This is a genomic window from Nonomuraea endophytica, assembly GCF_014203235.1.
GTDB lineage: Bacteria > Actinomycetota > Actinomycetes > Streptosporangiales > Streptosporangiaceae > Nonomuraea > Nonomuraea endophytica.
Genome location: NZ_JACHIN010000014.1, coordinates 1 through 55,401 on the forward strand (window position 1 = coordinate 1; position 55,401 = coordinate 55,401).

At 67.2% G+C, this 55,401-nt stretch carries 52 protein-coding genes, 5 tRNA genes and 2 pseudogenes (1 of these 59 only partly in view); 33 read left to right on the forward strand and 26 right to left on the reverse strand.

What is annotated here, in order from left to right; all coding sequences use genetic code 11:
* The 3 genes from HNR40_RS39985 to HNR40_RS39995 form a co-directional block, all read left to right on the forward strand.
* Positions 1-498: transposase (locus HNR40_RS39985; protein WP_221341423.1), on the forward strand; the 498-nt coding region annotated here is incomplete at its 5' end.
* 95 nt (positions 499-593) lie between these two features.
* A complete protein-coding gene (locus HNR40_RS39990; RefSeq protein WP_184971002.1) occupies positions 594-1,319 on the forward strand; it encodes a nucleotidyltransferase domain-containing protein in 726 nt (241 codons plus the stop codon).
* Between the two features lie 239 nt (positions 1,320-1,558).
* Positions 1,559-2,005, forward strand: a complete 447-nt coding sequence (locus tag HNR40_RS39995) for a recombinase family protein (RefSeq protein ID WP_312896686.1) — start codon at positions 1,559-1,561, stop codon at positions 2,003-2,005.
* A gap of 295 nt (positions 2,006-2,300) precedes the next feature.
* Here HNR40_RS39995 and HNR40_RS40000 read toward each other — a convergent pair whose 3' ends face one another.
* The 3 genes from HNR40_RS40000 to HNR40_RS40010 all read right to left on the reverse strand — a co-directional run bounded on the left by HNR40_RS40000 (position 2,301) and on the right by HNR40_RS40010 (position 6,316).
* Positions 2,301-2,645 carry an SCO4225 family membrane protein gene (locus tag HNR40_RS40000; protein WP_184971004.1) on the reverse strand — a complete coding sequence of 115 codons (345 nt, stop codon included), beginning with the start codon at positions 2,643-2,645 and terminating at the stop codon, positions 2,301-2,303.
* 97 nt (positions 2,646-2,742) lie between these two features.
* Entirely contained in the window at positions 2,743-5,448 is a 2,706-nt protein-coding gene (locus HNR40_RS40005) for a phospholipase A2 (protein WP_184971006.1), read from the reverse strand.
* Between the two features lie 253 nt (positions 5,449-5,701).
* On the reverse strand, positions 5,702-6,316 hold the full coding sequence (locus tag HNR40_RS40010; protein WP_184971008.1) for a tetratricopeptide repeat protein: 615 nt from the start codon (positions 6,314-6,316) through the stop codon (positions 5,702-5,704).
* Here HNR40_RS40010 and HNR40_RS40015 point away from each other — a divergent pair.
* Positions 6,315-7,379: an integrase core domain-containing protein gene (locus HNR40_RS40015; RefSeq protein ID WP_184971010.1), complete on the forward strand. Its 1,065-nt coding sequence runs from the start codon at positions 6,315-6,317 to the stop codon at positions 7,377-7,379. The genes HNR40_RS40010 and HNR40_RS40015 overlap by 2 nt on opposite strands.
* A gap of 322 nt (positions 7,380-7,701) precedes the next feature.
* Here HNR40_RS40015 and HNR40_RS40020 read toward each other — a convergent pair.
* Positions 7,702-7,798, reverse strand: a tRNA-Lys gene (locus tag HNR40_RS40020).
* 378 nt (positions 7,799-8,176) lie between these two features.
* Between HNR40_RS40020 and HNR40_RS40030 the strand changes: the two are divergent.
* The 4 genes and pseudogenes from HNR40_RS40030 to HNR40_RS58000 form a co-directional block, all read left to right on the forward strand.
* Positions 8,177-8,687 (forward strand): annotated as a pseudogene (locus HNR40_RS40030) (transposase family protein); the annotation flags it as partial.
* A 176-nt stretch (positions 8,688-8,863) separates the two neighbouring features.
* Positions 8,864-10,288: a hypothetical protein gene (locus HNR40_RS40035; RefSeq protein ID WP_184971015.1), complete on the forward strand. Its 1,425-nt coding sequence runs from the start codon at positions 8,864-8,866 to the stop codon at positions 10,286-10,288.
* Between the two features lie 14 nt (positions 10,289-10,302).
* Positions 10,303-12,183 (forward strand): DEAD/DEAH box helicase, encoded by a 1,881-nt coding sequence (locus tag HNR40_RS40040; RefSeq protein ID WP_184971017.1) that lies wholly within the window; start codon positions 10,303-10,305, stop codon positions 12,181-12,183.
* Positions 12,184-12,425: 242 nt separating this feature from the next.
* Positions 12,426-13,010, forward strand: a complete 585-nt coding sequence (locus HNR40_RS58000; protein ID WP_376773577.1) for a protein NO VEIN domain-containing protein — start codon at positions 12,426-12,428, stop codon at positions 13,008-13,010.
* On the opposite strand, the gene HNR40_RS40050 is transcribed toward HNR40_RS58000, so the two are convergent.
* Positions 13,007-14,791 (reverse strand): Eco57I restriction-modification methylase domain-containing protein, encoded by a 1,785-nt coding sequence (locus HNR40_RS40050; protein WP_184971021.1) that lies wholly within the window; start codon positions 14,789-14,791, stop codon positions 13,007-13,009. The genes HNR40_RS58000 and HNR40_RS40050 overlap by 4 nt on opposite strands.
* A 944-nt stretch (positions 14,792-15,735) precedes the next feature.
* On the reverse strand, positions 15,736-16,191 hold the full coding sequence (locus tag HNR40_RS40055) for a transposase (protein WP_246510107.1): 456 nt from the start codon (positions 16,189-16,191) through the stop codon (positions 15,736-15,738).
* A gap of 579 nt (positions 16,192-16,770) precedes the next feature.
* Between HNR40_RS40055 and HNR40_RS40060 the strand changes: the two genes are divergently transcribed.
* From HNR40_RS40060 to HNR40_RS40080, 4 genes and pseudogenes are all read left to right on the forward strand, one after another.
* Positions 16,771-17,745, forward strand: coding sequence for a hypothetical protein (locus tag HNR40_RS40060; RefSeq protein WP_184971025.1), 975 nt, complete (start codon positions 16,771-16,773; stop codon positions 17,743-17,745).
* A gap of 1,058 nt (positions 17,746-18,803) precedes the next feature.
* Entirely contained in the window at positions 18,804-19,505 is a 702-nt protein-coding gene (locus tag HNR40_RS57575; RefSeq protein WP_221341426.1) for an integrase core domain-containing protein, read from the forward strand.
* A pseudogene (locus HNR40_RS58005) lies at positions 19,459-20,261 on the forward strand (type ISP restriction/modification enzyme). The gene HNR40_RS57575 and the pseudogene HNR40_RS58005 overlap by 47 nt, the downstream one beginning before the upstream one ends.
* Before the next feature lie 570 nt (positions 20,262-20,831).
* Positions 20,832-22,124, forward strand: a complete 1,293-nt coding sequence (locus HNR40_RS40080; protein WP_184971030.1) for a tyrosine-type recombinase/integrase — start codon at positions 20,832-20,834, stop codon at positions 22,122-22,124.
* A gap of 18 nt (positions 22,125-22,142) precedes the next feature.
* On the opposite strand, the gene HNR40_RS40085 is transcribed toward HNR40_RS40080, so the two are convergent.
* From HNR40_RS40085 to HNR40_RS40095, 3 genes are all read right to left on the reverse strand, one after another.
* Positions 22,143-22,930 (reverse strand): IS5 family transposase gene (locus HNR40_RS40085; RefSeq protein WP_376773578.1). Its coding sequence is split into 2 segments (ribosomal slippage): positions 22,143-22,597 and positions 22,597-22,930, totalling 789 coding nucleotides; the frame shifts between segments, so codons are not numbered across the junction.
* A gap of 197 nt (positions 22,931-23,127) precedes the next feature.
* Positions 23,128-23,203: transfer RNA gene (locus tag HNR40_RS40090), tRNA-Lys, on the reverse strand.
* Positions 23,204-23,318: 115 nt separating this feature from the next.
* Entirely contained in the window at positions 23,319-24,473 is a 1,155-nt protein-coding gene (locus tag HNR40_RS40095; protein ID WP_184971034.1) for an acyl-CoA dehydrogenase family protein, read from the reverse strand.
* A 90-nt stretch (positions 24,474-24,563) separates the two neighbouring features.
* On the opposite strand from HNR40_RS40095, the gene HNR40_RS40100 reads away from it, so the two are divergent.
* Positions 24,564-24,833 carry a PspC domain-containing protein gene (locus HNR40_RS40100; RefSeq protein WP_184971036.1) on the forward strand — a complete coding sequence of 90 codons (270 nt, stop codon included), beginning with the start codon at positions 24,564-24,566 and terminating at the stop codon, positions 24,831-24,833.
* Here the strand turns inward: HNR40_RS40100 and HNR40_RS40105 are convergent, their stop codons facing one another.
* Entirely contained in the window at positions 24,834-26,111 is a 1,278-nt protein-coding gene (locus HNR40_RS40105; RefSeq protein WP_184971038.1) for an MFS transporter, read from the reverse strand.
* 117 nt (positions 26,112-26,228) lie between these two features.
* Positions 26,229-26,579, reverse strand: a complete 351-nt coding sequence (locus tag HNR40_RS40110) for a metallopeptidase family protein (protein WP_221341428.1) — start codon at positions 26,577-26,579, stop codon at positions 26,229-26,231.
* A 33-nt stretch (positions 26,580-26,612) separates the two neighbouring features.
* Here HNR40_RS40110 and HNR40_RS40115 point away from each other — a divergent pair, with 33 nt between their 5' ends.
* The 8 genes from HNR40_RS40115 (at position 26,613) to HNR40_RS40150 (ending at position 32,677) form a co-directional block, all read left to right on the forward strand.
* Positions 26,613-28,187, forward strand: coding sequence for a metallophosphoesterase family protein (locus tag HNR40_RS40115; RefSeq protein WP_184971042.1), 1,575 nt, complete (start codon positions 26,613-26,615; stop codon positions 28,185-28,187).
* Positions 28,165-28,237 (forward strand) — tRNA-Glu (locus HNR40_RS40120). The genes HNR40_RS40115 and HNR40_RS40120 overlap by 23 nt, the downstream gene beginning before the upstream one ends.
* An 80-nt stretch (positions 28,238-28,317) precedes the next feature.
* Positions 28,318-28,392, forward strand: a tRNA-Asp gene (locus HNR40_RS40125).
* A 5-nt stretch (positions 28,393-28,397) separates the two neighbouring features.
* Positions 28,398-28,471: transfer RNA gene (locus HNR40_RS40130), tRNA-Phe, on the forward strand.
* Positions 28,472-28,617: 146 nt separating this feature from the next.
* Complete coding sequence (pafA, locus tag HNR40_RS40135; RefSeq protein ID WP_184971044.1) at positions 28,618-29,976, forward strand: Pup--protein ligase; 1,359 nt, start codon at positions 28,618-28,620, stop codon at positions 29,974-29,976.
* Positions 29,977-30,100: 124 nt separating this feature from the next.
* Positions 30,101-31,171 (forward strand): serine hydrolase domain-containing protein, encoded by a 1,071-nt coding sequence (locus tag HNR40_RS40140; protein ID WP_184971046.1) that lies wholly within the window; start codon positions 30,101-30,103, stop codon positions 31,169-31,171.
* Positions 31,172-31,320: 149 nt separating this feature from the next.
* The gene (locus HNR40_RS40145) at positions 31,321-32,046 is read left to right on the forward strand and encodes a helix-turn-helix transcriptional regulator (protein WP_312896687.1); all 726 of its coding nucleotides are present in this window, start codon (positions 31,321-31,323) and stop codon (positions 32,044-32,046) included.
* Between the two features lie 79 nt (positions 32,047-32,125).
* A complete protein-coding gene (locus HNR40_RS40150) occupies positions 32,126-32,677 on the forward strand; it encodes a hypothetical protein (RefSeq protein ID WP_221341429.1) in 552 nt (183 codons plus the stop codon).
* Here the strand turns inward: HNR40_RS40150 and HNR40_RS57580 are convergent.
* Both HNR40_RS57580 and HNR40_RS40160 read right to left on the reverse strand, forming a co-directional pair.
* Positions 32,619-33,830 (reverse strand): cytochrome P450 family protein, encoded by a 1,212-nt coding sequence (locus HNR40_RS57580; protein WP_184971050.1) that lies wholly within the window; start codon positions 33,828-33,830, stop codon positions 32,619-32,621. The genes HNR40_RS40150 and HNR40_RS57580 overlap by 59 nt on opposite strands.
* 28 nt (positions 33,831-33,858) lie before the next feature.
* Entirely contained in the window at positions 33,859-34,764 is a 906-nt protein-coding gene (locus HNR40_RS40160; protein ID WP_184971052.1) for an AraC family transcriptional regulator, read from the reverse strand.
* 82 nt (positions 34,765-34,846) lie between these two features.
* Here HNR40_RS40160 and HNR40_RS40165 point away from each other — a divergent pair, with 82 nt between their 5' ends.
* Both HNR40_RS40165 and HNR40_RS40170 read left to right on the forward strand, forming a co-directional pair.
* On the forward strand, positions 34,847-35,668 hold the full coding sequence (locus tag HNR40_RS40165) for an NmrA family NAD(P)-binding protein (RefSeq protein WP_184971054.1): 822 nt from the start codon (positions 34,847-34,849) through the stop codon (positions 35,666-35,668).
* A gap of 82 nt (positions 35,669-35,750) precedes the next feature.
* Positions 35,751-36,152: a hypothetical protein gene (locus HNR40_RS40170; protein ID WP_184971056.1), complete on the forward strand. Its 402-nt coding sequence runs from the start codon at positions 35,751-35,753 to the stop codon at positions 36,150-36,152.
* On the opposite strand, the gene HNR40_RS40175 is transcribed toward HNR40_RS40170, so the two are convergent.
* Positions 36,083-38,806: an ATP-binding protein gene (locus tag HNR40_RS40175; RefSeq protein ID WP_246510069.1), complete on the reverse strand. Its 2,724-nt coding sequence runs from the start codon at positions 38,804-38,806 to the stop codon at positions 36,083-36,085. The genes HNR40_RS40170 and HNR40_RS40175 overlap by 70 nt on opposite strands.
* 193 nt (positions 38,807-38,999) lie before the next feature.
* Here HNR40_RS40175 and HNR40_RS40180 point away from each other — a divergent pair, with 193 nt between their 5' ends.
* From HNR40_RS40180 to HNR40_RS40190, 3 genes are all read left to right on the forward strand, one after another.
* On the forward strand, positions 39,000-40,553 hold the full coding sequence (locus HNR40_RS40180) for a glycosyl hydrolase family 18 protein (RefSeq protein WP_184971058.1): 1,554 nt from the start codon (positions 39,000-39,002) through the stop codon (positions 40,551-40,553).
* Positions 40,554-40,595: 42 nt separating this feature from the next.
* Positions 40,596-41,168 carry a TetR/AcrR family transcriptional regulator gene (locus HNR40_RS40185; protein ID WP_184971060.1) on the forward strand — a complete coding sequence of 191 codons (573 nt, stop codon included), beginning with the start codon at positions 40,596-40,598 and terminating at the stop codon, positions 41,166-41,168.
* A gap of 90 nt (positions 41,169-41,258) precedes the next feature.
* Positions 41,259-41,450, forward strand: a complete 192-nt coding sequence (locus tag HNR40_RS40190; RefSeq protein ID WP_184971062.1) for a DUF5708 family protein — start codon at positions 41,259-41,261, stop codon at positions 41,448-41,450.
* Here the strand turns inward: HNR40_RS40190 and HNR40_RS40195 are convergent.
* Both HNR40_RS40195 and HNR40_RS40200 read right to left on the reverse strand, forming a co-directional pair.
* Complete coding sequence (locus HNR40_RS40195; RefSeq protein ID WP_184971064.1) at positions 41,447-41,977, reverse strand: dihydrofolate reductase family protein; 531 nt, start codon at positions 41,975-41,977, stop codon at positions 41,447-41,449. The two genes, HNR40_RS40190 and HNR40_RS40195, sit on opposite strands and share 4 nt — an antisense overlap.
* A gap of 35 nt (positions 41,978-42,012) precedes the next feature.
* Complete coding sequence (locus HNR40_RS40200; protein WP_221341430.1) at positions 42,013-42,438, reverse strand: winged helix-turn-helix domain-containing protein; 426 nt, start codon at positions 42,436-42,438, stop codon at positions 42,013-42,015.
* A gap of 99 nt (positions 42,439-42,537) precedes the next feature.
* Here HNR40_RS40200 and HNR40_RS40205 point away from each other — a divergent pair, with 99 nt between their 5' ends.
* A complete protein-coding gene (locus HNR40_RS40205) occupies positions 42,538-42,921 on the forward strand; it encodes an ACT domain-containing protein (protein WP_184971068.1) in 384 nt (127 codons plus the stop codon).
* On the opposite strand, the gene HNR40_RS40210 is transcribed toward HNR40_RS40205, so the two are convergent.
* The 3 genes from HNR40_RS40210 to HNR40_RS40220 are packed head-to-tail and all read right to left on the reverse strand — an operon-like array spanning position 42,918 to position 45,177.
* Entirely contained in the window at positions 42,918-43,727 is an 810-nt protein-coding gene (locus HNR40_RS40210; protein ID WP_184971070.1) for a YybH family protein, read from the reverse strand. The genes HNR40_RS40205 and HNR40_RS40210 overlap by 4 nt on opposite strands.
* Positions 43,728-43,757: 30 nt before the next feature.
* Entirely contained in the window at positions 43,758-44,780 is a 1,023-nt protein-coding gene (locus HNR40_RS40215) for a sigma-70 family RNA polymerase sigma factor (RefSeq protein ID WP_184971072.1), read from the reverse strand.
* A 10-nt stretch (positions 44,781-44,790) separates the two neighbouring features.
* Positions 44,791-45,177: a MerR family transcriptional regulator gene (locus HNR40_RS40220; protein WP_184971075.1), complete on the reverse strand. Its 387-nt coding sequence runs from the start codon at positions 45,175-45,177 to the stop codon at positions 44,791-44,793.
* Between the two features lie 76 nt (positions 45,178-45,253).
* Here HNR40_RS40220 and HNR40_RS40225 point away from each other — a divergent pair, with 76 nt between their 5' ends.
* Complete coding sequence (locus HNR40_RS40225) at positions 45,254-46,027, forward strand: MBL fold metallo-hydrolase (protein ID WP_246510070.1); 774 nt, start codon at positions 45,254-45,256, stop codon at positions 46,025-46,027.
* Positions 46,028-46,101: 74 nt separating this feature from the next.
* On the opposite strand, the gene HNR40_RS40230 is transcribed toward HNR40_RS40225, so the two are convergent.
* Both HNR40_RS40230 and HNR40_RS40235 read right to left on the reverse strand, forming a co-directional pair.
* Positions 46,102-47,220 carry a S1 family peptidase gene (locus tag HNR40_RS40230; RefSeq protein WP_184971079.1) on the reverse strand — a complete coding sequence of 373 codons (1,119 nt, stop codon included), beginning with the start codon at positions 47,218-47,220 and terminating at the stop codon, positions 46,102-46,104.
* 74 nt (positions 47,221-47,294) lie between these two features.
* On the reverse strand, positions 47,295-48,482 hold the full coding sequence (locus tag HNR40_RS40235) for a glycosyltransferase (protein ID WP_184971081.1): 1,188 nt from the start codon (positions 48,480-48,482) through the stop codon (positions 47,295-47,297).
* A 37-nt stretch (positions 48,483-48,519) separates the two neighbouring features.
* Here HNR40_RS40235 and HNR40_RS40240 point away from each other — a divergent pair, with 37 nt between their 5' ends.
* The gene (locus tag HNR40_RS40240; RefSeq protein WP_184971083.1) at positions 48,520-49,080 is read left to right on the forward strand and encodes a TetR/AcrR family transcriptional regulator; all 561 of its coding nucleotides are present in this window, start codon (positions 48,520-48,522) and stop codon (positions 49,078-49,080) included.
* On the opposite strand, the gene HNR40_RS40245 is transcribed toward HNR40_RS40240, so the two are convergent.
* Both HNR40_RS40245 and HNR40_RS40250 read right to left on the reverse strand, forming a co-directional pair.
* A complete protein-coding gene (locus tag HNR40_RS40245) occupies positions 49,077-49,475 on the reverse strand; it encodes a RidA family protein (protein WP_184971084.1) in 399 nt (132 codons plus the stop codon). The genes HNR40_RS40240 and HNR40_RS40245 overlap by 4 nt on opposite strands.
* Before the next feature lie 11 nt (positions 49,476-49,486).
* Entirely contained in the window at positions 49,487-50,056 is a 570-nt protein-coding gene (locus HNR40_RS40250; protein ID WP_184971085.1) for a TIGR03086 family metal-binding protein, read from the reverse strand.
* Between the two features lie 51 nt (positions 50,057-50,107).
* On the opposite strand from HNR40_RS40250, the gene HNR40_RS40255 reads away from it, so the two are divergent.
* Complete coding sequence (locus HNR40_RS40255; protein WP_312896688.1) at positions 50,108-50,530, forward strand: MarR family winged helix-turn-helix transcriptional regulator; 423 nt, start codon at positions 50,108-50,110, stop codon at positions 50,528-50,530.
* Entirely contained in the window at positions 50,527-51,027 is a 501-nt protein-coding gene (locus tag HNR40_RS40260) for a MarR family winged helix-turn-helix transcriptional regulator (RefSeq protein WP_221341432.1), read from the forward strand. The genes HNR40_RS40255 and HNR40_RS40260 overlap by 4 nt, the downstream gene beginning before the upstream one ends.
* Here the strand turns inward: HNR40_RS40260 and HNR40_RS40265 are convergent.
* Complete coding sequence (locus HNR40_RS40265) at positions 51,011-51,916, reverse strand: LysR family transcriptional regulator (RefSeq protein WP_184971086.1); 906 nt, start codon at positions 51,914-51,916, stop codon at positions 51,011-51,013. The two genes, HNR40_RS40260 and HNR40_RS40265, sit on opposite strands and share 17 nt — an antisense overlap.
* Before the next feature lie 93 nt (positions 51,917-52,009).
* Between HNR40_RS40265 and HNR40_RS40270 the strand changes: the two genes are divergently transcribed.
* The gene (locus HNR40_RS40270; RefSeq protein ID WP_184971087.1) at positions 52,010-53,359 is read left to right on the forward strand and encodes an MFS transporter; all 1,350 of its coding nucleotides are present in this window, start codon (positions 52,010-52,012) and stop codon (positions 53,357-53,359) included.
* Here HNR40_RS40270 and HNR40_RS40275 read toward each other — a convergent pair.
* Positions 53,347-54,525 carry a right-handed parallel beta-helix repeat-containing protein gene (locus tag HNR40_RS40275; RefSeq protein ID WP_184971088.1) on the reverse strand — a complete coding sequence of 393 codons (1,179 nt, stop codon included), beginning with the start codon at positions 54,523-54,525 and terminating at the stop codon, positions 53,347-53,349. The genes HNR40_RS40270 and HNR40_RS40275 overlap by 13 nt on opposite strands.
* Entirely contained in the window at positions 54,522-55,298 is a 777-nt protein-coding gene (locus tag HNR40_RS40280) for a TetR/AcrR family transcriptional regulator (RefSeq protein ID WP_184971089.1), read from the reverse strand. The genes HNR40_RS40275 and HNR40_RS40280 overlap by 4 nt, the downstream gene beginning before the upstream one ends.
* A gap of 72 nt (positions 55,299-55,370) precedes the next feature.
* Between HNR40_RS40280 and HNR40_RS40285 the strand changes: the two genes are divergently transcribed.
* Positions 55,371-55,401, forward strand: partial view of a CPBP family intramembrane glutamic endopeptidase gene (locus tag HNR40_RS40285; protein ID WP_184971090.1) — the 5' portion only. 674 nt of this gene lie beyond the right edge of the window; only the first 31 of its 705 coding nucleotides appear in the window; the start codon lies at positions 55,371-55,373; its stop codon lies off the right edge, out of view.

The following is a 55,401-nucleotide window of genomic DNA, read 5'->3' on the forward strand; positions in this document are numbered from 1 at the left end:
GTCCAAGCCGTTCGCCGCTACCTGAACCAGTTCCGTCCCGCCGACGGCCGCGCCCGAGCGGCCAACACCTCGCAAGTCCGCCCAGCGGCTCCCACAGCCCCAGCCCCGCCCAAACCTCGCCGCGTGGTCCGCTGGCTCATGACCCGCCCCGACCACCTGAGCAGCACCGATGCCACCCACTTGCAGCGCATCCTGGAGCGCAGCCCCGGCCTTGCGGCCACCGCCCGCCACGTCCGCGCGTTCGCCCACATGATGACCGAGCTCCAGGGCCACCACCTCGAGACGTGGATCGCCGCCGTCCGCGCCGACCCGCTACCCGCCTTCCACGTCTTCGCCAACGGACTCCAACGCGACCATGACGCCGTCCGCAACGGACTCACCCTGCCCTACAGCAGCGGCGCGGTCGAGGGCAGAGTTTGCAAACTCAAGTTCCTGAAGAGGCTCATGTTCGGTCGCGCGAACTACGACCTCCTCCGCGCCATGGCTCTGCACAACTGAGATCACCGAACGTGATCGCTCCCCATTGATCGCGCCAGAGCCCAAATCCCTGATCGTCGACACTGCCGCTTCGCCAGAGCGGCTGAGGTGTCCTGATGAGCACGGCAAGCAGCAAGATCCCGTCGGCTCCCCGCCTCGCCGGCATCCGGTCCCGCTGGCTCAGTGCCGCGAGCACCAACCTCCACGACGACCCCGGAGTGGCCGGCGCGGCTCTGGTCGGGTCGCTGGGCGCGGGCCGAGCCGACGACTGGAGCGACATTGATCTGCTCGTGGTCGTGAACGACGCGCATCCCGACGATTACGCGGTACTCGGCCGTCTCCCTTCCGGTTCGGGGACCTTGACGGCGGCCTTCGATGCCCGCCACAACGGCCCTCGCGGCATCAGGGCGATCAGCGGACAGCATCTCGTGGACGGACTTCCGCTCTGGGTCGACTGGCACATCCACCCGGTCTCGCAGGCGGCCTGGCCTGCCGACAGCGTGGTCATCTTCGACCGGCGAGGCTTCGACCGGATCCCTGCCACCTTCTCCGAACTGCTCAGCACCGGCGAATTCGAGCTGCCGACCCTCAGGCAACCCATCGATCACCAGATTGCGCGGCTGGTGATGGTCCCGATCGCGGGCAAGCGGATCGCCCGTCGCTCGCCGGAGACGGCCCGGATGATCGAGTTTCTCGGAGGCCCCTACACGCTCGTCGCCTCCTGGCAGCACCACCTTGCCACGCTGCGCCAGCTGTTGGATGGATTCGCGACGCTCGGACTGCCCGACAGCGTCGCTGCCGGGCACGCCTACCTCGACCTCGTGACGGAAACTCTCGACTGACGCCGACCGATTCGCCGCCTGCCCGGCGGCGGAGCACGGTGTGCAGCATGTCGTCGGTGATGACGGGCGGCCGACCGCCGTGCTGCCCTTGCGGGCCGCCGCGTCGAATCCTTCGAGGGTCCACTCCCGGACGTTCTCGGGGGTTGAGGAACATCGGAATGCGACGCGGTAGCCGCACCCCGATAGGCGCGTCTCGGGGGTCACAGCCAGTGAGGCCGTCGGCCAACGAACGTCACGGCGTGGGGCTCCAGGACCTCATCGCGATCGTCGCCGACCTCCGCAAGCGCGGCATCGGCTTCCGGTCGCTGAAGGAAGCGCTCGACACCACGACCGCCGGCGGACGCCTGGTCTTCCACGTGTTCGCCGCCCTGGCGGAGTTCATCCGTGAACTCATCATCGAGGGCACGAACGAGGGCCTGGCGGCCGCTCGCGCTCGCGGTCAGCGTCTCGGCCGGCCGCCCGCGATGACGCCCGAACAGGTACGCCACGCCAAGGCCCTGCTCGCCCAGCCCGACGCGACCATCGCCTCGATCGCCCGGCTGCTCGGGGTCAGCCGGTCCACGATCTACAAGTACGTGCCCGAGCTGATGACGAGCGTTGACGGCCAGACCATCGACGTCCCCTCCCAACGCCTCGAACTCACCGCAGAGACCGATCAAGCGAGTGGCGGCTCGCCGAAGCTATAGAAGTCCCGGGCCATCTCGAGGCGATGCTGACTCGGCAACAGAACCCGCAGGTTCCGCAGCGGGGTGAGCGGGAGCGCGAGGACCGAATGCCACCCTCGCTGGCCCGGGCCAGGGCGCGGGCAAGGCGGGAGCGTGCCGTGCCGCGCGGTGCTCGGGCAGTCGCGTGAACACCGTGCCGACAGGGCATGGCTGGGTTGAGGCCCGTCTTCTTCTGGCGTGGCCACGCCAGACCGCCGTTGAGGCGATGGACGATCATGAGAAGCGCCGCGTACCCGGCGACGCTTCTCAGTGCACGCTACTGACGGGCGCGCCCTTTGCGCTCTCCTCGGCTTCTGCGCGAGACGAACCACCACACGATGACGGCTTGCACGATGCCGGCGATCTGAAGCGGGGCCCACACCAGGACCGGGATCAGGCCGTTGAGCGAGTCGGGCAGAGCTTGGAAGCTGATGGCGTCGCTGCTGAAAACGAGTATCGGGATGATGCTCGTGGGGAAGCTGAGCAGCATCAGCGGCCACATGGCCACGCTGTCTTTGCCGGACAGCATGGCTATCAACGCCGCGGCACCGGCGACGACGATGAGGACGGCATAGGCGGCGGCGGCCCGCTGCGCGATGCTCAGTCCCTTAACCCAGTTCACAAGGCGTATCCGTTCTCCGGAGGCGCAGGGTGTGCACGAGATGGCACCGCGCACACCCTGACCGTGTTGCAGGTGACAGGCTAGGCGGGTTGCGGTCCTACATGGACCAGCCGCCGCCGTAGGTGACGCCCCACCAGTAGCCGTAGGCGATGGACCAGCAGTCGGCTCGCCTGACCCCGTAGGCGGGGCAGGTATTGTCCTTGAGCACCGAGTACAAGATGGAGTCCGCGGCGGCCTTCTTCGACTTGTTCCACTTGTCGGTCTTGCTCTTGTAGATGATGCCGTAGCCGTAGTCGTGCATGTCGCACGCGCTCTCGAAGTTGTAGCCGCGTGGCCGGTCGGGAGCGTTGGAGCAGTGATCGTTCTTGACGCCCATCACCCACTTCTTGGTCGGGGTGACCTTGCGGGCGGGGGTCAGGAACCTGCCACCGTATTCCATCGGGACGGGGCCGAAGTTGCAGCCGTCGCGCCCGTACAGGTATTGGGACATGTACTGGCACTTGGCCGAGGCGCGCAGCCCGACGGTCGCGGGCTGGGTGGCCGTCTTCAGCTTGCCGATCGCCTCGTAGGTCAGGTTCCAGGAGCCTAGCGCGGGGGTGTTGAGCGCGGTGATGTTGCCCTTGGTGTCGTAGGTGTAGGTGCTGACCTGGACCGGCTCGTCGTCAATCTTGCGGTTGTCGGTGACCTGACGGAGCCGCTTGGCGTTGTCGTAGCCGTAAGTGACGGCCTCGCCGCTCGCGCCGCCCCCGGCGGGGGTGAAGCCGATGGCCTTGAGCTGGCCGGTCACATCGCCCAGGGCGCTGCTGGTCGCCGTGGTGGCGGTGGCGTAGGTGAAGGTCACCGTCGCGCAGGCAGCGGTGATGCAGTCGTCTTGCGGTGTGGCCGGGGCAGCCAGGCGGCTGTAGCGGCCCTGGGCGTCGTAGCTGATGACGGCCACGCCGTCGGCGTTGCCGATCTTGGTGATCAGGTGGTCGTCGCCGACCTTCGTCCAGGTGTAGGTCAGCGTCGGGGCGCCTTCCCCGGCCGCGACCATGGTCTGGGTGAAGCCGCCGTCGGCGTTCTTCACCACGGTGTCACCGTTCGCGGCGGCGAAGGTGCCGGGCTTTGCGGCGTCGGCGGTGAATCGGGCGGACTCCTTGCCCAGGTTGATCTGGATGTAGCCGTTGCTGCTGTAGTCCTTCAGGCGGTTGCCGAGGATGCCGCCCAGCGGCTCCAGCCGCCAGTTCGGGCCCAGGACGGCCTCGTTCGGCAGCGTGAGGTCGATGCGCTGGCCGGCGCTGTGGCTACGGGTGACGATCAGCCCGGTGTCGGTGAAGTCCGTGGCATCGGTGATCCACACGCCGGTGTCGGTGTCCGCCCGGCCGGGATACAGGTCCTCCGGAGCGGGCCCGGGATCGGCCGGGTCGTCGCCTTCGCCGGGGGTGAAGGGCTCATCCGAGGTGACTTCCAGCATGGGTGCGTCGAGGCCGTCGGTGTTCTCGGTGGCGGCGAAGACGCGGTAGTTCTTGACCTTGGTCTCGGTGGGCGCCTGCAGCACCAGGCCGTGGTTGGCGGTCCCGGCAGCCCACTTGGTCACGATCGGGGTGACGTCCCAGGTCATCGTGCCGGTGCCGCAGGAGCCGAGCTGGGAGCCCTCGGTGGAGGTGACGGCGTCCTCGGTGGTGTTGGACGGCTGCGGGGTCCAGGTCTGCTTGGTGGCGTCCCAGAAGTCGGTGACGCGGCGCACCTGGATGCCGGCGCCGACCTTGGGGCCGCATGCGGGCGCGTCCAGATTGGTGAGCTTGAGGACGGCCTTGCTGGGCGTCTTCAGCCCGGCGGTGTTGAAGCGCAGGTAGGCGCGGGCTTTCTCGCCGTCGGCTTCGGTGCCGGCCTTGAGGTAGCCGCCGGAGACGTTGTTGCCGTCGAAGGCGCTGTTGACGTCGGTGTCTCCGTTGAGGGGCAGCACGACGGACGGGTCGACGGTGACCGGGTAGGCCGTGGCGGGGTCGGCGAGGAAGCTGTCGGCGGGCTTGAGCACCAGCGTCTTGCCGTCGGCGGTGTTCTGCACGTCGGTGGTGATCTCGCCGACGCGGTCCTGACCCTGGCCGCCTTGCGGGGCGCTGCGCGCGAGCTTGCCGCCGCGGGCGCGGTAGGCGTGCGGCGAGGTGGCGTCGTACATGACCGGCTTGGAGGAGGAGGCGATGACCTTGCCGCCGTCCTTGAACGCGAGCTGGCCGCTGCCGTTGTCGGCGAGGGTGAGCCCCTCGGCCGCGACCGGGATCTTGATCTCGACCGGGCCGGCGGGCCGCCGGTTGAGGACGATGTCGAAGCGCAGGCCGGTGGGCAGCGCGGTGGCGACCAGGTCGCCGGCGCCGTCGGCGGCGACGCCGCGGTAGACGGCCTTGCTGCCGTCCAGGACGGGCTTGGGCAGGTCGCCGTCCCAGCCGAGCTCCACCCCGTCTCCGCCCTCGCGCATCAGCTGGGCGAAGGCGTCCTTGCCGCCGCCGGAGAAGCGCACGTCGCCCTTGGCCGCCTTGGGGTGGATGGCGGCGCCGTCCTCGATGAGGTCGGTGTCGATGTCGGCCCAGCCGCCGTCGTCCTGCTTGATGCGGATGGGGCCAGCGTGCAGTTCGGTGACGGTGCGGCCGTCGGCACCCCGGTAGGTGGTGGAGGTCTCGGTGCGTTCCACGACGGCACGCTTGCCGTCATCCGTGGACGGGAGCGTGGGGGTGGGCGTGGGCGCCGCGTAGGCGACCGTGACCGTGCCGAGCACGGTGAACGCGGTGAGCGCGCATGCGGTCGCCAGCCTGCGGGAGGATCTCATCAATCACCCTTATGGGTATAAAACGGACAAAGCGACCGCAAAGCTAGCACCTGGACTCACAGGAAACTTTCAGGAAAGGAGGCCGTGACCGCGCCGAGACCGACGCCACGCGATCAATCCCGAGGCTCGAACTCCTGATGCTGCGGAGGTACCGCTGCACGCGAAGGACCGCCGGGACAGATGGGGCCAGCGGGAATGTGGGGCAGATCACCGCCCAGACGCGTCAGCTTGTCGTTTTAGTTCTGACCTTCGCTTATGCCGTGTCAGAGTTGTTGTAATGTTGCGCCATCATCCGGAGGATGTCGCGGGCGGTCGTCGTTAAGGGGTGGTCGCTGCCTAGCGCCCGTCCACAGTCGGTGAGGACAACCTCGAACAAGAGACGAGCACGGTCCAAGTCCCCAGCTGCCGCGTAAGCGGCGGCCAGATTGTGGCGAGTGATCAGGGTATGAGGATGATCGGAGCCCAGGATCCGCTCGCAGTCGGCGAGCGTGGCCTTGAACAAGGGAATGGCCCGGTCTGGATCCCCCATCATCCGGTAGGCGTTGGCTAGGTTGCTGCGGGATTGCAGCGTGTCGGGGTGGTCGGTGCCGAGCACCCGCTCCCGATCGGCCAGCGTGGCCCAATACAGGGGGATGGCACGCCCCAGATCGCCCGCCGACTCGTAGGCGCAAGCCAGGTTATTGCGGGATTGCAGGGTGTTGGGGTGGTCCGTGCCCAGTACACGCTCGGAGTCGGCGAGCGTGGATTCCAGCAGGGGGATCGCCTGCCCCAGATCGCCCTGTACCGCGCCTGTAGGTGCCCGGAACTCGGCCGTTGGGGCTGGCCTGGGGTTGGCGTTCCCGTTCTGGAGGGCATGATCGCTGTTCATGGCGCTGCGGTTGCTTTATCTGATCTTCGCCCGGCTCGCGGGTTGGTTGGTGTTGCTGGCTCGCTCACAGCAGTCGAAGGACGTGGAGATTCTGGTCTTGCGTCATCAGCTCGCGGTGTTGCGTCGGCAGGTGGCGAGGCCGCGGCCGTCGTGGTCGGATCGGGCGGTGATCAGCGCGCTGGCGCGGCTGCTGTCTCCCTCCGGTCGTCGGCGGTTGTTCGTGACACCGGGTACGCTGCTGCGCTGGCACGCCGATCTGGTACGGCGGCGCTGGACGTTCAAACGCCGCAGCCAGGGGCGGCCCGTTACCCGCGCCTCCATCCGGGCCTTGGTACTTCGTCTGGCCCGGGAGAATCCGCTGTGGGGTTACCGACGGATCGCCGGTGAACTCGCCGCGCTGGGCTACCGGGTGGGAGCCTCCACGGTGTGGCTCATCTTGAGGAAGGCCGACATCGACCCAGCGCCACGACGCGCGGGCCCGACCTGGAGTGAGTTCCTGCGCGCTCAAGCCACCGGGGTCTTGGCCTGCGACTTCTTCCACTGCGACACCGTACTGTTCAAGCGCCTGTATTGCCTGGTCATTATGGAGCTCTGCACCCGCAGGGTGCACATCCTTGGTGTCACCAAGCACCCGACCGGGCCATGGGTGGCACAGCAGGCCAGGAACCTGATGATCGAGCTGGGGGACAAGGCGGAGGGGTTCAGGTTCCTCATCCGCGATCGGGATACGAAGTTCACCACGATGTTCGACGACGTCTTCACGGCCGCAGGCATCCGCATCATCAAGACACCACCTCGCGCACCGCGGGCCAACGCTTTCGCCGAACGCTGGATCGGGGGCCTGCGCCGCGAACTCCTTGATCGGATCCTCATCGTCAACGCCCGCCACTTACGACGCGTGCTGGCCACCTACGAAACCCAGTTCAATGAGCATCGCCCCCATCGCTCTCTGGGCCAGGCCGCTCCACTGCGAGCCCTTCCCGACCCGGTCGAAGACGATATCAAGGTCATCCGACATGACCGCCTCGGCGGGCTAATCCACGAATACGCGCAGGTCGCATAGGGTGGCCGAGTTCTTGGCACCCACAGGACGTGATGCTCAGGGTCTACGCCAAATGCATCGACGGACAACGAGACGTCGCGAACCAACGCATCCTCGACGCCCTCGAAGCAGCATGATCGCGAAGGCAAGCAGAAGGACCCCGAGAATCGCTCTCGGGGTCCTTCTATGTGTAGCGCGACCTGGGTAAACGCGCCAGGAGCCATTCCGCGCATAGTCCGGGATGGGTGGCATACGGCTGCGTTCGGCGGCATCTGCCTACCTACGCGGTGCAAGCTGTATCAGGGAGAAACTCCAGCTCAGAAGCCAGATTCAAGGTCAAGGATGGTAGGGCGCCCGGGGCTCGAACCCGGAACCTACGGATTAAAAGTCCACGGCATTAATGTCGGGCCCTGCCAATCCATATTCTAATGTACCACCCTCGGCGTCAATGTCGCCCATTGAAATGTCCATGAATGACGCCCCGTGCCACGCCGAATCGAATGCCGAAGAGCAACCACCGAGCAGCCGTATGGCGCATGCGCAAATTTGACAGTCCGGTTTCGATGGTAGGTAGGTCGCATCAGCTTGCCGGAACCAAAGGGCTGCGGAGCCGCTTCTCGCAGCAGACCTTGGGGCGATCATGCCCGAAAGGTGGATCTATCGTGAGTCAAGCCGCCTCGCCGCGCTCTGATGGATTGTGGAGTGGTGGTCCCAGTGGATCGACCTGCGAGACAGCTGAAGCGCCTGACGATCCTCGTATTCACACTCGCTGATCGCCTCGCCGAAGAAGCCTCCGTCGACACGGGCCACCTTCCCACGCCGCGGCCGCTCGCACGCCCCGCCTGGCCTATGCGATTTGTCGACGGCACCCCCATCGGGATCGACCGCGTGGTCGACCAGGAACCATACTACTCGGGCAAGCACAAATGCCACGGGGAGAACGTCCCGATCGTCGCCGATTCCGTCGGCCGGCTGATCTGAGCGTCGCCGGCTGCGCCCGGGGCAGTGCACGATCTGACCGCCGCCCGCGATACCAGGCTGATCGACGCCCCGGCCACCGGTGAGATGATGACCGGCGCCGACAAGGGCTATCAAGGGGGCGGCCCCATCCGGACCCCGTTCACGCATCACCGGCACCGGCCGTCGTGCGCCCCAAAGGATGCTAACTGGGCCCACGCGCGTATCCCCGGTGTGGGAGAACGCGCCGTCGCGACCTTGAAGACGTGGAAGATCCTGGTGAAGCTGCGCTACTGCCCGCGCCGCGCTACTGCGATCGTGCAGGCCATCCTCATCCTGCACGCCATCGAAACCAACCGCTACCCAGGATGAAAAGCGCTCACTGCTGGGGTTTGCATCCGAAGATTCTTGAAAGAATCCGTTCCGTCGCAGCCTGAGGTCCTATGCTCCAGCTAAGGCCCACGCTTGAGTAGGCGAGCTTGAAGCATGCTTCTGCCAGACCCCGCTGCTAGGTTCACCGAGAAGCCAAGCAACTCACGGTAGGAACGATGACGACCGATAGCCACCGCAGGACCTTCATCGCTCGCGCATTGCAGGCCTATGAGGAGGCACCAGCCCCCAAGGAAACCCTTACGCTGCAGCTCCGTGGCGGAACCGTCCTGCCGGTGGTCGAGATTCCATTGGAGATTCCTGTTCTAAATCAGGACAGCTTCCGGATCGCCCCCCAGCTTGACGATCACCCGGCGTGCGCCCAGGTGAGGGCTGATCCGTACTCGCCCGAATCTCAGGTGATCATCGCACAGCTCGTCGAGGAAGTTCATCGGTACTCCGACGAGCTCAAGGAGAACCTCGTACAAGACGGCCAGCAACAGGCGGGTTTGATCACGCGTGACGGCAAGTTGATCAACGGCAACACTCGATGCGTCCTGCTCCGTCAGCTGGACAGAGAAGGACGTGGCAGCGCAACCACTCTCAAGGTCGCGGTACTTAATGACACCCTGTCTAACAGGGAATTGCTTGAAGTCGAAATGCTGCTTCAGCAGCAAGTAGAGCTAAAGGACTCATATCGCCTCACTAATCATCTGATGATGATCAAGAGGCTGCATGAAGCGGACATGACGGACGAACAGATCGCGCGTACCTTGCGGCTTCGCGCATCGAATGGCCAGACTGGAGCTCAGCGTATTCTAGAGCGCCGAGAGATTCTACGGCTGATGGAACGTGCTCGTCGGCTCGTCTTCCCACCGATGCCCATGTCGGTCTTTGCTAGCGATGACGACAAACTCCAGAACTGGCAAGAGCTACTCAAGAAAGTGAAAGCCACGGAACAGAATGTCGGCACGGTGGCGGCAGAGCATCTAATTGCAAATTGGCTAATTGCGTATCTAACCGGAAATAGCTCGGTTCATAAGCTGCGGTTCGCCACGGATAGCTTGATCGAAGACCACGTGCTCCACGAATTGGGTCAATACAAAGAGCGCATCATCCCGCAGAGCGCAGATCTACCAACAGTCCAGGCGCCACCCCCCACGGGCATCAGCCTATTGGATGATGACGACGATATTGCCGACGACAATCACCAGACGAATCCCGAAGTTCGGGCCCTGCTTAACGTTGTCGCTCAAGCACGTCAGGCTGATCAGAATTCCGAGATCTTGCTTTCTACGGGCCAACGCACGCCCGCTGCAGACGTTCTTCAAGAAGTTGGTGGTCGGGTACGCAAAGGGCTGGACATTGAAAAGCGTAAGAACGCTGCCGGCGATCGCCTAATGAGGCCTAGCGGGCATCTAAATACCGCAAAGGTGCAGCTTCGAGACGCCCTTAGGGCCCTTGAAGACGTAAAGGGGGACTCACAGTTCGAAGCCAGCAAAGAGTCCGTCCTTGAGCTGATCGCCGAGATAAGTAGCCTTATCGCCGAGCTGACCTCGGCCCTAAACGGCGTTCCCGTACAGCGGACTCTTCCCAACGAGTGAGAATACGGGGTTCGATGAAGCCGACCATTAGCTTGAGCCTGCAAGGAATCCCACCGCAAATACAGGTTGATCGGATCAACGTCGATAATGACGCGTGGGAAGACGTTCTGATTGCTCTTCATGATGGATCATCTTCCACGGGAATAGACACCCGGATACGACCTGACAGCCTGATATCCCGGCGTCGGATCCTGAAGGGAGTTCTGCGTCGGCATCAGATATCCCTCGAAGCGGACGCTGGCGTTGTCGATCTACTTACGCGAGCTAATAGCGACTCTCGGGCGCTTCGCACTGTCATCTCTGGCGGGGCTAATCCCAAAGGAGTTGCGGTCGCCCCTACCATTCCCTCAGATCGAAGGGCTTCACGGTTTCGGCGCGACCTTCGCGACTTCCAAGTCAGAGACCTTACGAAGCTCAAGAGCCTTCCCCATGGGGCAAACTTCTCAGTTCCGGGTGCTGGCAAGACGACCGTAACGTTTGCGCTTCACGAACACGAGCGCTCAACTGGACGTGTCGATCGCTTGCTGATCATAGCTCCGCTGTCAGCCTTCGATGCGTGGCAGGAAGAAGCAAGCCAGCTCCATGATCCGCCTATGTCTATATCTAGATGGGCCGGTGGACCGATCCGCGACGCGGATATTGTGCTCATTAACTACCAGAGAATCGCTTCGGCAAAGGTTCCGCTAAGCATATGGATGCAGGAACACTCAGTCCATCTCATTGTAGACGAGGCGCACCGGGCCAAGAGAGGGATAGGCGGCGAGTGGGGAAGGGCAATCCTAGATATTGCGTCGCAAGCATCCCGCAGGGATATCCTCACAGGGACTCCCGCACCCAATCATCCTAGGGATGTCAGAGCGCTCTTGGATATCCTTTGGCCGAGTGGCGAAGTAACGCAAAGTCTGCCGAGCAGCGCTTTTCATGCGGAACCTTCAACACGTTCTCTTGCGGAGCTGAACATCTCGCTAAGCGGGCTTTACGTACGAACGACCAAACAGGAGCTAGGGCTTCCGAAGACCAAAATCGATCTTGTTCGCGTGAGGCCTGGACCCATTCAAAGAGATATCTATGACGCGATGCGTAATAGATATGCGGGAATGTTTGACCTCGACCGTAGAGACAGTGCAATGTTCTCCCAGATGGGCGAAGTCGCAATGTATCTGTTGCAGGCGGCCAGCAGCCCACGCCTGCTAGCGCAGGACGCAGACCCGGGCCGCGCCTATCGCTACCCACCGCTTGCGATTCCTCCGGGAAGCCGTCTTGCACATATCGTTGAATCGTACTCCCAGCACGAGATTGCCCCCAAAATTGCGCAAGCCTGTGCGATGGCACGAGAGAACGCTTTGGCTGGCGAGAAGACGCTCATCTGGTCTAACTTCCCCGATAATCTGTTGGACCTCGAGCAACAGTTGTCTGGCCTAGCTCCTGCGCTCATTTATGGTGCGATTCCGAGCATCAATGATGCTCCTATCGGTATTCGGACCCGAGAGCGGGAACTAGAGCGATTTCGCAATGATCCTCAATGCTACGTGCTTCTTGCCAACCCAGCCGCCATGTCCGAAGGTGTGAGTCTGCACCAAACATGTCACCATGCGATCTATGTAGATCGAACTTTCAATGCGGGTCAGTATCTTCAATCCATTGACAGAATTCACCGCCTGGGACTCGCGCAAGATGTCGTCACCAAAGTGACCCTATTGGTCACCGAGGGGACCATCGATGAGCGAGTGTCGCGTCGTATTGAAGATAAAACTCGAAGGCTCGCACGAATTCTCGCGGACAACGGTCTCGCACAGATGGCCCTACCGGATGATGAAGATTTTGGTGCACCTATTGACGAGCCAGCAGACCTCGAAGAGATCCTACGACACCTTCAGGAGTCGTGGACTCGGTAAGATCGGTGACTGAAAATGGCACTGTCAGCTACCACCAGCTTTGCAGCGCACTCCAAGTCGCCCGCTTGATAGATGATGATGGAAATATCGATCAAGTAATTCACTCTACCTATGTCCACGCTCTAACTGGAGGCAGATATCAGATTGAAAGCCTCAGTGATGCGCAGCAAATACTCCAACGCGCTGGCCTCCTGAGGCGGGGTGGAGGCGATCGGGTGGTGCCGGATGCACGGCTGGCCGCGATGAAGGCTCTCGACGATCATCAAGCGCTAATATTCCTCGCCATCTCCCTTGGTATAGAAAGCCCCGTGGCGCGTCGACTTGTACACAAGGGAGAATATTCGAAGCCAGCAAACTTGGCGAACATTGACCCAGAAGCTCGCGCCAGAATCGGGGCCTTGGGTGAGGAATTCGTGAAGGCTGCTTGCGAAGCAGAACTTACGGACCTCGGCCGCGACGATCTAGGTAAGCAAGTAGCTCGCGTGAGCCTAATATCCGACGGGTTTGGCTATGATATTAGCGCGCCTAACATACGAGGCGAACTACGTTTACTAGAGATAAAAACTCAGTGCGTACCTAGCTCGTCTCAGTTTAGGCTCTACATTTCGCGAAACGAATATGAGGTTGGCAGAACCGAGGCAAATTGGGCACTAGTTTGCTGCGACATGGCCGGGGCTTCTGACGGTGACATTTCTATAGCGGGGTGGTGCCGAGGGGAGACTCTGGGGCCATACCTACCCGAAGATCACAACGGCCGGTGGACCGAGGCCATGGTTGTTTTGCCGCGGGGGGTGCTTCTCCCAGGATTCCCAAGCGCAATACCCTAGAACGCGCTGATCTGCCCCGCGGGAGAACAGCTATCTGACGTCGCCTTTTGGACTAGGGTTTTCGGGATCCGGATGGTTAGTAGCGCCTTAGGTTCCAGCTTCAGGAGTCCGTCGCCATGTCGCCGTGCAATCGCGGTCAGTGCAGCTTGGCCATCATGCCCTCGGAGCCACCGTACAAGCGCCCTGCGATTCTCCTCGGAATCAAAAAGTTCGAGAAGGCGCAAACCGTAGAGCGTATTGGTAGGAGTGGCACCAATACTATTCAGCATCACGCGGAACCTCTCCTTGCTCATAGGACTCACGATGATATGAGGGGTCGGAATCTGCTCTAGTTCATACCAAACAGACCGAGTCTTGCAGAGGTAGGCCTCAGGCACCCCTGCGGCCTCGCCGGCGGTCAGAAGTCTATTGACTGCCGGATTAGCTCGATCTGTGGACGAGACGCGCAAAATCCAGCTACGTTCCCCCTTGTCTCTCAGTTCGCGATGAAGCTCTGCCGAGAAGTCGTCACTCTGAATTTCTCGGATCCTCGCAATCGCAGGTGCATAAGTCCAGGTAGGCAGCTCGTTAATCTGTTCATCCGTGAGCAAGAAGAATTTGTTGTTGCCCGTCGCCACTCCCCTCCTAACTGAAGCGATATCTTTCAGTGCAATATGCTCGGTAGTGCCATTAATGGGGTCTACCGGTGGTGTCAACGAACTCGGCATCAAAGTTGCAGGCTCGCCTCCAGCACGGAATATCTCAATTGAGGGTTCCGCTTTAAAGACACCCGATACTCGCTTAGCCTCCCAAATGCGAAGCGCTTGTTCTCTCCCTGCACGAGGGCCTACAAACAAAAGCATCGCGGAAACTTGCGCGCCAGGGAAAACGATTTCACTGTCTGGAAAAAGGTGAATTTCGACGAGTCGCTCGGCCTCATTCCAAAGATATGTTCTAACCGACCTAGCGTAGTCCGCTTCCAACCAGTTCACAGGGAGAAGAAGGCATAGCGAGTCCTCATCGCGAAGCGAACTTAGTGAGGCCGCTAGGAAATAGGTCGAGAGCCCGGACCGGCCTGATGGAGAAAGCTGGCCTGCAGCGTTGGACGCGTCTGTCTTTTCTTGCTTGGTAAGTAGCTGATGCCTGGTGTAGGGCGGATTGCCGAAGATCAATCTCGGTCCCTCCATCCGCACCCACTCGTCCGCCAGCCAACCTAGAAAGTCGGTACGCCAGAGACGGAGACGCGCAGAGAGGCCGTGGATTTCCGGGCGAGCCGAGGCGGCAAGCAACCCTAGGGTTACTAGGTTAATGTCTACGGCATTGACCCTGGCTTCAGGCCAGATTTTAAGCGCCACCTCGCTAAAAGCACCGACACCTGCCCCCGGGTCAGCAATGGCTTTGGCCTGCACGTGATGATGACGTATCAAGGTCTCAATGTATGCCATGATGTCGGCAGGGGTAAAGAACGTACCGAGCTTCCGACGATTCTTGCCAGCAACAATTCGTTCATATACAAGGCCGAGGATCTCTCGATTGGCATCGAGCTCAGCAATGATGGCATCGGTCAGCGCATCTTCAAGCGCTGGTGCCGCATCCATCCACTTGTTAATGTCGGCTGGCCAGCTACTCGTATCCATCTCCCTGCGGATCACCAGTGCTTTAGCCACCCCGCCCAAGGCCCCAAGGAGGCGTCGCTCTGCCGCATCGGCGCCGCGAACAACCTCTTCGTCTAGAGGTCCAATCCCTCTGACCGGATCTACGCACCATGCAATTATCTTTGATACAAGCGCGCTGGTTTCCATTTGAGGTGAGGCAGTTACGTTAGACAACTAGAGGCCTAGATCCTGTGAAGCCGAACAATCCGGGGAGCGTATTGGGGTCGATTGATCGTATCACGCTCGGCGCCAAGAATCAGCATGACCTTCAAATATGTCCTAGAGCTGACTCGGCGGCAGTCGTGCGTCGCTATACCTCATGGGCCTGCCCTTGCCGGCTATGATGATATGATCCGAGTTTGGCCGCTCCGGTCTCGTGCTCATAATTGAGGCTCCTAGAACTTGTATTGATCGGCGCAAGTTTCTTCGGATGTTATTTGGCGAGCCGCTCAGTTGACAGTAGTCAAATCTCATTGAGATGGCGTGCAGGATAGAGTGCCGCAGTGCCGCACAATTCCCTGGCAGGTCATCTGGGGTTGAGAACGCTCTCGTTGAGTGGGCACTCAGATATCGATCATCCAAACTTACGCGCGTGCCATTTTCGGCCAACGGTAGCGACGCGCGAGACGAGCTTGTACCGCTTGATATCTCATCGCGTGGTGCTTGATCTGCGGCTTTGACCTCCGGAGGCCCCGCAGGCAAGATCGCAGTTCGTGTCGGTTCGTTTGGTGCATCTGACCTTGATCCGGGTGTTTGGCTGGCTGGTGTCGCTGGGTCGTGGTCAGGCGTCCAAGGATGTCGAGATCATGGTGCTCCGCCGCGAGGTGGCCGTATTGAAGCGTCAGGTCGGCCGGCCGAAGCCGGACTGGGTGATCCGGGCGCTCTTCGCGGCCTTGGCCCGCTTCCTGCCAACAGCGCTGCGAGCTCATCGGCTGGTCACCCCTGGCACCCTCTTGGCCTGGCATCGTCGCTTGGTCAAACGCGCATGGACCTACCCACACCACGCCGGCCGTCCTGCGATCAGCAGGGAGGTTCAGGAACTGGTCCTCCGCCTGGCGCGCGAGAACCCAAGGTGGTGTCCGCGTACGGCCTCATCCCCCGCAGGAGTAGCGCTGCCAGGCCGCCCGGTCCAGGGCGGCGACCGCGATATCGGCCCGCGTCTTGATCCCGGCCACTGTGATCGGGTGGTCATGCGAGACCGCGAACACCTGGTTCAGGCCTCGGCTGAGGCACTGCTGTCGCAGGACGGTGTTGTCGCCGTAGGCCTCATCGCCGCGCACCCAGCCGAAGCACAGCAGCACGTCATCGGCGGCGCGTTCGATCATCGTCCAGGCCAGCTCGGGTTTGGTCGCGAATACCGCGTACTGCGAGGCGTCGGCCGCCACCAGCTGCGCGGGCTCGGCGAACCAGGACGCGGGCAGGTGGAGTTCCCGGTCGATCATCACGCGGCTCCCATCAGGGGCGGCGTAGGCGGCGAACACTCCGATCTGGCAGTTGGTGATCTTCCCTGCAGTGCCGGTGCATTGCCGCTGCACCCCGCAGAGCAGTGGCCCTTCTTCTCAAACCCGGTGTCATCGACCACCAGCACCCCTCCAGGCAGCCGAGACGCTCGCCCACCTGGGCCCGTAACGCGTCCCGTACCGCATCGGCATCCCACCGGGCATGGTTGAGCAACCGCTGCATCCCATCCGGCGTCATATCCCCGGCATATTCGGCCAGCGATCAGCTGTTCTTGCGTTCCAGACCACTCAGCAGGCCCCTATGAAGGCCCGCGCGTTGCCGCGACTCACTGCGGGCGAAGAATAGGGCCAGCACCTGGGAGAACAACTCATTCAGCGCATCGCCCCACTCAGCACCGACACCCTGGGCTACCGTGGACGGCACGGTCGCTGCCGGATCGCCTTGGTACGTCACAAGGCCATGGTGTCGGCGGTGGTCGGCTAACGTCCGGGCCTCCGCCCAGCCCGACCTCTCCAAGTGCGGCTGCAGTACTAACCCTAACCATTAAGGTCTCGAGTTCTCTTCACGGTCGATAGTGGCACAAACGGGCCACCTTGATCGGGCATATCAATGGGAATGCATGCGCAACGGACGCGATACCCAGCAACTCGTGGCACCCTAGAGCCATGAGTTCGCCGCCACCTCAGCGTCGCCCCCAACGGCCAAAGCCTCCGACGGTCAAGCGCAGCGTCTACTTCTATCGAATCGATGCGGGTGCCGACGAGACGGGCATCCCGAAGAACATCGATGCCGATCTTGACGCTGGGCTTAAGGCAATCGATGACCTTCCCTTCGACTCTGTAAATCGTCGATATATGAACCAATCGGATGGCAGCAGCTTGTGCGCGTGGATAGACGCCACGGGAGAAGTAGTCAGGCTGCGGCTCGGGACTATTAGAAAAAATGCTCTTCCACAGTCGGAATTGGGAGGCACCCTCCGCAATCTCGCACTCGACACAGACGAAGGACTGTGTGAGACGTCGCATATTTGTCTCTTCCCTGATGGGATCGTCGGGGTGGAGCACAACTTCTACGGCCCCCGCGCAAAGCGCTTGCCCGTATATATGGCGCACGCCCTTTCTGGAGCAATTCCGTCATTCGCGATGGAAGCTTTGCTTAATCACAATACAGCCAAGCAATTGGAAGGAAATAAATCTGTCCGCAAGCTGACATTGCGCGTCCGTAAATCCTATACGTCCACTATCGGTGAGGCTAGCAGGTCTCTTGGGGAGGCCCTCGATGCTGCCGCCTTGGGAAGCGATGCTGCAGTTGTCGGACTCATACTCCAGCCGGAGCCTTACAAGAGGGTGGACCTCAAGGCGGATCTGATTCACTTCTTGCGCCGAATCATGCTTAAGGAGGATCTTCGTGAGCAGACTCGGGAACTCAAGGCGACCATCGTCGACGAGCAAACCGGAAGAGCTGATGAAATCAACCTGCTTGAGGATCAGCTCATCAGCAAGAAGACGATTCTTCGGCAAACCTCGCGATCTAGGGTGCTCAACAGCGACGATGCTTACCGAAAGATAGAGGAAGCCTACAGAGAGCTACGCGAAGATCTTTTGTCGGCCTCGTCCGCTAGTGTGTCCTCAAAGGGGTAAAGCCAATCTCCCGAAGAGGTGCAACCGATGGTGTGGCGGCGACTTCCCTCCTTCGCTAAAGAATTCTGCGCATTCGCCGCTATATCCGTGATATTCTATCGACTATCACATCTACCGGAGTTGGATGGCCTGCTGCGAGGCATCCTTCTAGGTCGCCGTAAGGAGATCTATGCCGCAACTCTCGGACTCCATGGAACGCTTCTAGGCTTCATTATTGCGGCTATCACTATCGCTCTGACTTTCGTAAGCTCTCCCAGATTTGAAATATTGCGCAGGACTGAGCAGTGGCCTCGCCTGTTTGGCTCCTACACAAGAAGTGTGAGATGGGCCGCTATGGCCACTCTCCTATCGCTAACAGCGCTACTGGTTGATAATGACACCAATCCGAATCGGTTTGCAGCGGCTCTCTGCTTTACTGCCATTCTCTTTGCGGTATTAACTATTACGCGCATGCTATGGGTTACCGAGAAGACCGTAAGGGTCGCAGTCGCCGCGAAGCCCAGGATGCCAGGAGAATAGCTTCGTCAAGTGGAAGCTGCTGGATTGTGCGCCTGCCGATAATTCCGTCCGGCCAGGTCATGGCCTTGCGAAGCCCCGGACGGCATGGGAGGCCTCCGCTCGTTCGTGAAGGATGACTGGTGCGGCATGATGATCGTTCATTCTTCTTCGTCTGGCCTATCTGACCGTCACGAACGCGTTCGCCGCGCTACGGCTACTGCCGATGAGTGATCATGACAAGGATGTCGAGATTCTCGCTTTGCGTCATCAGATCATGGTCTTGGAACGGCAGCTCGGTGCCGATGTGCGGGTAGGGTTCGCCCCTGAAGACCGCTTCTTCTTGGCGGCACTTCTGACCTCGTTGCCCCGCACCGTCTTACGTCAGCTGCGGCTTGTCGTCCGCCCGGACACCATCCTGCGCTGGCACCGCGAGATCGTGAAACAGCAGCATGCCCGGACCTGCCGGCCGAAGCGACGAGGGCGCCCGCCCACGGCCCGCTCCATCCCGCACACTCGTGCTGCGCTTGGTCCGGGAGAACCCATCCTGGGGCTACCGGCGGGTGCACGGCGAACTCACCACACTCGGCCTCAAGGTCGCGCCGTCCACGGTCTGGGAGATCCTCAAGCAGGAAGGCGTCGACCCTGCACCCGAACGAGCCTCCACCACCTGGGCCGACTTCCTGCGCACGCAAGCCGAAGCGCTCGTGGCCTGCGACTTCATCGCACCAGCCACCATTGCCGGGCAGCGCCTCTACATCCTGGCCGTCATCGAGCACGCCACCAGGCGTATCCGCGTGCTGGGCACCACCGCCCATCCGGCCGCGGCCTGGGTATCCCAGGCGAAAAGAAGCCTCGTCATGGACCTGGAGGATGCAGGCTGCCGGGTCCAGTTCCTGATCCGCGATCGGGACGGCAAGTTCCCCGCACTCGTGAACGAGATACTCGCCGAAGCCGGCATCCAGACTGTGCTCATCGGCATTCGGATGCCGCGGATGAACTCCATCATGGAGCGATGGGTGCAGACGTGCCGCCGCGAACTCCTGGACCGCTGCTTGATCTGGAACGAACGCCATCTACGCCACGCCCTGGCCGAGTACGAGAAGTTCTACAACGAGCATCGTGCTCATCAGGCCCTCGATCAGGCGGCTCCACTTCGCGGCGTCCCCGGCCCGATCCTCGAACCGGCGCGCATCCTCGACCTGAACGTCAGCCGACGTGACCGACTCGGCGGCATCCTTCACGAATACTCACACGCCGCTTGACCTGCACGGACGTAATTTTCGGCAGGCGCAGTGTCCCCAGCCGATCCAAGTTGCTTACCGCTCGTTCGACCGGCAGTGGCTCATCCCGGACAACCGGCTTCTCGTCATGGCCCGTCCGCCGCTCTGGCAGGTCCGCTCCGAGCGCCAGATCTACGTTTCGGAGCAGGACGTGCACGAGATCACCGACGGTCCCGCGCTGGTGTTTTCTGGACTAATCCCCGATCTGCACCATTTAACGGCAGGAGTGGCGGCGTGCGTCCGCTCTGGCGCGATTGCCAGGGCAGCGTTCCCAATATGACCCGGGACCTGCTCGAACACCTCCACATTCGGCTGGGCATTCCCGTCTGCGCAGATGACGTGCTGGCGTATATCGCGGCGATCACCTCACACCCCGGATACACCCGCCGATTCCGAGAGCATCTTCGGCAACCGGGCGTCCGCGTCCCGCTCACCGCGAATCCGACGCTGTGGAATCGCGCCGTAGCCATTGGACGCGAGATCCTCTGGCTCCACACCTACGGCAGCCGCTGCGTCGGTCCCGCCGCCGGGCGGGGACGCTCAGAACGCGCCCTTGTCGAACGATTCGGCGTCAAATGCCTGACCTCCGTCAGAGCACTTGGTGACCGGCTCGGCGAGCACCTCGACTATGACCCCAGAGCACAGATACTCACCGTGGGCAGCGGAACATTGGCCCCGTACGCCAAGAGGTCATCGACTACACGGTCTCCACCCGGCGCATCGTGTGGCGGTGGTTGAACGACCGGACCATCCAGCCTCGAAACAAGCGCCGAACATCGGGCCTCGACGACATCACTCAGACCTCCTGGAACCGGGAGTTGACACTCGAATTCCTGGCGCTTCTCTCCGTCCCAACCGGATGCGTCCTGAGGCACCCTGAGCAGGACCAGGTACTGGCCGACGTGTGCTCGGGGCCGCTAATCGGTCAGGCCGACCTCGCCGCTGCTGGCGTGCTCCCGGTCCCGGAATCAGCGACGAGGCCGCCGAAGCCAACGCAAGATGGTGCTTGGCCTCTTCCTGACGTCTGACCTTAATCAGCGGGTCCTGGATTCGAGTCTGTTGCGTACCGGCTCTGTTCAGGCCCGAACCCCGTCTGTGGGATCGCGACTGAACTGTGCTAGCGCCGAGACGAGGCTGGCTGGGGCGAGTGACACGGATGGTGGCTCAGCAGGGGTTGCAACAGGCCAGATCACCCGGCGTTTGAGCCGCGTGTCGGCTGTTGCTGCCGGGAGCTGCGAGATATGGAATTTCCCGAACGACGTCATGTCTTCCTGATGCGCCCGTCTTGCAGATGAGGAGGAGGGCAAGATGGGTGAGCCGGTGGTGTACAAACGGTGCGGTTGCTCAGCTCAGGACAGGGCGTGCCCCTTCCTGGCTGATGAAGATCACGGTTCGTGGTACTTCGCGATCCAGGTGCTGGGCCCAAACGGACGCAAGGAGCGGGTGCGGAGGGGCGGCTTCCAGGCAGCGGAGCACGCCATGCAGGCTGCCCGCGAACTCGCTGCCGCCGATAGTCCTGGTTCGGTGAGCGCAGCGTTCACAGTGGCGCAGTGGCTGCGCCACTGGCTGACCACTCTCCAACCTGTCCGCGAGCGGACGAGGCAGGGTTACGCCGATCATGTACGGATCCACCTGATCCCCGGCTTGGGCCGGATCCCGCTCGGGGAACTGGGGCCAGTTGACCTGCGGCGCTTCTTCGCCAGCCTGGTTCAACGGCGCACTCGGTACGGCAAGGCGCTGTCGCCGTCCACCGTGCAGCGGATCCACGCCACCTTGCGGGCGGCACTCAACGAAGCGATTCGCGAAGGTTTGATCGACACGAACCCGGCGCGCCGGTTGCGGCTGCCGCGTACCCGGCGTCCCCATGCCCAGGTCTGGACTCGAAGCCGGGTAACGGTGTGGCAGGCCACGGGGCAGCGTCCGGCGGTGGCGGTGTGGACGACCGAATACCTGACGGCGTTCTTGGACTATGTCCGTGAAGATGCCCTGTATCCGCTGTGGTGGTTGGCTGCCCTGCGCGGCTTGCGTCGCGGAGAGCTCGCCGGGCTGCGGTGGGTGGACATCGGCCTGGAAGTTCGCGAGCTCACGGTCGTCCAGCAGCTCATCCACGTCAATGGCCGGCTGCACGTCGTCCCGCCTAAGAGTGAGGCGAGTCAGCGCACGATCGCCTTGGACACCGAGACGATCCGCCTCCTGCGCCGCCATCAGCAACGCCAGCGCCAGAAGGGGCTGGATGTCGCTGGCTGGGTGTTCACCCGTGAGGACGGCCAGCCGATACGACCGGACTACCTGACCTACCGGTTCCGCTATCTGGTGGCGGCCAGTGGACTGCCTCCGGTACGGCTGCACGACCTGCGGCACGGCGCTGCCTCTACCGCGTTGGCCGCGCATGTGGACCTGCGGACGGTCCAGGGCCAGCTCGGGCACGCCAGTATTGTGCTGACCTCCGACACCTACACCTCGGTCCTGCCCGAACTCCATCACGAGGCGGCCGAGGCGACCGCACGCCTGGTCATGAGCACAGCGCGAAGGACAGGTCACCGGCTGCGGAAACGCACACTTCGGCTCCGGCGTCGCCCCACGAACCGGCCGCCACGCTAAGAGGTCCTAACAGAATGGTCAGCGGGCGAGGCGTCGCCAGCAGATGATCGCCGCGGCGAGCTTCATGAAGGCTTCGTGGATGTCGTCGCGGACTTCCCAGCGGATGCGCAGGCGGCGGAACCAGTGTAGGAGTGCGATCGTTCGTTCGACGACCCATCGGTGGATGCCCAGGCCGGAGCCGTGTGGGGTGCCTCGGCGGGCGATGATGGGTTTGATGCCGGTGCGCCAGACCAGGCGTCGGTACTTGTCGTGGTCGTAGCCGCGGTCGGCGTACAGGCAGGCGGGCCGCTTGCGAGGCCGTCCCACCCGGCCCCGGACGGGCGGGATCGACTTGATGAGTGGCATGAGCTGGGTGACGTCGTTGCGGTTGCCGCCAGTCAGGGAGACAGCCAGGGGGATGCCACCTCCGTCGGTGATGACGTGGTGTTTCGAGCCCGGCTTGGCGCGGTCGACCGGGCTCGGGCCGGTTTTGGGCCGCCTTTGAGCGCCCGGACGTGCGAGCTGTCGATCACCGCCTTGGACCAGTCCAGATGGCCGGCGGCGTGCAATTCGGCGAGCAGGAGCTGGTGCAGCCGATCCCAGACGCCGGCCTGGTGCCAGTCGCGTAGCCGCCGCCAGCAGGTCATGCCGGAGCCGGAGCCCAGTTCCTGCGGCAGGAACTCCCACGGGATCGCGGTGTAGAGCACGAACAAGATGCCCTGCAACGCCAGCCGGTCATCCAGCCGCTTACGTCCCGGATGGTGCCGGCGCCGCTCCGCCTTCGGCAGCAGCGGCTCGATCCGTTCCCACAGACTGTCCGGCACGATCCACGGTAGTTGCTCGCCCTTCTTCACACGAAGATCAACGACCAGCAGCGCTACAGGACACGGTTCTAGATCATTTTGTTAGGAGCTCTAAGCACAGTGCTGGAAGGCTCCGTAGTGCCGCATGTCCCAGGCGTGACCCAGGTATGACCCATCTCTTGATTCTTTGATCAAGGGGTGGGTGAATCTGCACGTCAAGGTGGTAGGGCGCCCGGGGCTCGAACCCGGAACCTACGGATTAAAAGTCCGCAGCTCTGCCAATTGAGCTAACGCCCCTTGCAACATGCAGCGTACCGAGGTTACCCGTCAGTACGCGACCGGCTTCCCGCCGGTCACGATAACGTACGCGTCCCAGTGAGGCAGGTGTGAAGCCCGCACCGGGACACGCGGGTCAGCGGTAGGCGGACAGGCCGGTCAGGGCTTCGCCCAGGACGAGGGTGTGGATTTCCTGCGTTCCCTCGTACGTCAGGACGCTTTCGAGGTTGTTCATGTGGCGGATCACCGGGTATTCGAGGGTGATGCCGTTTCCGCCCAGGATCGAGCGGGCCTGGCGGGCGATGTCCAGGGCGGCGCGGACGTTGGCCAGTTTGCCGAAGCTGACCTGGCGGGGGTTCAAATTCCCTGCGTCCTTCAGGGCTCCCAGGTGGAAGGCGGTCAGGGAGGCCTGGGCGGTGCCGACGTACATCCAGGCGAGCTTTTCCTGGGTCAGCTGGAACGCGCCGATCGGCTTGCCGAACTGGACTCGGGTCTTGGAGTAGTCGACGGCGGATTCCAGGCAGGCTCGGGCGGCGCCCACTACGCCCCAGAGGATGCCGAAGCGGGCTTCTGAGAGGCAGGACAGGGGACCCTTGAGGCCGGAGACTTCTGGGAGGACTGCGGTTGACGGGAGGCGGACGTCGTCGAAGTAGAGGGACGAGGTCACCGATGCTCTCAGGGACAGCTTCTTGTGGATCTCAGGGGCGGAGAAGCCGGGCGTGTCGGTCGGGACGACGAAGCCCCTGATGCCGTCGTCGGTCTGCGCCCACACCACCGCGACGTCCGCGATGGACCCGTTGGTGATCCACATCTTGGCGCCGTTGAGGATCCAGTCGGAGCCGTCGCGCTTGGCGAAGGTGCGCATGTTGGAGGGGTCGGAGCCGTGGTCGGGCTCGGTCAGGCCGAAGCAGCCGATCGCCTCACCCGACGCCATGCGCGGGAGCCATTCCTCCTTCTGCTCGGCGGAGCCGTACTTCCAGATGGGGAACATCGCCAGGGAACCCTGAACCGAGACGAACGACCGCAGTCCGGAGTCGCCCGCCTCCAGCTCGCGGCAGGCCACGCCGTAGGAGGTGGCATCGGTGCCGGCGCAGCCGTACCCCTCCAAATGCATTCCTAGCAGGCCTAGTTCCCCCAGGGCGGGTGCGAGTTCGCGAGCCGGGAAGGTGCCCCTTTCGAACCAGTCGGCCACGTCGGGGAGGATGCGGTCCGTGACGAAAGACGTGACCGTGTCACGGATCAGGCGCTGGTCAGGGTTGAGCCGATCGTCTATACGCAGCAGGTCTTCCATGACGGTCCTCTCCTCGCGTAAGGGGCTACCAGGGTTCTACCAGGGGGAATCCCGATGTGCGAACGCCGGGTCCCGGGGCAGTCTTGAGGCATGAGCGAATCGAACATCAAGCAGCTGCGTCGGACCAACAAGGGCAAGATCGCGGGCGGCGTTTGCGCCGGTGTCGGCGAGTACGTCGGGATCGACGCCAACCTCATCCGGATCGGCCTCGCGATCGCGACCCTGTTCGGCGGCCTGGGCGTGGGCCTCTACGCCATCGGCTGGCTCCTCATCCCCGAAGAGGGCAGGAACGAGTCGATCGTCCAGGACCTGATCGGCAAGCAGCAGGCCAAGAAGAACGACGACGTCTGGCAGCAGTGATCAGGCGGTGGCCCGGGCGCGCACCCGGGCGGCGACGTCACCGCGGGACTCGGTCCAGAGCATGGCGAGCACGGCCGCCGAGGTCACTCCCATGACCCCGGCCAGCGCGACCACCGGCTCAGGACCGAGTCTCTCCGCGGCGAATCCGCCGACCAGGATGCCCATGCCCTGCACGGCCATCAGCCCCGACTGCACCAGGCCGAACGCCTGACCCCGGCGTTCGGCCGGAACACACTGTACGAACGCGGCATTGGCCGCGAGCTGATAGGCGCCTCCGATGCCGGACAGGATCCACAGCGCCAGCACGACGGCCAGCGGCGGCCGCATAGCCGACAAGATCAGCGGGGCGCAGCTCAGCATCGCCATCCACCCCATCACCCGCAGGCGTCCCGATGGTGTGACGAACCTGCTGAAAAGGAACCCGCCCAGCACCGTGCCCGTCGGCATCGCCGCCATCAGCAGGCCGGTGACGACGGCGACAGGCAGCTCCGAGGTCAAGGTCGCCGCATACGGTACGGCGATGCCCTCAGGAAGCACGTAGAAGCCGCAGAGCCACGCGAACAACACCAGCGTCCGCAACTTCTTGTCGCCGAACACGAGCCCGGCTCCAGCCCGGGTCATGGTCCACATGGATGGTTTCGCGCCCTCGCGGGTCGCGGACGCGCGCCGCCGTACCCCGGAGACGAGGATCAGCGCGGAGGCGAGGAAGGTCGCCGCGTCGAGAGCGAGCGCGCGGTACGGCCCGAGCGTCGCGATCAGCGCGCCACCCGCGGCGAACCCCAGCATCTGGACGGCCTGGTTGGTCATGTTCTGCAGCGCAGAGCCGGCGACATAGCGGTCACCGACCAGGATCTCGGGCAGCAGCGCCGCCCGCGCGGCCGAGAACGGCGCGCTGAGCAGCACGACGAAGAACACCAGCCCGCACAGGACCGGGAACGGCATGCCGGGCACGGCCATGGCCGCGACCAGCAGCGCCCGCAGGACGTCACACGTGATCATGACACCGCGCCTGGCGAACCGGTCGGCGAGCCCGGCTAGCAGCGGCCCGCCGAGGATGGACGGCAGGTAGGTGAGCGCGTAGACGGCCGCGGTGGCGGCCGGGGACTTCGTCCGCTCATACACCAGTACGGCCAGCGCCACCTGGGCAAGCTGGTCCCCGAGCAGGGACAGACCTTGCGCGTACCAGAGCGCACGGAACTCGCGTATGGCGATGACCTCGCCATACGTCGCCTGTCGCTCGACGGCACGTCTGTGCCGCCCCGGAAGCCTGGCCCCCATAGGACTCCGCTGCGCCTGACTCAGTGTGTTCGGTATGTCACCTAAGGTGCCCGATCACCTGGCACGCCGCAACCGAAAGCTTCCAAGCACTTGCAAACTGTAATCGCCGAGGAGCCGTTACCAGCCGAGCTCGTGAAGTCTGTCGTCATCAATCCCGAAATGATGGGCGATCTCGTGCACGACGGTGATCTGGACTTCTTCCACCACGTCGTCCTCGGTGTCACACATCTGGCAGATGGGATTGCGGTAGATCTCGATGCGGTCGGGCAAGACTCCTGCGTACCAGTCGCCACGCTCGGTCAGGGGGATACCGGTGTACAGCCCGAGGAGGTTGGGCTCCGGCGGATCATCGACCACCACAACCACGACGTTGTCCATGAGCCTGGTCAGCTCCGACGGAATCGTGTCCAATGCCTCGGCCACGAGTTCCTCGAACTTCTCCCGCGGAACCTCGATCACAGTTTCCATTCTGCCCTGTCCGTCGGGTAAGCAAGAAAGCGTATGAAGTACCTGAAGTCCAGATGGGTCACCTCCGTCGCGGTCCTGTTCGTCGCGGCGGTAGGAGCATGGCTGGGCATCGTCCTCAGCGGTACGGTCCCCGCCCAGATCGGCCCGGTAGAAACAGGAATGTCCCTTCGACCTGCCTGGAAGGGCGAGACGATCGTCGACGCGAGCCCGCTCGGCACGCTCACCTTCCGCACCCACGACGCCCCGCTGCGCCTGCGCATCACGCTCGAGAACATCGACCAGGAGCAGGCGAAAGCGCTCATCGAGGACCCGCGCCTGGCCGACCGGCTGCCCGGCATCCTCGAACGCGACCTGCGCGAGGGCGTGAGCCTGCTGGTCATCCGCTCGCTGCTGTGCGCGGGGGCGGGCGCCCTCGTGGCCACCGTTCTGGTCTTCCGGCGCCCCAGAGTGGCCCTGATGGGGCTTCTGGTGGCATCCGTGGCATTGGCGGGCACCGGCACGCTCGCGGCCGCCACGTTCAAGCCCAACGCCGTCCTCGAACCCCGCTACTCCGGGATCATCGCCGCCGCGCCCTCCCTGGTGGGCAGCGCCGAGTCGATCGTGACCAAGTTCGAGTCGTACCGCGCCCAGCTGACCAAGCTGGTCACCAACGTCTCCAAGTTGTACGACACCGTGCGCGACCTGCCCGTCTACGACGCCGACCCCACCTCGATCCGGGTCCTGCACGTCTCCGACATCCACCTCAACCCGATCGCCTGGAACGTCATCCGCTCCATGACCGACCAGTTCAAGGTGGACCTCATCGTGGACACCGGGGACATCTCCGACCATGGCAGCAAGCCGGAGAACAAGTTCGTCGAGGAGATCGGCAAGCTCGGCGTGCCGTACGTCTTCGTGCGCGGCAACCACGACTCGGCCATCACGCAGAAGGCCGTCGCCCAGCAGAAGAACGCCATCGTCCTCGACGACAAGACCGCCGAGGTGAACGGCCTGCGCATCTACGGCGTCGGCGACCCCCGCTTCACGCCCGACAAATCCGTACCCGTCGATCCGGACCTGTCCCGCCTGGAGCAGTTCGGCCGCTCCCATGCGGTACGGCAGGCCGTCCCACCCGACCTCGTCGCGGTCCACGACCCGACTATCGCCAAGGGATTCTCCGGATACGCCCCGATGATCCTGACCGGCCACTCCCACCAGAGATCGACCACCCTCCTGCCATCCGGCAGCCGCGTCCTCGTCCAGGGATCCACCGGCGGAGCCGGCCTGCGCGCCCTCGAACACGCCGAGCCGACCCCCGTCCAGGCCTCCGTTCTGTACTTCGACAAGAAGACCAAACGCCTCCAGGCCTGGGACGATGTCACGCTCGGCGGCCTCGGAGAGCAGTCGGTGCACATCCAGCGTCACGTGGAGCAGAACCCTCGACGTATGATTTCTCCAGAGCCAACGAACGCCCCGTCGCCAGCGGGATCGGTCACAGGCACGACGACGCCGGCCGCCGGTCCGCCACTTTGGCATGAGGGGCAATCGTCCCCTATGCTTCAGAGGTCTCCGACGGAAGACGTCAGGAACAGGATGCGAATCCTGAGCCCCCATCGTCTAGCGGCCTAGGACACCGCCCTTTCAAGGCGGCGGCACGGGTTCGAATCCCGTTGGGGGCACGGCTTCACCGGAAAACCGGCTGGTCGAAGACCACCGAAAGACTGGTAAGCTAAGCGAGGCCGCGAGGCCGAGCGAACAAGGTCCTGTAGAGCAGTTTGGAGTGCTCGCCACCCTGTCAAGGTGGAGGTCGCGGGTTCAAGTCCCGTCAGGACCGCTCTGGGTCAGGTAGCTCAGTTGGTACGAGCGTCCGCCTGAAAAGCGGAAGGTCGGCAGTTCGACCCTGCCCCTGACCACCCTTATTGAACAGCAAGAACGCCCTAGTCGTGATCACACGACCGGGGCGTTTTCGTTTGTGCGTGACCAACTGCGCGACCAGTCAGCGCCGGCACGGCAGGCAAGATCTTCCCCGCTGCGGGCCTCGGCAGAATAGTGTGAAGTAATGGATCGTCGCATCCTCGGCCTGGAGAACGAGTACGGCACCACGTTCACGTTTCGAGGGCAGCGTCGGCTATCCCCCGACGAGGTGGCCAGATACCTGTTCCGGCAGGTGGTGTCCTGGGGCCGGTCGAGCAACGTGTTCCTCCGCAACGGCGCGCGTCTCTACCTGGACGTGGGCAGCCATCCTGAGTACGCCACCCCTGAGTGTGACAACGCGGTCGAGCTGGTCACCCATGACAAGGCGGGCGAACGCCTCCTGGAGGGCCTGCTCGTGGACGCCGAGAACCGGCTGCGCGAGGAGGGCATCGCCGGGGACATCTACCTGTTCAAGAACAACACCGACTCGGCCGGCAACTCCTACGGCTGCCACGAGAACTATTCGGTGGAGCGGAACGGCGAGTTCGGGCGGCTGACCGACGTGCTGATCCCGTTCCTGGTGACCCGGCAGATCATCTGCGGCGCGGGCAAGGTGCTGCAGACGCCGCGCGGGGCCGTCTACTGCCTGTCGCAGCGGGCCGAGCACATCTGGGAGGTCGTCTCGTCGGCGACCACCCGTTCCAGGCCGATCATCAACACGCGGGACGAGCCGCTCGCCGACGCCGAGCGGTTCCGCCGCCTGCACATCATCGTCGGCGACTCCAACATGAGCGAGACCACGACGCTGCTCAAGGTCGGCGCGACCGACCTGGTGCTGCGCATGGTCGAGGCCGGGATCGTGATGCGCGACCTTTCGCTGGAGAACCCGATCCGGGCGATCCGCGAGTTCTCCCACGACATCACCGGGCGGCGGCGCGTACGGCTGGCCAACGGCCGCGAGGCGTCCTGCCTGGAGATCCAGCGGGAATACCTGTCCAAGGCGAAGGACTTCGTCGAACGGCGCGGCGGCGACCCGATCGCCCACCGGGTGCTGGACCTGTGGGAGCGCACGCTGCACGCGGTCGAGACCGGCAACCTCGACCTGGTGTCCCGCGAGATTGACTGGGTCACGAAACATCAGCTGATCGAGCGCTATCAGAAGAAGTACGACCTGCCGCTCTCCTCGCCGCGGGTGGCCCAGCTCGACCTGACCTACCACGACGTGCACCGCGAACGCGGGCTGTTCTACCTCCTGCAGCGGCGCGGGGCGGTGGAGCGGGTGGCCTCAGAAGACAAGATCGTCGAGGCGAAGACGGTGCCGCCGCAGACGACCAGGGCGCGGCTGCGCGGCGAGTTCATCCGCAGGGCGCAGGAGAAGCGGCGCGACTACACCGTCGACTGGGTGCATCTCAAGCTGAACGACCAGACCCAGCGCATGGTGATGTGCAAGGACCCGTTCCGCAGCGTCGACGAGCGGGTCGACCGGCTCATCGCCGACATGTGACCCGACGGCCCGGGGCCCGCGTGTAGGGGCAGCACTACCGGGACCTCGGGTGGTGCCGTGACTGCGGCGTGGGCGGGTGTCGCGGGAAGGTCGGGGTAGGTTTTTCTACCCCCAAGGAGCACCAATGCGTCCCCGCCTGCTCGCTCTCGCGATCGCCGTCCCTGTCGCCCTGGCGCCCGTGGCGCCCGCGCTGGCCGTTGCCGCGCCCTCGTTGCAGACTCGGCTGGATCAGCTCACCGCCTCGCCTGACTTCCCTGGCGCGGTGGCGTACGTACGTGACCGTGGTGGTGAGGGTCGCACCTTCAAGGCCGGTACGGCGGAGCGCGGCACGCACAAGCCGATGCCCGGCGCGGACGGGCGGTTCAGGGTGGCCAGTGTCAGCAAGCCGATCGTCGCGGCCACGGTCCTGAAGCTTGTCGATCAGGGGAAGGTGGAGCTGGACGCGCCGGTCGAGCGCTATCTGCCCGGTGTCGTTCGTGGCAAGGGGGTCGATGGGCGGAAGATCACCGTCCGGATGCTGCTGCAGCAGACCAGCGGGCTGGCCGACTTCTCCGCCGCGGCCGACTGGTCGAAGATCGGCAAGCAGGATCTGCTCAAGGTGGCGCTGTCCCTTGAGCCCACCCCTCGGGGCAAGTTCGCCTACTCCAACACCAACTACCTGGTGCTAGGGATGGTCGTCCAGGCGGCCACCGGGCGGGACTTCCGGGTGGTCAGCCGGGAGCTGGTGCTGGAGCCGCTCGGGATGCGTGACACCTACTGGCCGGCCAAGGGCGAGACCAAGATCCGGGGGCCGCACGCGCACTCCTACGGCGTGAATCCCGTGCGGCCCAAGGACGGGATTGTCGATGTGACCCGGTTGCCCGGCTATGAGTTCGGCCCCAGTGGCGGGCTGGTGTCCACGCCGCGGGACCTTGACCGGTTCTGGCAGGCCAGGTCGCTAAAGGACAGGTTCGTGGCGGTGGCGGAGTCCGGCTGGCCCAAGGGGTCGCGCTACGGGTATGGCCTGATGGAGGTCCCGCTGAGCTGCGGCCCGATGTGGGGGCACGCCGGTGACATCCCGGGCACCTCCATCTTCAGCGGGCGGCTCCGGTCGGGGCGCACGGCGACCGTGTACGTGACGGGGACGGCCACCGGCAAGGCGCGTGGTCGGCTCATCGCCGCTTTCGACACCGCCCTCTGCGGAGACAAACGCTGAGCTCGGGGAAACACCGGCCGCCCTCTGCGGAGACACACGCTGATCTCGGGAAGGCACCGGGAGCTCGGAGAAACACCAGGATCTCGGGGAAACGCCGGCCGCGTACAGTGAAGCGGCTTGTAACAGGGTCGGGGGGACAAGGGGGGCACGTGGAGGAGCGGGCGTCACTCGGGCGGCTCGCCCGGCAGCTCGAAGAGATCGTCGGTGAGCTGCGCGGCCTGCCCGTCGAGGTCGAGCGGCTGGAGAACAGCGAGGAAGTCAGGCTGCGCATCACGGAGCTGGCGCGGACCTCGCGTGAGCTGCGGGCCATGCAGCCGGTCGGCGCCACGGAGACCGGCCGCGCCGAGCAGCGGAACCGGCGTGAGGTGCTCGACTCGCTGGAGCGCGGCATGACGATGCGGACGATCGTGCACGCCAGTGTTCTGGACGATCCGCGCAAGGCGGCCCGGCTCCGGGAGTTGCACGCGGCCGGGGATCAGCATCGGGTCGTCGACGAGCCGATCCAGCAGATGCTCGTCTTCGACCGCGCGGTGGCTTTTGTCCGGATCACTCCGGTCCATGGGTCGCCCGGTGCGCTGCTGATCAGGCAGCAGAGCATGATCAGCATTCTGATCGCGTTGTTCGAGCAGACCTGGGCCAGGGCCAGGGAGGTCACCGATCCGGTGCCCAAACTGAGCCCGCGCGAGCGCGAGGTGCTCGCGCTGATCGCGGAGGGGCGTTCCAACAGCGCCGTGGCGCGGGCGCTGTCGATCTCCGAGGCGGCCGTCGGCAAGCACGTGGCCGGGGTGTTCGCCAAGCTCGACCTGCCCGCCACCGACGACGTCAACCGGCGCGTGCTGGCGGTCCTCGCCTATGTCCGGGGATCGGTGAGGTAGGGCGAGCACTACCTCACCCTCGGTCCAGCCCCAGCGCGCGGACCTCGCGACGAAGCCTTCAATGAAGGTCATGCAGCGAATGTCTGGATTGCTGGTGGGCGCCGTCTTCGGCGCGGTGTTCGTCGTCGTCAACGCGCAGGAACCGCTCGGCGGGCCGGTGGTGACCGTTCTGCGGGTTCTCGCCTGCCTCGCCGCCGCGAGCGTCGTGGCGATGTGGTTCGTGGCGGTCAGGAGAGAGCGGCCCGCGCGGGAGCAGGCGCCGCGGCCGAGCATGTTCGGGAAGGGCTACCTCGCCGTCGTGGCGGCGGAGGTGGTGCTGCTCTTCGGCGGCCTGCGGGTGCTGGCCGCCCTGGGAGTGCCGGCCCAGGCCAACGTGGCCTGGGTGGCGTTCGTCGTCGGCGTGCACTTCGTCGCGCTGGCGCCGGTCTGGAAGGACTGGGCCATCGCGGTGCCCGGCGCGGTGCTGACCGTGCTCGGCGTGGCCGGGCTGGTCATGGCCGCCACGGGGGGCCTGGCCTGGGTGCCGTTCGTCAGCGGGGTGCTGTCGGGGGCGGTGCTGCTGGCCGGGAGCGTCACGTTCGGGTGGAAGGCGATCCGGTCCGCACCGGCAGGCGTTCCAGTCCGTGCATGAGCATGCCGGGGCGCCACGTGAGGTCGGCTGAGGCGAGTTCGAGGTCGGGGAAGCGTTCGAGCAGGTGCCTGAAGGCGATCTCGCCTTCGACGCGGGCCAGCGGGGCGCCCAGGCAGTAGTGGATGCCGTGGCCGAAGGCCAGGTGCTGGCCGGGGTCGCGGGTGACGTCGAGTTCGTCGGCCCGCTCGTACTGCCCGGCGTCGCGGTTGGCCGACAGCAGGGAGACCAGGACGAGCGCCCCGGCCGGGATGTCCGTGCCGCCGATGGTGACCGGCTCGGTGGTGAAGCGGTAGGTGGAGGTGCTGATGGGGCCGTCGAAGCGTAAGAACTCCTCGACGGCCTGCGGCACCAGCGCCGGGTCGGCGCGCAGGGCGGCGAACTGGTCGGGACGGCTCAGCAGCGCCAGCATGCCGTTGGCGATCAGGTGCACGGTCGTCTCGTGCCCGGCGACGAGCAGCAGCCAGGAGGTGCTCACCAGCTCGGAGGCGGTCATCCGGCTGGAGTCGTCGTGGGCCTGGACCATGGCGCTGATCAGGTCGTCGCCCGGGTTGTCGCGCTTGGCGGCGCACAGCTCTCCCAGGTAGGCGATGGTGGCCTGGGCGGCTGCCACCACCTCGCCGGGGTCGAGCGCGGAGCCCTCGATCGTGGTGTTGGACCAGCGGATCACCTTGGGCCAGTCGGGTTCGGGGATGCCGAGGAGCTCGCCGACGACCATGGCGGGTAGCTGGACCGCGTACTCCTTGATCAGGTCGAACTCGCCGCCCAGCCCGTCGAGGAGGCCGGTGCTGAGCTCCTCGATCCTGGGGCGCATCGCGCGGACGCGTCCGGCGGTGAAGGCCTTGACGACCAGGCGGCGCAGGCGTTCGTGGTCGGGCGGGTCGGAGAAGAGCATGTTGTCGGGGACCACGGCGGCGGCGCCGCTGCTGTCGCCGCCCTCCATCTCGTTGTCCTTCATGACGTGCGGGTTGCGATGGAAGTCCTTGCTCAGGCGCGGGTCGTTGAGCGCGGCCCTGACGTCCTCGTACCTGGTTACCAGCCATACCCGGACGCCCTGGGAGGTGATGGTGTGGGCCACGGGCTGCTCTCGCCTGAGGTGGGCGTAGACGCCGTGCGGGTCGCGCAGATATTCCTGATCGAACACTTTGTTGATCACGGTTGCCCTCCGCGGTAGAGATCTCAGACTATGCCGGATACGCGGCGGCGCGGTGCTCGCTCGGGGTGACACCGCGCAGGCGCTTGAAAGCGACGCTGAGCGCGAAGGCGTCGGAGTAACCGACCCTCCTGGCGATGGTCGTGAGCGTGGCGTCGGAGCCGCGCAGCAGGTCGGCGGCCACCTCGACGCGGCGGCCCGCGAGGTAGGCCATCGGCGGGCTGCCGACCCGGGCGGCGAAGCGGCGGGCCAGGGCGGCGCGGGAGACTCCGGTCTCGGCTGCCAGGTCGGCCACCGTCCACGGGCGGTCGAGCTTGTCGTGCAGCAGGCGCAGGGCCCGGTCCACCACCGGGTCCGCTTCCACGGACGCGCCGGGGCGGTCGAACCACGCGCGCAGCGCCGCGACGAGTGCCAGGTCGAGGAGGCGGTCGAGGACGACCTGCTGGCCGGGCCGTACCGCGGCGATCTCCTCGGAGAGGAGGTCGAGGGCCGGATGGCGGCCGGCGGGCAGCACCAGGGCGGGCGGCAGCGCGCGCAGCAGGCGCTCGCCGATCGGGCCCTCGTAGGCGCCGCTGAGCATCAGGGCGTCGGCGTCGGGCCTCGGGCCGCAGGTGCGCGGGCCCTGGGTGAGCTCGTCGCCGAGTTCGGTGCCGTCGGCGAGCAGGCAGTAGGAGCCGGGGGTGACCATGAACTGCGGGGCGGTGCCCGGCGGGTCGGCGATCGTGTGGGGCCCGCGCACGACGGCCACGTCGCCCTGGCCGAGGCGCAGCGGCTCGCCCGCCTCCGGCACGACCCACGCCTGCCCTCGGATCATCGTGGTCAGCGTCAGCGGTGCGCCGGAGGCGAAGCCCACGGCCCACGGCGTGTCCATGACCGTCCGGCCGAACGTGGCGCCGCGCGCCCGTACCCCATCCAGCAGCTCAGCAAGCGCGTCCATGCCCTTGACTGTAGACGCTGAGACATCCAGGTGAGTGTCACGGCCATGGAGCGTCTGACGGCGGCCGGATTGACTGGTCCGCATGAACGAACAGAATCCGATCCTGGTAGTGGGCGGCACGGGCACGACCGGCCGCCGGGTGGTGTCACTCCTGCGCGGGCGCGGGGTCGCGGTGCGGGTGGGGTCCCGCTCCGGGGAGCCGCGTTTCGACTGGAGCGACCGGGCGACGTGGGACGCGGCGCTGGCGGGCGTGCGGGCCGTGTACGTGGTTCCGCTGGACGGGGAGCTTCTCACCGAGCCGTTCGTGGAGCGCGCGGTGGAGCTGGGCGTGCGGCGGATCGTGCTGCTGTCGGGGCGCGGCGTCGACGTTCCCGGGTACGGCGACGTGACCAGCGGCGTAGGGGCCACGCACGCCGAAGGCGAGAAGGCGGTGCGCGCGTCCGGCGTCGAGTGGACGATCGTGCGGCCCGGCTGGTTCGCGCAGAACTTCAGCGAGGGCTTCTTCCACGAGGCGGTGGCCGCCGGCGAGCTCAGGCTCCCGGCCGGGGACGGCGCCGTCTCCTTCGTGGACGCCGCCGACATCGCCGAGGTCGTGGCCGCCGCGCTGACCGGTGAGGGCCATGCCGGGCAGGTGTACGAGCTGTCGGGACCACGAGCGCTGACCATGGCCGAGGCGGCCGCCGCCTACTCCTCGGCAACCGGCCGGCCGCTGAGCTATGTGGACGTGGACCCGGAGGCGTTCGTGGCCGAACTGGTGAAGGAGGGCTGGCCGGTGGCCGACGCCGAGGGGTACGCCGCCAGCGTCGCCCCGGCCCGGCTGGGCATGGACGCGTACCTGTCGGACGGTGTCCAGCGGGCACTCGGCCGCCCGCCGACGGACTTCGCCGACATCGTCTGGAAATAGCGGTGTCAACAACACGTATGTGTTGCGAGGAGATGGCGTATAGATAGCGGACACCGGCTGACCTGCGGTGTTATCTGGATGTATGCGTACCTTGCCGCTCGGAGGGTTGGTCGTCGGCGCCTTCGTCACGGCCGTGTTGTCCTGTGCGGTGGCCGCGCCGCTGTTCCCGGAGGCCGTGGCCCGGACGGTGGTGGTGGCGGTGCTGGCCGGGGCCTACTCCCTGTGGGGGCGGAGCCTGCTCGTGGCGCTGGCCGCCGCCGGGATGGCCTGGTTGTTCGTGACCGGGTTCCTGGTCAACGGCCTGGGCGTGCTGACGTTCGCCGAAGGCGACCTAATCAGGCTCGGCGTGCTGGCGGCCGCGGCGATCGGCGGATACGTCATCGGGGCGGCCCCGGGGGTGCGGCGGCTCGTCGTTCACTCGTGGAGGGGCAGGCCGGCCAGCTCGCCGCGCGAGGCGACGCCCAGCTTGGGGAAGGCCTTGTAGAGGTGATGGCCCACGGTCCTCGGGCTGATGAACAGCTGGGCGGCGATGTCCCTGTTGGACAGGCCCTGCGCGGCCAGCCGTACGATCTGTAGCTCCTGCGGGGTCAGCCCGGCGAGCACGCCGGGGGCCGCGCGGCGGATCGTGAGGCCGGTGGCGTGCAGTTCGGCGTCGGCGCGCTCGGCCCACGGCCGGGCGCCGACGCGGTCGAAACGCTCCAGCGCCGCGGTCAGGTGCGTGCGCGCCTCCGCCTTGCGACGGGCGCGCCGCAGCCACTCGCCGTAGAGCAGTTCGGTGCGCGCGTGCTCGAACGTCCTGCTGTCCTGCTCGTGCAGGTGCAGCGCGGCACGATAGTGCTCCTCGGCGGCGGGTTCCAGCAGCGCGGCGCACCGCTCGGCGAGCGCGCCGACCGCGGCCCGCCGCAGCCGCCGCGCCAGCTCCGCGAATCTCCGGTACGGCTCCGCCGCCCGCTCCGGGCTGCCCAGGCGTACCGCCGCCTCCACCAGATCGGGGGCACACCGCTGACCGGGCAACTGGTGGCGGGCGGGCCCGTCGGCCACCCGTTCCAGGTGCTCCAGCGCCCGCTCGGCCCGTCCGTGGGCGAGGTCGAGCAGCCCCAGCGCCCAGTCGGCCCGTGGCGCGCCCGGCGAGAAGATCTTCCCGTCCGAGGACCTGGTCCGCGCGGCCATGGCGCGGCAGCGCTCCTCGTCGCCCTCGACGGCCGCGAGATAGGCCAGCACGCCGGCGGACAGGCTGCTCCACTGCCACTGGCCGGTGTCCTCCGCGATCGTGAGCGCCTCGGTGGCGCTGCCGGCGGCGTCGCGGTGGCGGCCGAGCGTGCTCTCCGCGACCGCCAGGTGGTACAGGGCCGGGGGCAGCAGACCGATCTTTCCCGCCGCCCGGCTCTCGGCGGTGACCTCGGCCATGAGGTCGTACGCCTGGTAGTCGAGGCCCGCGATGAGGCCGAGGCCGGCGATGTGCATGAGGTGGAGCGGTCTGGCGTGGCCTCGGCGGGCGGCGGCCACGACCTCGCCCATGGGCGGCAGGCCCTCCGTGGAACGCTCCATGGCCAGCGAGACGATCCAGTCCTGGACCAGGCGGAGCGGCCCCGCTCCCCCGCCGATGGCGTCGAGCTGGTCGGCGGTGCGCGCGACCATGTCGCGGTCCCCGGCGAACCAGGCGTTGCCTACCGCGTCCATGAGCGTGCCGAGCGCGGCGTCGGGGTCGTCGTCCCTGCCCGCCGCGACCTGCTCGATGAGCACGCGGTTGGCCTGCCGGAAGGCGCCCTGCCCGGACATGGCGGCGGCGAGCGCTCGGGCGAGCCTCCGGCCCAACGATGTGCCACGCAGCTCGGGGTGGGCTCGTTCGGCCAGTTTGCGGGCTCTGTCCAGGTCGCCGGCGGCCAGGGCCGACTCGGCCGCCTGGACGAACAGCCTTCCGCGCTCATGTGGGCTGAGCTCGGCGGCGCGTTCGTAGGCGGCGGCCGCGGCGGAGTGGCCGTTGCGCTCGGCGGCCTGGGCGGCGGCGCGTTCCAGTTCGGCTGCCGCCCGCTCGTCGGTGCCGGTGGCGGCGGCGGCCAGGTGCCAGGCTCGAAGGTCGGCGCGTTCGGTCCCGGCCAGCGCCTCGGCCAGTGCGCGGTGGGCGGCCAGGCGCCGGTCTAGGGTGGCGCCCTGGTAGACGGCGGCGCGTACCAGCGGGTGGCGGAAGGCCAGCCGCCGGTCGGCCTCGTCGAGGCGGACCAGGCCGGCCTCGATCGCGGGCGGCAGGTGCCGTACGTCATGGGGCGCGGCGCGCAGGATCACGGCGAGTTCGCCGCTGTCGTCGGCGGCGGCGAGCAGGAGCAGGTCGCGCGTCGGCGCGGGCAGGCGGGCGACCTGGCCGTGGAAGGCGGCCTGGAGGCGGTCGGTCAGGGGCAGGGGGCCGCTCGTGCCCGCGTCGAGCACGAGGGGCAGTTCGATGAGGGCGAGCGGGTTGCCGGCGGCTTCGGCCAGTACGCGGGCGCGTACGTCCGGCGGCAGTGTGGCGTCGCGCTCGTCGACCAGGGCGGCGGCGTCCCGCGGCGCGAGCCCGGCCAGGGTGAGCGAGGGCAGGCCGGGCGCGGGGAAGGCGGGGCGGCCGTCGCGGGCCGCGAAGATCATGGCGGTGGACTCGGCGCCGAGCCGCCTGGCCGCGAACAGCAGCGCTTCGGCGGAGGGCCGGTCGAGCCACTGCGCGTCGTCGACGAGGCAGAGCAGCGGCACGTCGGCGGCCAGTTCCGACAGCAGCGACAGGACGGCCAGCCCGACGAGCATCCGGTCAGCCGGTACGGCAGGCCCCAGCCCGAACGCGCTCTCCAGCGCCCGCCGCTGCGGCCCCGGCAGGCCCGCCATCCCGTCGAGCACCGGCCGGAGCAGCAGGTGGAGTCCGGCGAAGGGCAGTTCGGCCTCGAACTCGATCCCACAGCCGCGCAGCACCCGCATGCCCTCAACCCCGGAGGCGGCACTGTCGAGCAGCGCGGACTTGCCGATGCCCGGCTCACCGCGCAGGACCAGGGCGCCGCTGCCGCCCTCCCGCGCGGTCTGGACGAGCCGGTCGACGGCGGCCAGTTCCGATGAGCGTCCGTGCAGCACGACCTGTGTCCGCGCCGCGGGCATGTGCGGGAAGTCATCGGACTCCATCAGCCGTTCCCCCTCATGATCGCAAGGATGGCACGATGCCCGAGGTTTCCGGATGATCCTCGTCGTAGACATCGCGGTGATTTATCTCGATAATTCGGGTTAACCCGGCGCGAGCCCCCAGCCTCGCAACCCTGTTTTTCCGTCATGTCCTGTGACCTGCCGCGCACAAAAGCGGCAGAAGGGTTGTCCGCCAATGAAGCGAACATCATCGCGTCTCCTCGTGCTGGCCGCATCGTTACTGCTGGCGCTGGCCGGCGTCCTGGTCGTCCAGACCTCGGCCCAAGCGGCCAATCTCCTCGTGAATCCGGGCTTCGAGTCAGGGAGCCTGTCCCCCTGGTCGTGTACCGGCGGCCTCGGATCGGTCGTCACGACTCCCGTGCGCTCCGGCTCACAGGCGCTGGCGGGCGCCGCGAGCGGATCCGACAACGCCAAGTGCACCCAGTCGGTGAGCGTACGGCCGAGCACCGCGTACACGCTGACCGCCTGGGTGCGCGGCAGCTACGTCTACCTCGGCGTCACCGGAGGCAGCGCCCGCTGGACCTCCGCCACCGCCTACACACAGCTGTCGGTCGCCTTCACGACCGGCGCGAACCAGAACACGGCCGAAATCTACCTGCACGGCTGGTACGGCCAGGGCACCTACTACGCCGACGACGTCAGCTTCGACGGACCCGGCGGCCCGTCCCCGACCCCGACCATCACCCCGACGCCCACGATCAGCCCCACCCCGACCATCTCCCCGACCCCGACCATCTCCCCCACCGTGACGCCCACGCCGACGCCCACCGACACCACCTGCGCGGTGAAGTCGCGGCCCACCGGCAAGGTGCTGCAGGGCTACTGGGAGAACTGGGACGGCGCGATCAACGGGGTGCACCCGCCCTTCGGCTGGACCCCGATCACCGACCCGCGCATGAAGGCGCACGGCTACAACGTGATCAACGCCGCCTTCCCCGTCATCCGCTCCGACGGCACCGTGCTGTGGGAGGACGGCATGGACGTGACCGTCAAGGTCTCCACCCCGGCCGAGATGTGCCAGGCCAAGGCGGCCGGCGCGACCATCCTGATGTCCATCGGCGGCGCCGCCGCCGGCATCGACCTCAGCTCCAGCACCGTCGCCGACCGGTTCGTCGCGACCGTCGTGCCGATCCTCAAGCGCTACAACTTCGACGGCATCGACATCGACATCGAGACCGGCCTGACCGGCAGCGGCAACATCAACACGCTGTCGGCCTCGCAGTCGAACCTCATCCGCATCATCGACGGCGTGCTCGCCCAGATGCCCTCCAACTTCGGCCTGACCATGGCGCCGGAGACCGCGTACGTGACCGGCGGCAGCGTCACCTACGGCTCGATCTGGGGCGCCTACCTGCCGATCATCAAGAAGTACGCCGACAACGGCCGCCTGTGGTGGCTGAACATGCAGTACTACAACGGCAGCATGTACGGCTGCGCGGGCGACTCCTACTCGGCCGGGACCGTCCAGGGCTTCGTCGCCCAGACGACCTGCCTGAACAACGGCCTGGTCATCCAGGGGACGACGATCCGCGTGCCGTACGACAAGCAGGTGCCAGGACTGCCCGCGCAGCCCGGCGCCGGTGGCGGCTACATGTCGCCCTCGCTCGTCTCCCAGAGCTGGAACAGCTTCAGCGGCCAGCTCAAGGGCTTGATGACCTGGTCCATCAACTGGGACGGCTCCAAGAACTGGACGTTCGGTGACAACGTCAAGGCCTTGCAAGGGAGATAAATAACAGAGACGGACCGTCTCGTCTCTGATAACGTCGATCTCGTGACCCGCCGCAACGAGGCCTCCAGGCAGGCCATTCTCACGGCTGCCTTCGACCTCGTGGGCGAGATCGGCTATAGCAAGCTGAGCGTCGAGGGCATCGCTTCCCGGGCCGGGGTGGGAAAGCAAACCATCTACCGCTGGTGGCCGTCCAAGGGGGCGGTGCTCCTCGACGCTCTGCTGATGACCATGGGCGGGCCGGTCGGCGACCTGCCCGACACCGGTGATCTGGAAGCCGACCTGCGCACGATCCTGTTCGCGACCGTGGAGGAGTTCCGCGACCCCCGGCTCGACGGCGTCATGCGGGCGCTCATCAGCGAGATCGCGCACGACGACGGCCTGGCCGCGATCTACGCCGAGCGGATCGACGGCCCGGTGCGCGAGCTCAAACGCCGCCGCCTGCGCGCGGCCCAGCAGGCCGGGCAGCTCGACCCGGGCCTCGACCTCGACACCGCCGTCGACCTGCTGTGGGCACCCCTGCTCAGCCGCTGGCTGCTGCGCACCGGCCCCCTCGACCACGACTTCGCGGCCGCGACGATCACCATGGCGCTGTCCGGCATGAGCAGAAAGATGTAGTCCCAGATCGTCAACCGGCAGGAAGATGCACGGCGTCCTGGTCAGTACCGTTTTGATCAGACAGTCGTCGCAGGAACAGAAGAGGTTGACATGACATCCGCCCGCAAGACCCTCATCACCGGCCTGGTCACCTTCGCCGCCGGACTGGCGTTGTGGCTGTGGGGACTGGACGTCGAGATCGTGATCTTCACCCCGTCGAAGGTCGGCGTCGTCCTCATGGTGGTCGGCGGCCTCGAGTTCCTCTACGGCGTCTTCAAGGCCGTCCGCCCGGCGGAGCGTTAACCCCGCTCGACCGCGTACTTCGTCTGGACCATCCCCGCCTCCAGCGTCCGCGTCGACAGGTGCCGCAGCGAGATGTCGGCCTCCAGCGGACCGAACAGCGGGATGCCGGTGCCGATCAGCACCGGCACCGCGCTGATCGTCATCTCGTCGATCAGCCCGGCGCGCAGGAACGACTGGATGACCTGGCCGCCGTCGATGTAGGCGGACTTGACGCCGCGCGCGTTGAGACCCTCGACCACCTCGTCCAGGCTGCGGTAGATCGTGATCCGCGGATCGTCGCTCTGCAGGCCGGTGCTGAGCACCACGACGTTCAGCCCGGTGTACGGCCAGTTCTCCTCGCCGAACCCGAGACCCGCCTCGTAGGTGCCGCGGCCCATCACGATCGTGTCGATGTCCGCGATGAAGTCGTCGTAGCCGTACTCGCCGGTCGCCTCACCCCTGCTGATCAGCCATTGGAGGTCGCCGTCGAGCCGGGCGATGAAGCCGTCGACGCTGACGCCGATGAAGACACAAGACTTGAAACCCATGCCTTCGACCTTACGGACGACGAACCAGGCCGGAATCAGTCGCGGTATAGGTATGTGGGCTGGACCGGCATCACGTAGCCGACGCCGCGCAGCGTGCGGATGTAGGTGGTGTTCAGGTCGGCCTGGCTCAGCCGGGAACGCAGGCGGTAGACGGCCGACTTCACCATGTCCCGGCCGCCGGGCACGTCGCCGGTGCCCCACCCGGCCATCAGCAGGCGGCCCATCGACTGCGGCACGCCCTGGTGGGCGGCCAACTGGGCGAGGAGCTTGAACTCGACGAACGGCAGGTCCAGGCGGCGTCCGGTGACGTAGGCGGCGTGCTCACCCATGTCGAGGACGAGCTTGCCGGCCCGGATGACCTGGGCGGCGGGGCGGGGCCGTACCGGGGGCTGGGGCCGCGGCGGCTCGGGCGGGGCCGCCGACTCGGTCGGAGCCGAGCGGCTGCGGATCCTCTGAAACATCGTCAGCCCGTCCATGGTCGGCATGAGCACGTCGATTGTGTCAGCTACCAGGCTATTTCGGAAAGCCGCCTCCCGCCCAGGAGCCCTAGGGTGAGCCTCATGAGCTCACCCACTGCCCAACGCCTGGGCGTCGTGCCGTCCGTGTTCGCGGTGGAGCACCTGCCCCACGCGACCTTCCCCGAGGACGACGAGTGGATCGCGCTGGTGCGCGCTCCCGAAGGCCTGACCGTGGTGCGCGAAACCTGGCCGACCGGCTCGGGCGAGCGCTGGATCGGCCTGTACGGCGGCGCCACCGCCCACGGCCTGGACGCCCCCGGCATGCTGGCGGCGGTGGTGAGCCCGCTGGCCGAGGCGTCGATCCCGGTGTTCGTGGCCTCGACCTTCCACGCGGACCTGGTCCTGGTGCCCGAGCACCGCGCCAGGGAGGCCGTCGAGGTCCTGGAGCGGGCCGGGCACCGGGTGGACGCCAAGAACCTCGGCTAGGCCGGGGGCCGCAGGTCGGTGCGGGCCTGGCCGGTCTCCGGGTCACGGGGGTAGGACAGGTGCTGGTGGACCATCAGCCACCGGCCGTCCCTGCGCTGGAAGATCCGCGTCGCGCGTGACCAGGTCTCGAAGCCCGCGCCGCGCACGACGTTGACGCACCAGGCCACCGCCAGGTCGTCCCCGGTCAGCACCGTCATGCCGGGGTTGTCCAGGGTGACGTCCGGTGTCTCGAGGCCGCGCGCGCAGACCTCCCGCACGGCCTCGACGCCCCGATACTCCAACGGCGTCTCGTGCTCGTAGGAGACCACGTCGCCGGCGATCGTCGCCATCATGCCGTCCAGGTCGCCGGCGGCGGTCTGGCGCGACCACGTCTCGTGCAGGTCGCGGATCTCCGGCTCGGCGTCCGCGGGCGCGCTGAGCGGGAAGGAGTGGTGCTCGTGGGTGACGACCCACCGGCCGTCCTCCCTGCGCAGGCCGATCGTGAGCCGCAGCCGGTTGTCCGGGTCGGCGGCGAACTCCCGCGCGGTGCCGCAGCGCAGCAGCGCGTGCGCGAAGGCCACGTCCTCGCCCGCAGTCACCTCCAGCGACTCGATCTCGAACACCGCCCCCGAGGCCTGCCACTCGAAGAAGGGCGGCCAGGTCTCGCGGTAGGCGTCGATGCCGCGCACGCCCTGGTGGGGCGGAGGCACGTCGTACATCACGATGTCCTTGGCGTGCTCGGCCAGCACGCCTTCCAGGTCGCCGCGGTGCACCGCCTCGGCCCAGCTCTCGATCAGGGTGCGGATCCGCTGCTCGTCGGTCTTCATGGTCGGTCCCTTCGGTTGGCGCCTTCGGGACTACAACCCGGGTGGTGGCGAGAACTCATCGCGGGGCAGCGACGTCGGCAGGCCGTACTCGGAGAAGTCGGCCTGGAGGAAGGAGACGACCTCGGCGATCCGCGCGCCGTCCAGGCGGAGCAGGTCCAGGCCGGTGGGGACGTAGGCGTCGCGCCGGGTGTCCCACATGTAGGTGGCGAAGGTGATCTGGCCGTTGGCGTGGGCGGGCAGGATGCGCCAGCGGTAGGTGAGCGGGCCGTCCTCCAGGAAGCCGCGGATGCGGGCGTGGCCCTGGTACCAGACGGTCAGCGGCGGCATGGAGTACTTGGCGTCGTCGGTGAGCATGGCCACGATCGAGGCGACGTCGCGAGCCTCCCAGGCGGCCATGTAGCGCCGGGCCAGCTCGCGCTGCGCGGCCTCGCCCAGCGTGTCGAGCGTCCGGTGCTGGGTGGTCTCGGGCAGGAGCTCGGCCAGGACCTTCCTGGCCCGCTGCAGGGTGCTGTTGACCGCCGCGACCGTGGTGTCGAGCTGGTCGGCGGCCTCGCGCGCGGCGTAGCCGAGCACGTCGCGCAGCAGGAGCACCGCCCGCTGCAGCGGCGACAGGTGCTGCAGGGCCGCCACGAACGCCAGCTCCACGCTCTCCCTGGCCAGCGCCCTGGCCTCGGGTCCGAGCTCGGCGGTCCAGGTCATCAGCCGGTCGGGGTACGGCTCCAGCCACGCCTTCTCCGCCGGCGGCGCGCCGTCCGGGCTCAGATCGGCCGGCAGCTCGCGGCGCCCGCGGCGCTCGATCAGCGTGAGCGACCGGTTCGTGGCGATCTTGTACAACCAGGGCCGGATGCCGCCCCGCTCCTCGAAGCGCGGCAGGGCCCGCCAGGCCCGGTCGAGCGCCTCCTGCACCGCGTCCTCGGCGTCGTGGAGCGAGCCCAGCATGCGGTAGCAGTGGGCGCGCAGCTCGTCGCGGAGCGGGCCGACCAGCTTGCCGAAGGCGTCGTCGTCACCGGCCCGCGCGGCGGCCAGGAGCTCTTCGGGCGTGGTGTCGTCCATGTGCCCATCTTTACCTGCGGGCTCGGCGTACCGCCTGCTTGAATTCCGGGCACTCCACGAGCGGATCGTGATCGCAGACGGCGGCGTGGCGCAGGCTGTCGCGCAGGCGGGTGAGCTGCTCGACGCGCTCGTCCACCTCGCGCTCCTTGGCGGCGAGATGCGCGCGCAGGGCCTCGTCGCCGGGGCGGGCGCTCAGGAAGCGGGCGATCTCGGCGAGCGTGAATCCGGCGTCGCGGGCGCAGGTGATGAGCGCGAGCCGGTCGAGGACGCCGGGGTGGTAGGCGCGGCGCAGGCCGTTGCGGCCGTCGGCCTCGATGAGGCCCTTGCGCTCGTAGAAGCGCAGCGCCGAGGGGGCCAGCCCGGTGCGGCGCGCCACTTCGCCGATGTCGAGTTCCATCTGACTCCTTGACTTGAAGCGCGGTTCAAGTAGGAGCCTATCCGGCATGAGAGTTCATCACCTCAATCTCGCTTCCATGCGGACCATCGACGCCACCGACGACTCCCTGCCGGCCGCCGCGGCCGTCTGCCACGCCCTGCTTGTCGAGACCCCCGCCTCCGGGCTGGTGCTGGTCGAGGCCGGGCTCGGGCAGGACGACGTGGCCAGGCCCGGCGAACTGCTCGACCCCGAATGGACACAAGCCGTCGAGCCCGCCCTGCGACCGGCGGAGACGGCCGTGCGGCAGGTCGCCGCGCTCGGGTACGACCCGGCCGACGTGCGGCACATCGTGCTCACTCACCTGGACGTGGACCACAGCGGCGGGCTGCCCGACTTCCCCCGGGCACGGGTGCACGTGATGGCGGCCGAGTTGGAAGCGGCGCTGGAGGAGGCGCCGAGCCGCCGCTACCGGCCCGGCCACTGGGCGCACGGCCCGCTCTGGGAGACCTACCACCCAACGGGCGAGAGCTGGTACGGCATGGCGGGCGCGGTGCCCCTGAACGGCCTGCCGCCCGAGTTCCTGCTGGTCCCGCTGGGCGGGCACACCCGAGGCCACGCGGGCGTCGCGGTGCGGAACGGCACCGGCTGGCTGCTGCACGCCGGCGACGCCTACTTCTACCACCGCGAACTGGACGAGAAGGGCCCCGAGGTCCACCCGCTCATGGACATCCTGCAGAACTCCTCCCAGGTGGACGCCGAACTACGGCTGGCCAACCGGGAACGGCTGCGCGCACTGCGGCACGAGCACGGCGTGGACGTGATCTCCGCGCACGACCCGTGGGAGTTCGCCCGGCACGCCCCCCGGACATGAGCGTGCCCGGCGCGAATCGCGCCGGGCACGCGGTGCGACCCGGGTCAGGCGGGGGAATCCACCCGGGTCTGTGGTCAGCCGACCACGAGCGTCAGGCCGTACGCCCCGAGAATCTCGTTGACCGGCTGGTGATAGGTCGTTCCTCCGCTGGAGCAGTTGCCAGAACCGCCAGAGGTGACGCCCTGGGCCTGGCTGCCGGAGATGAACGAGCCACCGGAGTCACCGGGCTGCGCGCACGCGCTGGTGCGGGTCAGGCCGGTGACGGTGCCCTGCGGGTAGCGGACCGTGGCGTTGTGCTGGCCGATGGTCCCGCAGCGCCATCCGGTGGTGGAGCCGGAGCGGCAGATCGAGGCTCCGACAGAAGCCTGGGTCGAGCCGCGGACGATGACGTTCTGGCCGCCGGACCCGCGCACCCACGGACGGACCGTGTTGCCGGGAGCCGCGACCCACGCGTAGTCGTTGCCGGGGAAGGACGAGCCCTGGAAGGTGCCCGTCGGGCTGGTCGTGCGGGAACCAGCGCGGCCGCAGTGACCGGCGGTCACGAAGCCGGGCGTGGAGCCGCGGGTGACGGAGAAGCCCACGCTGCACCGGCTGGAGCCGATGTAGTAGGCGGCGCCGCCGATGATGTCGATGAACGGCTGGGGGTTCTCGGTCGTGACCGAGATCTGCACGGCGGCGCGGTCCACGCCCGCGGCGGCCACGAGGGCCTCCCCGGCTTCCTGCGTGGCGGCCTGGACGGCGACGGTGTTGGTGGTCACGTCGACGAACCACAGTGCGCCCGAGCCCTTGGCGGCGGCCGCGTCAAGCTGGTCCTTGACGGCGGTGAGCTGGGCGAGCGTCCGTGAGACGACGACGGGCTGAGCACCCTGCGCTTCGATCGACGCGGTGGCGGCCTTGTCGGTCGTGGCGACGTTCAGCTTGGAGGCGTCGGCGTTCAGCCAGGAGCCGGCGTACGAGGCGCCGAGCTGGGTGGTGAGCTTCGCTTCCGCGGCGGCGGCGCGCTGCTCGTTGGCGAGGCGGGTGTGCACTTGCTGTTCGGTGAGACCGAGGTCCCGCTCCATGGCGTCGACCATGGCCGGTGGTGCCTGCTCGGGGGCGGCGGACGGAGGGTCTGCGTGGGCGGCGGTAACCGGGCCCGCTAAGCAGAGGGCCACGATCGTGGCGGTGACGAGTGCGGAGCGTTGACTCGACATATGCACTCCTTTTCGGGGGGTGCTGTCAAATTAACGTTTGCTGTACCGGCCTTTCCATCCCAAAGGGGTCCTTATCAGGACGTTATGCAAGCGCGTTCCACGGCCTCTACCACGGGCGCGGCGCCGTCCTCGGCCGCGATCCGGCCCGCGATTTCCTCCGCCCGGGTACGGCCCGGCACCGCCTCGGCCACCGCCCGCGCCAGCCGTTCGGCGGTGATCCGCCCGGTGAGCGGAGCCGGGGCGACCCCCAGCCGCCACAGCCGTCCCGCCCAGAGCGGCTGGTCGCCCCAGACCGGCATCGTCACCGCGGGAACCCCGGCCCGCAGCCCAGCCGCGGTGGTCCCGGCGCCCGCGTGGTGCACCACCGCGGCCATGCGCGGGAACAGCCACTCGTGCGGCACCTCGCCCACACCGAGCATGTCGTCGGCGAGCGGCCCCGTCACGCCGGTCTGCAGAACGCCGCGCAGCCCGGCCAGGCGCAGCGCGGCCAGGGCCAGTTCGGTGAAGCGCTCGGCCGCGGCGCCCCTGTGGCTGCCCGAGCCGACGAACACCGGCGGCGGCCCCGCGTCGAGAAAGCCGGCCAGGTCGGCGGGCGGCGTCCATCCGGGCCGGGGCGCCGGCCACCAGTAGCCGGGCACCTCCAGTCCGGGACGCCAGTCCGCCGGGCGGGGCAGGACGCTCGGGCTGTAGCCGTGGAAGACCGGCCAGCGGCTCGACTCGCGCCGCCGGAAGACCGCCCGCGAGCTCATCGGCGCGAGCCCCAGCCGGGCGCGCAGCTTCTTGGCGGAGCCGGAGTGCGCCGGTGAGGGCGCGGCGAACAGGAGGCGGGCCGCCGCGCGGTTGCCCCACCTGCCGAGCGAGCGGCGGAAGGCGCCCATGACCGGCGGGAAGTCGCCGGTCGGCTCCACCGGCTGCAGGTGCGCGCCCATGCTCGGGATGCCCATGGCCTCGGCCACGTGGTAGCCGGCTGAGGCGGAGGCGCCGAGGAGCAGCAGGTCCGCGCCGGCGGTGGTGGCATCCACGATGCCGTCGGTGACCTGCCTGGCGTAGCCGGCGAACGCGGCCCAGTTCCGGGTGCCGAGTAAGGCCGTCGGGTCGCCGGGTATCACGCGGAAGTCCAGCCCCGCGTCGGTGACCAGGCTTGAATAGGGTGCGTGGGCGGCGATCGCCACCTCGTGGCCCGCCGCGCGGATCCGCGCGCCCAGCCCTGTGTAGGGGGCCACGTCACCCCTGGTGCCCACTCCTATGATCACAACGCGCATGCTTTTTACAATGCAGTCGCATGGCAAAGGAGTCAAGATGCCCAAAGTCGTCGACCACGCGCTGCGTCGCCGCCAGATCGCCGAGGCGGTGCACCGGCTCATCGACGCCCACGGCATCGACGGCGTCAGCCTGCGCGAGGTCGCCGCCGAGGCCGGCGTCAGCATGGGTCTGGTGCAGCACTACTTCACGACCAAGGACGAGATGCTGCTGCTGGCCATGGACCATCTGCACCTGCGCATCACCGAGCGGATCGGCGAGGTGCACGGCACGCCCAGGGAGGTCCTGCGGGCCGGAATTCTGGAGCTCCTGCCGCTGGACGAGGCCCGGCGGACCGAGGCCCGGATCGGGATGGCGTACCTGGCCAGGTCGGTCGTGGCGGACGATCTGGCCGAGGTGCTGCGCAACGGCCTGCCGTTCGTGCTGGGGTTCTACGCGAGCGTGATCAGAGCCATGCGCCCGGACCTGGACGCCGAGCAGGAGGCGAGCGCGCTGTTCGCCATGGCCCAAGGGCTGGTGCACCCGGCTCTGATCGGCCACTACAGCCCGGAGGCGGTCGAGACGATCGTGGACCGCTACCTGGAGCGGCTGCTGGACTAGAGCGGGAGGACGGCCACCGCCTCCACCTCGACGAGCTGGTCGTGGTAGCCGAGCGCGGCCACGCCGAGCAGGGTGCTGGGGGCCTCGTGGCCGCCCATGTACTCGCGGTAGACGTTCCAGGCGGCGACCAGGTCGGCCTGGTTGGTGGAGGCGACGTACACGGTGGTCTTGGCGATGTCGGTCAGCTTGGCGCCCACCTCCTCCAGGGAGATCACCAGGTTGCGCATCACCTGGTCGGCCTGCCCCGCCACGTCGCCCACCGCGACCGTCCTGCCTTCGGTGTCGAGGGGGCAGGCGCCGGCCACCCAGATGTTGCGCACCGGGGCGTCGGCCACGGCGGCGTAGGCGTACTGGACCCGCGCCAGGCGGTCGCTGTACTCAAGACGAACACTCATGATCTCTCCTCTTAGTCTGGCCAAACAGGGGAGCGGCCCAGCATCGCGACGATCCGGTCAAGCCGCGCATCCCCGGGCCACGCTACCTCCGGGGCGAAGGGCGCGCCGGGAGCCGTACGGACCTGACCTCCGGGCACGGCCTCGGCCACGGGCAGCGCGGCGTCGAGCAGATCGGCCTCGAACTCCACGGCCACGCCCAGCGTCCTGGCCACGTCCCAGGCGTGGACGACGTAGTCGATGAAGTGGAAGCCGATCGCCCGCTCCGCGGGGACGGTAACGCCCAGCTCCGCCAGCGGGAACTCGGACACGACGGCGCCCGCGAAAGCCTCCAGCACGTGCCCGGCCGCCGCGCGGTAGGCGCCGGCCGGGTCCTCGCCCAGCTCGCGCGGCCGCCACACGTCGAGCGCTTCCTCGCCTCTGGAGGCGGCGGCGAAGCCGTAGTGCTGGGCGGTCATGTGCGAGAGCAGGTCACGCAGCGTCCATCCGGCGCACGGGGTCGGCCTGGCGAGGTCGGCCGCGCGCACCTGATCCACGAGGTCGACGCTCACCCTGACGGCTCGGGCGTCCATTTCGATAAGCATGCGCCTATCATCTACATGCGCTTATCGTAAGTCAATCGATATCGTGGCCGGGTGACCGAACGCCGCGACCTCGCCGCGATGCTCCATCCGCTGGTGAAGGCGCTGATCGCCGCGGAGATCCGGGCTCTGGAGCCCCATGGGATCTCCATGTGGGCCTATGTGGTGCTCAGCGCGCTGGACGACGGGCCGGTGCGTACCCAGGCCGCGCTCGCGGAGGCGGTCGGCGCGGACAAGACGCGCATCATCGGGACCCTCGACCGGCTTCAGGAGGCCGGGCTGATCACCCGCGAGCCGGATCCCGGCGACCGCAGGGCCCGGCTCCTGGCGATCACCGACGCAGGCCGGCGCAGGCGGCGGGCGGCGCAGGCCGACATTCAGGAGGGCGAGGAACTCCTGCTCGCGACCCTGTCCCCCGGCGACCGCGCGGCTTTTCTCCGAGTGGCCGAGACGCTGGCCAATAATGTGGGCCCGTGACCCAGGACCCCACCGAGATCAGCCACTGGCGGGCCCTCCGTCTCCTCCAGGCCCGCATGGACGAGGACATCGCCCGGCTCTACACCGAGGCGCGCATCGACGGGCTCAAGCCCAGCTACGTGATGGAGCTGATCAAGCTGCATCTGCGGGGGCCGATGACCATCAAGGAGCTGGCCGAGGCGGTGCAGCGCACGCACTCGGCGCTCAGCCAGAAGGTCGCCGCCATGCGGCGGGCGGGGCTGGTCGAGACCGTCACCGGCGCCGACGCCCGCAGCAAGCAGGTCATGCTGACCGAGCGGGCCACCGGCATGATCGACCGGCTGATGGCCGAGTGGCGCGCCACCGAGAGCGCCCTGGCCGAGCTCGAGGCCGAGATCCCCTACCCGCTCGGTCAGGTGGTCCTGGACGTCGAGCGGGCGTTGGAGCGCAGGAGCTTCCACGACCGGATCGCGGAGAGACTCGCCGCCGACCCCGCGTGGATCAGTCCGGAGCCCTGAAGACGGCGCGCATGCGGGCGCGCAACCAGGCGTGAGCAGGGTCGGCGTCGTGGCGGGGGTGCCAGGCCTGTGAGAGCTCGATCGGGGGCAGCTCCACCGGGATCGGGAAGGTCACCAGGCCCAGGAGTTCGACCGCCGACCTGACCTGCCACTCGCCGGCCATGCCGACCAGGTCGGTCTCCCGCGTCAGCAGGAGGGAGGCGGTGAACGTCGGGACCGTCCCCCGCACCCGGCGGGAGAGCCCCAGGGCGGCCAGCGCGTCGTCGATCGGGCCGCGGGTGCGCCCTCTGCGCGAGGCGATGACGTGATCGGCCGCGGCGAAGCGCTCCGCCGTGATCGGGCCGTCCAGCAGCGGGTGCCCGGCCCGCACCACCCCCACGGGACGGTCACTGACCAGCGGCTCGACCAGGGTCTCCGGCTCGGGGTCGCTGATGACGGTGACCTCCAGGTCGGCCAGGCCCTCGCGCAGGACACGCTGGTCGCCCGGCCCTTCGGGGATGAAGCGCAACCGCACCCCCGGCGCCGAGACGGCCAGTTCGGTCAGCAGGGGCGCGGCCGCGGCCTGGATCACCGCGTCGGAGGCCTGCACCACGAAGTCGCGCACCAGCGTCGCCGGATCCGGCTCGCCCGTCGGCGTGAACACCCGCCGCGCCGCCTCCACGACCGCGCGCACCTCCGCCCGCACCGCCAGGGCGCGCGGCGTCGGCACCATCCGCTGACCCGACCTGACCAGGATCGGATCGCCCATCGCCACCCGGATACGGCCGAGCGTCCTGCTCATCGCCGGCTCCGACAGATGCAGCCGCCGCGCGGCCCCGGAGACGCTGCCCTCGTCGAGCAGCACGTCGAGCGCGATCAGCAGGTCGAGACTCGGTTGCGTTTGACGCATATATCACCTGCCAAAGTTGCATTTGAGGTTAGGTCGCGTTCCACCTTACGGTGAGCCTGCGAAATCCACTCACCTCACTCCAAGGGGACATCCATGCCCGAAACCAGGCCCGGCCCGGTCCTCGCCGTCATGTCGGCCGCCGTGGTCGCGGCGATCGCCCTGGTCGCCGCCGTCAACCTCGCCCTGCCCACGCTCGCCGCGAGCGGCCTGCATCCGTCGCCGTCACAGCTCGTCTGGATCGTCGACGCCTACGTGCTGGTCTTCGCCTGCCTGCTCATCCCCGCCGGCGCGGCGGGCGACCGCTTCGGCCGCAAGGGCGTGCTGCTGACCGGGCTCGGCGTGTTCGCGGCCGGTTGCCTGGCCGCCGCGCTCGCCCCGAACGTGGCCGTCCTGATCGCCGCCCGCGCGCTCAGCGGCGCGGGCGCCGCGATGATCATGCCCGCCTCGCTCGCCCTGTCCGTCCACGCCTATCCGCCGGAACGACGCGGTCACGCCGTCGCCGTCTGGACCGCCGCCACCGGCATCGCCGGAGTCGTGGGCAACGTCGGCGGCGGGCTGGTCATGCAGTTCCTGCCGTGGCAGGCGCTCTTCGCGGTGCTGGTGCCGATCGCCGCGGTCCTCGCGGTGCTCGCAGCCCGGCTCGCGCCCCGCGTGCCCCGGCACGAGGCCGCGCTCGACCTGCTGGGCGCCGCGCTGCTGACCGCCGCGTCCGTCGCGCTGGTCGGCGGCATCATCGAGGGCCCGGAGGCGGGCTGGACCAGCCCACTCGTGCTCGCCGCCTTCGCCGGCGCGCTGCTGCTGTTCGCCTGGTTCGCCCTCCACCAGTCCCGTACGGCGCTGCCGCTCCTGGACCCGAGGCTGTTCCGCGTGGCCGGGCTGCGCGCGGGCACCCTGGGAGTGGCGGTGACGTTCTTCGGGATGTTCGCCCTGTTCTTCGTCAACGCCCGCTATCTCCAGGAGGTCAAGGAGTTCTCCCCCTTGCTGACCGGGCTGGCGATCCTGCCGATGACGGTCCCGATGATCGTGCTCTCCCGGATGTCGGGCCGCCTGCCCAGGCTGCCCGCGGTGGCCGCCGGGCTCGCCGGGAACGTGGCCGGGCTGGTCCTGCTGTCGTTCGCCGACGCGGCGATGCCGTACCCGGTGTATGCGGTGGGTCTCGTGGTGATGGGCGCGGCCATGGGGTTGTGCCTGCCCGTGCTCTCCCACGAGATCATGGCGGCGCTGCCGGCCGAGCGGGCCGGGCTCGGCTCCGGGCTCAACAGCGCCGCCCGCGAGCTGGGCAGCGCCGTCGGCGTGGCGGTCATGGGAACGGTCGCGGCCGCTCGGGGCACCGGCGCCGCGTACCTGGTGGTGGCCGCAGTGGTGCTGGTGGGTGGCGCGGTCTCGCTGGGATGGCTCGGGAGCCGGGCGGCGAGACCTGAACCCGTGGGTCAGTACTCGTAGGCGCCGGCCTCGATGGCGCCGTCCTTGCCCACGGCGACCCCGGCCAGGTCGAGGTCGTTGAACTTGGTGACGCCCAGGCCGATGGCCGGGCTGCCGGCGCGCAGGCGCAGCGGGCCGGCGGGGTCGAAGCGCGGGTCGGCGTACTTGCTGTCCGGGCTGTGCGGCATCTGGTACTGGCCGCCGGAGAAGACGTTGCGGTGGTTGTCGGTGAAGCCGGACTCGGAGTACGCGCTCTTCTTGGCCGCGTAGACGATGTTCTGCGACATCGACAGGTGCCGGTTGGTGCAGCCCGCGTCGCAGACCACGCCCTCGGCCACCGCGTTGGTCAAGTAGACGGAGTTGTTGTTGAAGGCGGTGGCGAAGACCGGGCCGTTGGGCTCGGGGCGGCCGTCCTCGTGGACCGGGCCCCGGGTGACCAGGCCGCCGCGGCCCTTGGCGCCGTAGATGGCGTTGTACTCGAAGACGTTGCCGGTGGTGATGCCGTCCGCGTCGTCGTCGTAGGTGCCGAGTTCGGTGAAGGTGTCGTTGTCGATCGAGATGTTGTGGTGGACGCGGTTGCGGGAGCCGTAGAAGATCTCGACGGCGGCGCCGTCCAGCACGTAGTCGTGGCTGTCGGCGATCGAGCCCTTCATCGTGTTCCAGCCGATGTTGGAGTCGTCGCCGTGCACGAGGATCGCGAACGCGCCGGAGTCGTCGTTGTCCGGCACCGGTGTGTTCTTGCTCATGTGGTTGTTGTTGACGAACTCGTTGGCGGTCACCGCCGTGTACTTCGTGCCCTCTTCGATGAAGACGCCCGCGGCGGCGCCGGTGATGTAGTTGCGCTCGACCACGTTGTCATCGCCGCGCACCTTGACGCCGGCCCAGCTGCAGCGGCCCGCGTCGCCGTCCACGCCCACCTGGAGGTTGTAGACCTCCACATAGTTGCCGGCGAGATCCACGCAGGCCTCGCCGTCGCCCTTCACGATGGGCCTGGCGCCGGTGCCGTAGGCGTCGATCACGATGGGGGCGGCGGCGGTGCCCGACTCGGTGACGGCCAACCGGCCCGTCCAGGAGCCGCCGCGGCGCAGCAGCAGCTTGGCGCCCGCGGGCAGGTTGGCCGCCGAGGCCTTGGCCAGGGTCTTCCAGGCGACTTCACCGCCCAATTGGGAGCGCTCCCAATAGTTCACGCGTCCGCCTCGAAGAACGCCAGGATCACCGCGGCCACCGCCAGCGCGGGCTCCGACCACTCGGCCGGCTCCGGGGCGCCGAAGGGGCTGGCCATGATCCTTCGCGTGAGGATACCGGGGTCGGCCGGCGTCATGAGCACCAGTCCTCGCACGGCGGCGCCCGCCATCGCCGCCACGCTCTCGTAGGTGGCGCCGGGCCGCAGGCGCAGGCCGAAGAGCCCGGCCGCCTCCCGGTAGACCGCCGCCAGCCTGGTGGTCAGCGCCCGCTCAGAGGCGGCCAGCGCCTCGGCCACCTCCTGCCGCAGCCCGCCGTCGGGCAGGCTGAGGAACGTCGCGTGCAGGGCGAGGTAAGTGCGCCACTCGGCCGAGCGGTGGAACCCCTCGAACTCCTCCCAGGCCAGCCCGCGCAGCACCTCCCCCGCGAGCGCGAGCCGCAGCCCGGGATCACGCCGCCACTCCGCGTGCGCGCCGACCACCCGCCGCACGGCCGCGAGCGCCGCCGCCCCGTCTCCCGCGAGCGCCGGGGTCTCGCCCTTGGCGAGCTCCTTGAGCAGGTCGCTGAAGAACAGATCCTTGTACGGCCAGCGCCGGTACACCGCGCTCCTGGCCACCTCCGCCTCCCGGATGACCTCCTCGAAGCTGATGTGCTCCAGGCTCACGGTCAGCCCGGCCCTGCCGACCATGTCGAGCGCCGCCCGCAGCATGAGCCGCTCGGTCTCCGCGTCACTCAGCCGGCGCCGCCGCCTGGCCACCCCGGTCGGCTCGTCCGCCATTTGCCCATCCTTCGCACTTTGAGACATGATGTTTCAAGTCTTATGTCCCAAATGTTAGCACGAGGTCTCCCCTTGAAGGCGTTCTTCATCCTGGTCACCGCAC

What these genes read in the sequence shown, in the direction of transcription:
- HNR40_RS40195 (WP_184971064.1), bottom strand. Translation starts at nt 41,977, where the DNA reads ATGGGTTTCAAGTCTTGTGTCTTCATCGGCGTCAGCGTCGACGGCTTC.
- HNR40_RS40140 (WP_184971046.1), top strand. Translation starts at nt 30,101, where the DNA reads ATGCGTCCCCGCCTGCTCGCTCTCGCGATCGCCGTCCCTGTCGCCCTG.
- HNR40_RS40235 (WP_184971081.1), bottom strand. Translation starts at nt 48,482, where the DNA reads ATGCGCGTTGTGATCATAGGAGTGGGCACCAGGGGTGACGTGGCCCCC.
- HNR40_RS40220 (WP_184971075.1), bottom strand. Translation starts at nt 45,177, where the DNA reads ATGGAACTCGACATCGGCGAAGTGGCGCGCCGCACCGGGCTGGCCCCC.
- HNR40_RS40180 (WP_184971058.1), top strand. Translation starts at nt 39,000, where the DNA reads ATGAAGCGAACATCATCGCGTCTCCTCGTGCTGGCCGCATCGTTACTG.
- HNR40_RS40080 (WP_184971030.1), top strand. Translation starts at nt 20,832, where the DNA reads ATGGGTGAGCCGGTGGTGTACAAACGGTGCGGTTGCTCAGCTCAGGAC.
- HNR40_RS40035 (WP_184971015.1), top strand. Translation starts at nt 8,864, where the DNA reads ATGACGACCGATAGCCACCGCAGGACCTTCATCGCTCGCGCATTGCAG.
- HNR40_RS40210 (WP_184971070.1), bottom strand. Translation starts at nt 43,727, where the DNA reads ATGAAGACCGACGAGCAGCGGATCCGCACCCTGATCGAGAGCTGGGCC.
- HNR40_RS40225 (WP_246510070.1), top strand. Translation starts at nt 45,254, where the DNA reads ATGCGGACCATCGACGCCACCGACGACTCCCTGCCGGCCGCCGCGGCC.
- HNR40_RS40280 (WP_184971089.1), bottom strand. Translation starts at nt 55,298, where the DNA reads ATGGCGGACGAGCCGACCGGGGTGGCCAGGCGGCGGCGCCGGCTGAGT.
- HNR40_RS40190 (WP_184971062.1), top strand. Translation starts at nt 41,259, where the DNA reads ATGACATCCGCCCGCAAGACCCTCATCACCGGCCTGGTCACCTTCGCC.
- HNR40_RS40175 (WP_246510069.1), bottom strand. Translation starts at nt 38,806, where the DNA reads ATGGAGTCCGATGACTTCCCGCACATGCCCGCGGCGCGGACACAGGTC.
- HNR40_RS40160 (WP_184971052.1), bottom strand. Translation starts at nt 34,764, where the DNA reads ATGGACGCGCTTGCTGAGCTGCTGGATGGGGTACGGGCGCGCGGCGCC.
- HNR40_RS40105 (WP_184971038.1), bottom strand. Translation starts at nt 26,111, where the DNA reads ATGGGGGCCAGGCTTCCGGGGCGGCACAGACGTGCCGTCGAGCGACAG.
- HNR40_RS40095 (WP_184971034.1), bottom strand. Translation starts at nt 24,473, where the DNA reads ATGGAAGACCTGCTGCGTATAGACGATCGGCTCAACCCTGACCAGCGC.
- HNR40_RS40230 (WP_184971079.1), bottom strand. Translation starts at nt 47,220, where the DNA reads ATGTCGAGTCAACGCTCCGCACTCGTCACCGCCACGATCGTGGCCCTC.
- HNR40_RS40115 (WP_184971042.1), top strand. Translation starts at nt 26,613, where the DNA reads ATGAAGTACCTGAAGTCCAGATGGGTCACCTCCGTCGCGGTCCTGTTC.
- HNR40_RS40050 (WP_184971021.1), bottom strand. Translation starts at nt 14,791, where the DNA reads ATGGAAACCAGCGCGCTTGTATCAAAGATAATTGCATGGTGCGTAGAT.
- HNR40_RS40010 (WP_184971008.1), bottom strand. Translation starts at nt 6,316, where the DNA reads ATGAACAGCGATCATGCCCTCCAGAACGGGAACGCCAACCCCAGGCCA.
- HNR40_RS39990 (WP_184971002.1), top strand. Translation starts at nt 594, where the DNA reads ATGAGCACGGCAAGCAGCAAGATCCCGTCGGCTCCCCGCCTCGCCGGC.
- HNR40_RS40150 (WP_221341429.1), top strand. Translation starts at nt 32,126, where the DNA reads ATGTCTGGATTGCTGGTGGGCGCCGTCTTCGGCGCGGTGTTCGTCGTC.
- HNR40_RS40005 (WP_184971006.1), bottom strand. Translation starts at nt 5,448, where the DNA reads ATGAGATCCTCCCGCAGGCTGGCGACCGCATGCGCGCTCACCGCGTTC.
- HNR40_RS40245 (WP_184971084.1), bottom strand. Translation starts at nt 49,475, where the DNA reads ATGAGTGTTCGTCTTGAGTACAGCGACCGCCTGGCGCGGGTCCAGTAC.
- HNR40_RS40215 (WP_184971072.1), bottom strand. Translation starts at nt 44,780, where the DNA reads ATGGACGACACCACGCCCGAAGAGCTCCTGGCCGCCGCGCGGGCCGGT.
- HNR40_RS40170 (WP_184971056.1), top strand. Translation starts at nt 35,751, where the DNA reads ATGCGTACCTTGCCGCTCGGAGGGTTGGTCGTCGGCGCCTTCGTCACG.
- HNR40_RS40040 (WP_184971017.1), top strand. Translation starts at nt 10,303, where the DNA reads ATGAAGCCGACCATTAGCTTGAGCCTGCAAGGAATCCCACCGCAAATA.
- HNR40_RS40110 (WP_221341428.1), bottom strand. Translation starts at nt 26,579, where the DNA reads ATGGAAACTGTGATCGAGGTTCCGCGGGAGAAGTTCGAGGAACTCGTG.
- HNR40_RS40270 (WP_184971087.1), top strand. Translation starts at nt 52,010, where the DNA reads ATGCCCGAAACCAGGCCCGGCCCGGTCCTCGCCGTCATGTCGGCCGCC.
- HNR40_RS58000 (WP_376773577.1), top strand. Translation starts at nt 12,426, where the DNA reads ATGAAGGCTCTCGACGATCATCAAGCGCTAATATTCCTCGCCATCTCC.
- pafA (WP_184971044.1), top strand. Translation starts at nt 28,618, where the DNA reads ATGGATCGTCGCATCCTCGGCCTGGAGAACGAGTACGGCACCACGTTC.
- HNR40_RS40015 (WP_184971010.1), top strand. Translation starts at nt 6,315, where the DNA reads ATGGCGCTGCGGTTGCTTTATCTGATCTTCGCCCGGCTCGCGGGTTGG.
- HNR40_RS40060 (WP_184971025.1), top strand. Translation starts at nt 16,771, where the DNA reads ATGAGTTCGCCGCCACCTCAGCGTCGCCCCCAACGGCCAAAGCCTCCG.
- HNR40_RS40200 (WP_221341430.1), bottom strand. Translation starts at nt 42,438, where the DNA reads ATGTTTCAGAGGATCCGCAGCCGCTCGGCTCCGACCGAGTCGGCGGCC.
- HNR40_RS40250 (WP_184971085.1), bottom strand. Translation starts at nt 50,056, where the DNA reads ATGCTTATCGAAATGGACGCCCGAGCCGTCAGGGTGAGCGTCGACCTC.
- HNR40_RS40205 (WP_184971068.1), top strand. Translation starts at nt 42,538, where the DNA reads ATGAGCTCACCCACTGCCCAACGCCTGGGCGTCGTGCCGTCCGTGTTC.
- HNR40_RS40100 (WP_184971036.1), top strand. Translation starts at nt 24,564, where the DNA reads ATGAGCGAATCGAACATCAAGCAGCTGCGTCGGACCAACAAGGGCAAG.
- HNR40_RS40165 (WP_184971054.1), top strand. Translation starts at nt 34,847, where the DNA reads ATGAACGAACAGAATCCGATCCTGGTAGTGGGCGGCACGGGCACGACC.
- HNR40_RS40240 (WP_184971083.1), top strand. Translation starts at nt 48,520, where the DNA reads ATGCCCAAAGTCGTCGACCACGCGCTGCGTCGCCGCCAGATCGCCGAG.
- HNR40_RS40265 (WP_184971086.1), bottom strand. Translation starts at nt 51,916, where the DNA reads ATGCGTCAAACGCAACCGAGTCTCGACCTGCTGATCGCGCTCGACGTG.